We start from the raw sequence: 46,146 nt of genomic DNA on the forward strand, positions 1-46,146 counted from the left end.
TTTGGAATGCAGTGACTAAGAGCGATAACGTCAGAAGAACTCCATTGAACTGATTGCATCTGAGGAATTTGCTGGTCGCGCTGCCCTTGAAGCTCAAAGGGGCGGTGCTGACGAACAAGTATGCGGAAAGGCGGTGGCTCTGCATGAGTCACTTCAACCGGAATTTCGCATCTACGCCAACGCGGTGGTTGAAAACGCACAGGCGTTGTGCCGACGACTCACACAAGGTGGGCTATCCATTGTTCCAGGGTGGCACCGACTCCCATCTTGGTGTGGTCGATCTACGTCCACGGGGGCTGACAGGAGCGGTCGTAGAACATATCTCGGGGCAGGTTGGCATCAGTGTGAATAGGAACGCCGTCCCCTTGACGAGGAAAAGCCGTTATGACCTGCCCCCGGCAAACAGGGCCAGTCGGAACCTAGTAAAGTTCGTTTTCGGAGAAGACGAACATGAAGAAGCGCTTTACTGAAGAGCAAATCATCGGCTTTCTGAAGGAAGCCGAGGCCGGCATGCCGGTCAAGGAGCTGTGCAGAAAGCACGGGTTCAGTGATGCTTCGTTCTACACCTAGCGTGCAAAGTTCGGCGGCATGGAGGTATCGGAAGCCCGTCGACTCAAGGACCTGGAGCGCGAGAACGCGCGGCTCAAGAAGCTGCTGGCTGAAGCGATGCTCGACATGGAAGCCCTCAAGGTGGTCGTGAAGGGAAAGCCCTGAGCCCACAAGCCAAACGCGAAGCAGTGGTGGCGATTCGGGAGAAGGTCAATATCTCCGAGCGCCGCGCCTGCCGGCTTGTCGGGCTTTCTCGCAGCGTGCTGCATTACGACGCAAAGCCAGATGCCGAGAATGAAGCGTTGACGGCGCGCTTGGTCGAATTGGCCCATGAACGCCGTCGGTTCGGCTACCGCCGACTGCATGCGCTGGTGGCGCGCGAAGGCATTCACGCGAACCATAAGCGGGTGCATCACCTCTATCGTGAGGCGGGACTGGCGGTGCGACGCCGCCGTCGGCGCCATGGGGTGATGATTGAACGTGAGCAGCTGAATTTGCCGAACGCGCCGAACGAGGTCTGGTCAATCGATTTCGTGATGGATGCGCTTTCCAATGGCCGCCGCTTGAAGTGTTTGACCGTCGTCGACGATTTCACGAAAGAGGCTGTCGACATCGTCGTCGACCATGGTATCTCAGGTTTGTATGTCGCTCGGGCATTGGACCGTGCAGATCGCTTCCGTGGCTATCCCAAGGCGGTACGAACAGACCAGGGCCCCGAATTTACGAGCCGCGCGCTTGATCAGTGGGCGTATGCGAACGGCGTCACTCTGAAGTTGATTCAGGCGGGCAAGCCAACGCAGAATGCGTACATCGAATCGTTCAACGGCAAGTTCCGCGACGAATGCCTTAACGAGCACTGGTTCACGACGCTCGCGCACGCTCGGGCTGTCATCGCGGCATGGCGTCAGGACTACAACGAGCAAAGGCCGCACAGTGCGCTGAACTACCTTGCGCCGTCAGAGTTTGCGGCGAAACATCGCGCAACCGCGGATGCTCCTGCCGCTTTCCAGGAGTTGGTTTAAAGGGACTTTGCTAGAAGCCCGTTGGCCCTATTGAAGGGGGCAGGTCAGTTAATCACCTCTGGTATTCGCGCTGCTTGGTAGTGTTCGTAGCGGCGCCGTCAGCGCGCGCATGGAGGCTTCGATCCGCGAAGGCGTGGCCGAATTGACGAAGCGCTTCCCACTTCCATATTGACCACATGATGGTGTTGGGGGACGAACAGTTTCAGATTCGACAGGTTGGCTACTTCTTCCGAAGCGCGTTGGACAGGCGCAGGATGGCGGTCTCTATCTCGTAGGCTGTCAATGATGCATAGCCTAATAACCAACCTTGCTGTTTCTCGTTCCCGGCATACAGTCGACTGAGCCCCGGCAATAGCACTCCGGCGGTGGCGGCCCGGCGGATGGTCTCCTGTTCCGACCATTCCGGTGCCAATAGGCAAGGTATCTGCAGTCCACCTTCCGGCCGCAACGCTGTGACGATACCGTTCAAGTGTTTGGCGATGGCGTCAAGAATGACCTCTCTCCGTCCGGCATAAAGCTTACGCATGGCGCGCACGTGGGAATTGTAATGACCATCTTCCATGAACCGCGCCAGGGTCAATTGAAGAATCTGAGGCGTGTGCCCATCCATGATGCTTCTGGCGGAGGCGAAGGCGCTAACCAATTCTTCCGGCAAAGCCATATATCCCATCCTAAGTCCTGGATAGAGCGTCTTGCTGAAAGTACCGATATAGAGCGTCCGGCAGTACTTATCCAAGCCTTGGACACATGCGGTTGGCAAACCGTCGTAGTGAAATTCGCTGTCGTAGTCGTCCTCGATGATCCATCCTCCGTTTTCCGCGGCCCAAAGTGTCAAGTCAATCCTGCGCTCCAGCGATAAGGTGGCGCCAGTCGGGTATTGATGTGACGGCGTCACGTAGACACAGTTGGCACCACTGCGATCCGCCCGCAACAGATCCGTCCGAAGACCATGCGAATCAACATCAATGGGGACTATTTTGGTTTCGGCTGATTCGAATGCTTTTTTGGCACCAAAGTATCCCGGATTTTCCAGCAGGATCGGCTTGCCAGCGTCCACCAGCAATTGCGCACAGAGAAACAAGGCCTGCCGTGTACTGCTCAACACCAGGATCTGTTCGGGAGATACCTTTGCGCCACGCTCAAGATTCAAGTAGGTTGCGATTGCCTTGCGTAGTGGCTCGGCACCTTGCGGGTCGCCGTGCAGTAATACATGGGAGCGATAGTCCTTCAGTGTTTGTCGTTGCAGGCGTCCCCAGGCATCGATTGGGAAACTGCGAGTCTCCGGCAATCCCGTGGCGAATGCCTTGATGGTCTGCTGGTCGGTGACGGCACCAATCTCGAAAATAATTCGTCCACGCCGGCTCAGGCCGGAGCCTGTCTCCTTGGCGCCGCGCATGTGATCCTGAGTCCTCATGCGCCTACGTGCCGCGCCTCGCAATTCCATACCTATGCTTTCGGACACGTAGCTTCCTGAGCCTTCCCGACGAACGATGAAACCATCGCGGTGCAACTGCACATAGGCGCTTTCAACTGTGTCTCGGGCAACACCTAGCGAACTGGCCAGCGTCCGGGTTGCCGGTAGTTTTACACCTGGATCGAGCGCGCCATCCAGGATTAGCGCGCGCAGCGCACGCTGAATTCGCTGATGCAGGTCCAGAAGCTGGAAGTCGACATCGTTCATCCGTATTTTCAGCGTTTCAAGTTCAAACGTCCTTGTCATGTTATCTGCCCGTGGTCTGGAGTTTTTATGAAGACAGTACCCGCCTGACTCTCCGCAGGATCAAGCAAGGGTATGACCAGATCCGGCGGGCGCTCTCCAGCGCTCGTGATATCCCATAAAGTGGTCTGGTCAATTTTGTGAAAGTGTACTTATAAATCAGTCCATTGCCACGTTATAAAGATGGCTTCCACTTCGGGCCTAGCAGCCCACTTCTCATGCGAGTCCAGTACAGCCATGGCGTCTTCATGTCCTCGATCATCCGTCCGTTTGAGCGATCTCATCCATCCTGTAGTGGCCGGCCTGATCTCGGTCATCGTCAACTACGGAGGCACCTTCATCCTGGTGTTCCAGGCCGCCAAGGTGGCAGGTTTCAGCCCGGCGTTGACGGCCTCGTGGGTTTGGTCGATTTCGATCGGTGTGGGGGTGACGGGGCTGATCTTGAGCTGGATTACCCGCGAGCCGATCATCACAGCCTGGTCCACGCCAGCGGCCGCGTTTCTCGTCACGGCATTGGCGGCGACACCCTACGCCGAGGCGGTGGGGGCCTACCTTATCTCCGCCGTCGCCTTCGTCGCACTCGGACTTTCGGGTTACTTCGAGAAGGTCATTCGGCTGATCCCACCGGGTGTGGCCGCCGGACTTCTGGCGGGCATCCTGTTGCAGTTCGGTATTGGCGCTTTCGGTGGCATGAGTATTGACCCGCTGCTGGCAGGCCTGCTGATTGTCACCTATGTGGTGCTCAAGCGTTTCACCGCACGCTATGCCGTGGTGGGTATTTTGGTGCTGGGGCTGGCCTTCTTGCTGATGCAGGACCGCGTCGATTTGTCCGGACTGGAATTGAAGCTTGCGGCGCCCGTTTTCACCATGCCGGCATTCTCGATTAATGCCTTGCTCAGCGTCGCACTGCCGCTGTTCCTGATCACGCTGACCGGTCAATACATGCCGGGCATGCTGGTGCTGCGCAATGACGGCTTCAAGACCAGTGCCAATCCTATCGTAGCCGTTACCGGGCTAGGTTCCCTGTTGATGGCACCGTTTGGTTCGCATGCCTTCAACATCGCCGCGATCACAGCGGCGATCTGTACCGGCCGCGAAGCGCACGAAGATCCCTCCAAACGCTGGATCGCCGGCATCGCCGCGGGCGTGTTCTACATTCTTGTCGGAGTGTTCGGGGTGACGCTGGCTGCCGTTTTCATGGCGTTCCCTCCCGCCTTCATCACCACACTGGCGGGCTTGGCACTGCTGGGCACTATTGGCGGCAGTCTCGCCAGTGCCATGGCCGATGCGAAAGCGCGTGAAGCATCGTTGATCACCTTCTTGGCCGCTGCAGCCAACATTAACTTGCTCGGCGTTGGAGGGGCCTTCTGGGGCCTGTTGATCGGTCTTGTGGCGTATGCAGCGCTCAATGGCCGATTGCCGCAACGGGCACGGGTGTCGCAGCCGAGCATTGCTCCTTCTTCACCCCAGCCTGCGGTCAGAAAGGGAGTGACGGACTGATGCGAATGCCATCTGAAATGCAGACACACCACGATCAGCACGGGCGTAATCCGCAGGCCGTTACAGTCGATGATATCCGACGCAACCTGGCCTCCGTGCAGGCACGTATCGACGCCGCCTGTCGTCGCGTCGGACGCGATTCCGCTGCCGTGCGCCTTCTGCCGGTCAGCAAGACCGTTGAGGAGGCGCGCGTTCGCCTGGCGTATGCGGTCGGCTGCCGGCTGCTCGGTGAAAACAAGGTGCAGGAGGCGCACCGCAAGTGGGAGACCATGCAGGGTTTGCCTGATCTCGGCTGGTCGGTCATCGGCCATTTGCAGACCAATAAGGCAAAGCTGGTGGCGCGCTTTGCATCCGAATTCCAGGCGCTGGACAGTCTGCGCGTGGCCGAAGCGCTGGAGCGCCGCCTGCAGGCCGAGGGCCGCTCGCTGGACGTGTTTGTACAGGTCAATACCTCAGGCGAGGCCAGCAAGTACGGCTTGGCGCCCGAAGACGTGCCGGCTTTTCTCCAGGCACTGTCAGTATTTCCGGCGCTGCACGTGCGCGGGCTGATGACGCTGGCGCTGTTTTCGAGCGATGCCGAGCGGGTACGCCAGTGCTTTGTACTGCTGCGCACATTGCGTGATCGACTGCGTCAGAGCGTGCCCGCCGGTATCGGCCTGGACGAGTTGTCCATGGGTATGTCCGGCGACTTCGAGATCGCCATCGAAGAAGGTGCCACCGTGGTACGTGTCGGGCAGGCCATCTTCGGTGCCCGTGCCTTGCCGAACAGCTATTACTGGCCGGTGGAAGCGCCAAGGAAGCAGCCATGACTGAGCCGGGGGCCAGACGCCGCCTGGCGGCCGCTGCGAGGCGAGGTGGTATCGGTGCAATCGCAGGTGGTCTATGGCAGCGACAGGAATGCGCCCGAGCAGAATCAAACCCTCAGACCTGAACACTCTAAACCATAGAACGAATTCCATGTACGACACCTCATTGACCCTCGCCGACTTTGACGCCGAGTTGGCTAAGGCCTTTCAAAGCGAAGAGCGCCGCCAGGAAGATCACATTGAACTGATCGCCTCCGAGAACTACGCCAGCCCGCTGGTGATGGCGGTTCAGAACTCGGTGTTCGTTCACCAACAAGTACGCTGAAGGCTATCCAGGCAAGCGCTATTACAGCGGCTGTAAGAACGTGGACGTTGCCGAGCGTCTGGCTATCGAGCGGGTCAAGACACTGTTCGACTGCGACTATGCCAACGTCCAGCCCCATGCCGGTGCCCAAGCGAATGCAGCGGTGTTCCTAGCGCTTATCAATCCCGGCGATACCGTGATGGGTATGAATCTGGCCCAGGGTGGTCACCTGACTCACGGTAATCCATCCAACTTCTCTGGTCGCCACTACCGGATTATTCCCTACGGGCTTGACCCCGAGACTGGGCTGATAGACTACGACGAGATGGAGCGTATCGCGCAGGAAACTCGGCCCAGAATGCTCATCGGTGGCTTTTCGGCCTATTCTCGTCATAAAGACTGGGCACGCATGCGTACCATTGCCGACAAAGTAGGCGCCATCTTCTGGGTGGACATGGCACACGTGGCCGGCTTGGTGGCGGCAGGCGAATACCCGAACCCGCTGCCTCATGCCCATGTGGTGACCAGCACTACTCACAAGACCCTGCGTGGTCCGCGCGGCGGCATCATCCTGTCCAAGGGGCAAAACAGCGATTTCTATAGAAAGCTCGATTCCGCCGTATTCCCCGGCATCCAGGGCGGGCCGCTGATGCACGTGATTGCTGCCAAGGCGGTGGCCTTCAAAGAAGCATCGCAGCCCGAGTTCAAGACCTACCAGAAGCAGGTCGTAGCCAATGCCCGCGCTATGGCAGGCGTGCTCCAGCAACGTGGCTACAAGATCGTGTCCGGCGGTACCGACAACCACCTGATGCTGATCGATCTATCCAGCAAGCCCTACACCGGCAAGGACGCGGACGCGACTCTAAGCGATGCCTACATCACTACGAACAAGAACTCTGTACCCAACGATCCGCGCTCACCCTTCGTTACTTCGGGGCTGCGTATCGGTACGCCGGCCGTGACCACGCGTGGCTTTGGTGTGGCTGAATGCGAGGAACTGGCCGGTTGGCTGTGCGATGTGCTGGATGCACTGGAGGCTGGCGGCATCGAGCAGATATTAAATCGCGTGCGCGAACAGGTGGTGACCCTATGCCGCCGCCATCCCGTCTATCGATAATTGGTAATCGGGAAATGGAATCATGGCTCCTGCGTTGCTTTCTGGCCGTGTCGGAAGAGCGCCACTTCACCCACGCTGTTGAACAGCTGTACATCGAGCAGTTGCTGTTTTCGCGCGTCATCAAAGAACGGGAAGAAGAGGGGCCGACGAGGGCGGCTGTGCATCGGCGAGCGCACGCATGGTTCGCGCAGCGCTGCAGAACAGGAGGGGTAAGCATCGAGCGGACGCGCGAATTGCATGTGCTCGCTTGATTTCCACGGAGCGCAGCGCCATATTGACCTCGCACACCTCTTCAACAACGCACCAATAGGTTTTCGATGCGCATCATTCTTGCCCTGCTGCTGCCGTGGTTCCAGTTTTTCACGATCGGTCGCCCGATCGCCGGCGTGATCTGCCTGATCCTGCAGCTCACGATCATCGGCTGGCTGCCGGCCGCGATCTGGTCGGTGTATGCGCTGAGCCAGTACAAGACCGATCGCAAGATCGAAGCGGCGCTGCGCGAGCGGCGGTAAGTCGTCGTTGCGATTCCGGGCGTTTCTCCCCGCCAGGTGCAACGCCAAGGATTCCTGTTTCGGTAGATATCTACATAATTTGCCCGCAGCCGTGTGCACAATTTGTATAGATTTCTGCTGAGATGGTCGTGTTCCGCGGACGGGAGGCGACACAATGGACAAACGCTATAACGCAATGTCGCTTCCCGAACAGCTTGCGCTGCGGCGGCAAGAGATCGAGGACGTTCTCGCGCATCCCGAGTGGTCGCTGCGCGAATCGGTGCGTCATCTGAAGCAGACGATGCGGCTGGCGAGCGCCGAGATGGCGAAGCTCGCCGGCGTGTCGACGAAGACGATTCAGGATATCGAGCAGGGCCGCAGCGATGGAACGGTGCAGACGATGAACCGCATATTCGGCATGCTGGGATTGAAGCTCGGCGTCGTGCGGCGGGCAGCGCAATAACGCACGCGGAGGGGAGGGGGCGGCCGCGCAGCGCGTATCCATCGGGCGATCGATGCGCGCTGCGCCCGGCCGGCGCCCGGGCTTTACTTCACCGCAAACAGCGTCAGGTTCATGAAGATCTTGAACGCATAGCCGAGCGTGACGGCGCCGACCACGCCGCCCGCCCACAGCACGACGAACCACATCCAGCCGCGCATCCGCGGCCGGGGCGCCACGGGCGGGCGATCGGCGGAATCAGTGGTGGTAGTAATGCTGGTCTTCATGGCGCACCTTGCCTCGGAATACCCAGTAACCCATCGTCGTGTAGGCGATGATGATCGGGAGGATAACCGCTGCGCCGACCAGCGTGAAGGTCTGGCTGGAACGCGGCGCGGCCGCTTCCCAGATCGTCATCGTCTGCGGAATCGCATACGGGAACAGCGTGACGAGCAGGCCGACGTAGCCGAGCAGCACGAGCGCCAGCGCGAGCACGAACGGCGTCATGTCGTGCCGGTCGCGCACCGCGCGCCGCATCCACACCGCGCACCCGGTGACCAGGAACGGCACCGGCAGCAGGCGCCAGAACAGCCCCGAATCGAACCAGCGCTGCGCGATGGCCGGATCCTGAAGCGGCGTCCACAGGCTGACAACCGCGATGAAGCCGAGCAGCACGACGGTCAGCGGCCACACGACGCGATGCAGCCGGCGCTGCAGGTCGCCTTCGGTTTTCGCGACGAGCCAGCAGCAGCCGAGCAGCGCATAGGTCACGATCAGGCCGAGGCCCGTCAGCAGGCTGAACGGCGTGAGCCAGTCGAACGCGTCGCCCGCGAACACGCCGTCCTTCACGGTGATGCCCTGCAGGAACGCGCCGAGCGCGATCCCCTGGAACAACGTCGCGCCGGCCGAGCCGCCGATGAACGCGAGATCCCACAGGTGCTTCGTGCGTCGCGCCTTCGCGCGGATCTCGAACGACACGCCGCGGAAGATCAGGCAGACCAGCATGAAGATCAGCGGCAGGTACAGCGCCGACAGCACGGTCGAATAGACGATCGGGAACACCGCGAACAGCCCGGCGCCGCCGAGCACGAGCCACGTCTCGTTGCCGTCCCACACGGGCGCGACCGTGTTCATCATCAGGTCGCGTTCCTTCTCGTCCGGGAAGAACGGGAAGACGATGCCGATGCCGAGGTCGAAGCCGTCGAGCACGACGTACATGAAGAGCCCCAATGCGATGATCGCGGCCCAGATTACGGTGACGTCCATAGGTTTTCTCGTTTGCGGATGGGGTGGGCTCAGACGGTCTCGATCAGCTCGTCGACGGCCGACATCGGGCGGCGCGCGGTGTGATCGGGACGCGTGTCGGGCATGTCGTGTTTCGGGTCGTGCTTCGCGTCGGGCAGCGCGGGGCCGGCCTTCATCAGCTTCAGCATGTAGTACACGCCGGTGCCGAACACGAGGAAGTACACGATCACGAAGGTCATCATCGACAGGCTGACCTGCTGCACCGACAGCGGCGACACGGCCTGCGCGGTGCGCATCACGCCATACACGACCCACGGCTGGCGGCCCGCTTCGGTCGTCACCCAGCCCGCGAGCAGCGACACGAAGCCGGTCGGGCCCATCGCGAGCGCGAAGCGCTGGAACCACTTCGATTCATACAGGCGGCCGCGGCGGCGCAGCAGCCACGCGAGCGCGGCGAGGCCGATCATCGCGAAGCCGAGGCCGACCATGATCCGGAAGCTCCAGAACACGACGGTCGAGTTCGGGCGGTCCTCTGGCGGGAATTCCTTCAGCCCGCGAATCTCGCCGTCCCAGCTGTGCGTGAGGATCAGGCTGCCGAGGTGCGGCACCTTCACCGCGTAGCGGGTCGTTTCGGCCTTCATGTCCGGAATGCCGAACAGGTTGAGCGGCGTGCCGCCCTTCTCGGTTTCCCACAGCCCTTCGATCGCGGCGATCTTCGCGGGCTGGTGCTTCAGCGTGTTGATGCCGTGCTGGTCGCCGATCACGGCCTGCAGCGGCGCGAGCACCAGCAGCAGCCACAGCGCCATCGAGAACATCTTCTTCACGCCCTTGTCGCGGCGGCCCTTCAGCAGGTGCCATGCGCCCGTCGCGGCCACGACCAGCGCGGCGACGATGAACGCGGCGATCGCCATGTGGAACAGGCGGTACGGGAACGACGGGTTGAAGATGATCGCGAACCAGTCGGTCGGCACGACGCGGCCGTCGACGATCTCGAAGCCCTGCGGCGTCTGCATCCAGCTGTTCGACGCGAGGATCCAGAACGTCGAGATCAGCGTGCCGATCGCGACCATCAGCGTTGCGCCGAAGTGCGCGCGCGGGCTCACGCGGTTCCAGCCGAACAGCATGATGCCGAGGAAGCCGGCTTCGAGGAAGAACGCGGTCATCACCTCGTACATCAGCAGCGGGCCGGTGACCGAGCCGGCGAAGCTCGAGAAGCCCGACCAGTTGGTGCCGAACTGATAGCTCATCACCACGCCGGAGACGACGCCCATCCCGAACGCGACCGCGAAGATCTTCGACCAGAACAGGCAGAGGGACTTGTAGTACGGCTTGCCGGTCTTGAGCCAGCGATATTCGAGCACCGCGATGAAGCTGGCGAGGCCGATGCTCAGCGCCGGAAAGACGATGTGAAAGGAGACGGTGAACGCGAATTGCAGGCGGGCCAGATCGAGGGCCGAAAGTGCGGTGTCCATACCAGATGACCGAAGCTGACGATACCCGCCGGCGGGTGCCGGCGGACCCCGGCCGACAGGCGGCGGGGTTGGCTGGAGTATGTGCCGCGATGTTGCACCGCGAAATGCGCCAACTCGTCGCAGATGTCCAGCCCGCCGCGCGCGATTCCGGGATAAATCGTTGATTCGTATCAAGAAGGCCGTTCGTGGCGCGTGCGACCGTGGCGTGGCGGTCTGACGCACGTGCGTCAATATGGCGCGTCGCGTCATCGGAACGGTTCGATGCGCACGCCAGTACCGCGCGGAACCCCCGGCGCGCCGCCGTGCGTGGCCGATCCGTTTCGACGCGTTAGCCCGTCATGCGGGCGACCGCGCGGGTGGGGCGTGGCAGGTGGGGGTGGCAGCTCGGCCGTCGGCACCGCCCTTGGTGCTGCGGCCGGCGCCGCGTTCAACGGCAGCACGGGCGCGCCGCGCATCGCACGCGCCGGTGGCGCCGGTGCGTGCGCGATCGACACTCGACCGTCGGCACGCGCTGCGTGAATTGCGTACACTCTGAGTCTCGTTTCGGCAGGGCCGGGCGCATCGGTTCCGGTCCGCGTTCACTCAGGGCACGAAGATGATCGATTTACGCAGCGATACCGTGACACGTCCGAGCCAGGCGATGCTGGCCGCAATGACTGCCGCCGAAGTCGGCGACGACGTATGGGGCGACGACCCGACCGTGCTGCGCCTGCAGGCGGTTTCGGCCGAGCGGGCCGGCAAGGAAGCCGGCCTGTTCTTCCCGAGCGGCACGCAGAGCAACCTCGCCGCGCTGATGTCGCATTGCGAGCGCGGCGACGAATACATCGTCGGCCAGCTCGCGCACACCTACAAGTACGAAGGCGGCGGTGCGGCCGTGCTCGGCAGCATCCAGCCGCAGCCGATCGAGAACGCGCCGGACGGCACGCTGCCGCTCGCGAAGGTCGCCGCGGCGATCAAGCCGATCGACAATCACTTTGCCCGCACGCGCCTGTTCGCGCTCGAGAACACGATCGGCGGCCAGGTCTTGCCGGAAGCTTATGTGCAGGAAGCCGTCGCGTTCGCGCGCAGCCGCGGGCTGTCCACGCACCTCGACGGCGCGCGCGTATGCAACGCGGCCGTCGCGTCGGGCCGCCCGATCGCGGAGCTGTGCGCGCCGTTCGATACCGTATCGATCTGCTTCTCGAAAGGGCTCGGCGCACCGGTCGGCTCGGTGCTGGTCGGCAGCCGCGCGCTGATCGAGCGCGCGCAGCGCTGGCGCAAGGTGCTCGGCGGCGGGATGCGGCAGTCGGGCATTCTCGCGGCGGCGTGCCTGTATGCGCTCGACCATAACGTCGAGCGGCTCGCGGACGATCATGCGAACGCCGCACATCTCGCGGCAGGCCTCGCACGCATCGAAGCCGTGAAGGTGATGTCGCACGCGACGAACATGGTGTTCGCGCAATTCCCCGAAGCCGATTGCGCGCCGCTCGAGGCGTGGCTCAAGGAGCGCGGGATTCTCACGCAGATGCTGTACGCGTCGCGCTTCGTTACCCACTGTGATGTGTCGCGCGCGGACATCGATACGTTCGTCGGCGCGGTCGGCGCGTATTTCGCGCAGCGGCGCGCGTAACGGTCGAGGGCCACGAGCCGGGCCCGTCACCGGCTCATGTCATTTCGGCAGCGGCGCGAGCAACCGGCGCGCCGCTTCGACCACCCGCGCGGACAGCGACGCCATCGTCGGCGACTGCACGGTCCACGCATGCCAGTACAGCGTGACGTCGGTCGGATGCGCTGGCGCGAGATCGACGAGCTCCTGCGCGTCGAGCGGCGCGGTGCCGATCAGCGGCTCCGGCACCATCGCGTAGCCGAGCCCGTGCCGCACCGCCGCGAAGTGCGAATGGGTGCCCGGCACGTAATGGGACGGGTATGCACCTTCGGGCAACCCGAACTTCTCCTTCAGGAACGACGACTGCAGCGTGTCGCGCCGCGAATACGCGACGATGGGCGCGTTGCGCGCACTCGTGCGGTTCAGCCCGCGCGGAAACCAGCGTGCCGCGAACGCGGCGGCCGCGAGCAGCCGGTAGCGCATCGTGCCGAGCGGCGTCGCGATGCAGCCGCGCATCGGCTTCGGCTCGGTCGTCACGCAGCCGACGGCCATCCCGCTTTCGAGCAGCGCGAACGTGTGGTCCTGATCCTCGACGATCAGCTCGAACAGGATCCGCTCGCCCGCGAGCACGGAGGTCAGCGCGGGCAGGAACCACGTGCCGAGGCTGTCGGAATTCAGCGCGATCGTCACGGAGATCGGCGATTCGCGCTCGGTCGCGAGCGTGCTTTGCAGGTCGGCCTGCAGCAGCGCGACGCGGCGCAGGTGCTGCAGCACGCGCTGCCCGGCCACCGTCGGGCGGCACGGCCGCGTGCGCAGCACGAGCGGCGTGCCGAGGCTCGCCTCCAGCGCGCGGACCCGTTGCGTGACGGCGGATGCGGTCACGTGCAGGCGCACGGCCGCCTGCTCGAAGCTGCCCGTGTCGGCGACGGCCAGCAGCGCGGCGGCCTGCTTCGGATCGATCGTCAGCGACATGTCGACGGAATTCCTGTGAACGGGGACGAGAACAGGCCGTAGTGTAAGGCAGTGCGCGCCGCCGTCCGGGCGCGGCGAATCGTCCTGCCGCGCGCCATTCGTCATCGGAATCGGTTGCCGCGTATGGGACGCCGGCGGCGCGTGCATTTTGATCTACGCTATATGGATGTGCGAAACGCGGCAGGTGCGATGCCGGTTGCCCGGCGTCGATGTCATCATGCCGACGCCGGTGCCGGACGACGATGCGCAGCAGACGCAGCCGTAAACTTCCGGATCATGCGCTGCGACAGGCATACGGACGGGGCGGCACTCGCATCCACTGGCCCGCGCGTCGACGACGCACGGCACGTGGGCCGCACAACACCAACCTGAACAGGCGACGGAGCGACTTCGCGATGATCTTCCGGCAACTTTTCGACCCGCAATCGTCGACATACACGTATCTGCTCGCCGACAGCGCGTCGCGCGAAGCGCTGCTGATCGACCCCGTATTCGAGCAGGTGCGCCGCGACGCGGCGCTGCTCGACGAGCTCGGGTTGCGGCTCGTCGCGACTGTCGACACGCACGTGCATGCCGATCACGTGACGGGCGCGTGGCTGCTGAAGCAGCGCACGGGCAGCGCGATCGCGATCTCGGCCGCAAGCGGCGCGCAGGGCGCCGACCGTTACCTGAACGACGGCGACCGCTGCGCATTCGGCGCGCGCTACCTGACCGTGCGCGCGACGCCCGGCCACACGAACGGCTGCATCAGCCTCGTGCTCGACGACGAATCGATGGCGTTCACCGGCGATTGCCTGCTGATCCGCGGCACGGGCCGCACCGATTTCCAGCAGGGCGACCCGCGCGCGCTGTATCGCGCGGTGCACGGCCGGCTCTTCACGCTGCCGGCCGCGTGCCTGCTGTATCCGGCGCATGACTATCGCGGGCTCACGGTGACGAGCGTCGGCGAGGAGCGGCGCTTCAATCCGCGCCTCGGCGGCGATCTCAGCGAAGACGATTTCGCCGGCTACATGCGCAACCTCGGGCTCGCGCACCCACGCCAGATCGACGTCGCGGTGCCAGCGAACCTGCGGTGCGGCGTCGCCGCGAACGCGCCCGATGCGCAGGCGTCGCCCGACTGGGCGCCGCTCGTCTATACGTTCGCCGGCTTCTGGGAAATCGATCCGCAATGGCTCGAGGATCATCTGCCGGCGGTGCAGGTCGTCGACGTGCGCGAACCGGACGAATTCACGGGCCCGCTCGGCCACCTGCCCGGCGCGATGCCGATTCCGCTCGGCGAGCTGGCCGCGCGCACCGGCGAGATCGCGCGCGACCGGCCGGTCGTGACCGTGTGCCGGGCCGGCGGGCGATCCGCGCAGGCGAACGTGATCCTGTTGAAGGCCGGTTTCGACGCGGTCGCGAATCTAGGCGGCGGGATGCTGCGCTGGCGCGCCGAAGGGCGCGTCGTGATGGACGGCCGGTCGTAGCGCGCCGAGGCCGCGCAAAAAAATTCCGGACCGACGTCGAAACGGCCGGTCGCCGTTCGTCGTCAAGGTATCCGAGATCATGTGGCGCCGCATGACGCGGCGCCGAAACCCCGAGAGACCGCACGATGATGCCGACACTTTACGCCCATCCGTTTTCGTCCTACTGCCAGAAGGTGCTGACCGCGCTGTACGAGAACGGCACGCCGTTCGAGTATCGCGTGCTCGCGCACGACGATCCGAAGCCGATGCAGGAGCTGACCGCGCTGTGGCCGCTGAAGCGTTTTCCGGTGCTGGTCGATGCGGGCCGCACCGTGGTCGAGGCGTCGATCGTCATCGAGTATCTCGGCCTGAACCATCCGGGCCCGGTGCGCCTGCTGCCCGACGATCCGCACGCGGCGCTCGAGGTGCGGATGATGGATCGCTTCTTCGACAACTACGTATCGACGCCGCAGCAGAAGGTCGTGCACGACGCGCTGCGGCCGGAGGCCGAGCGCGATGCTCGCGGTGTCGCCGATGCGCGTGCGATGCTCGAAACGTCGTATGCGTGGCTGGACCAGAAGATGGCCGATCGCGAATGGGCGGCGGGCGAGCGCTTCAGCCTCGCCGATTGCGGCGCGGCACCGTTCCTGTTCTACGCGGACTGGACGCACCGGATCGATCCGTCGTTCGCGAACGTGATCGCGTATCGGAAGCGTCTGCTTGCGCGGCCGTCGTTCGCGCGAGCGGTCGACGAGGCGCGGCCGTTTCGTCCGTTCTTTCCGCTCGGCGCGCCCGATCGAGATTGATTGGCGCGGCCGTCGCGCGGCGCGCCGCCGCCGCGCACGGCCGGCAGCGCGTACCGGGGCGACGGAAGGAAAACAGAGGCAGCATCGCGGCGCCTGCCCGTCACATCGTGTGCGTGGCCGACTGCGCGAGCGTCAGCAGTTCGTCGAACTGCGTGATCAACTCGAAGCACAGCAGGAACGCGAGCGTATAGGCCGGCGCGGGAAAGCGCCGGATCATCTCCAGCACCTGGGGCGCGAAGCGCGACCGGATCGCATCGCGCGTCAGCAGCCACGCGATCGCGATGCCGATCGCGGCGCCCGCGATCAGGTCGGTCGGGTAGTGAAAGCCGAGATATGCGCGCGGCAGGCAGATGAACACGACGGAATACAGCAGCGCGAACACGCCGACGCGGCGCGCGATGATGAAGATGCCGGTCGCGATCGCCATCCACAGCATCGCGTGATCGCTCGGAAACGAACTCCACGCCTGCAGCGTTGCCGCGCGCAGTCCGGCCGACGGAAAGTGCAGGTGCAGGTCGGGGTTGTAGATCGGCCGCACGCGGAACGGCAGCACCTGCGCAAGCAGCCGGCCGAACGCGAGCGCGATGAGCCCGCTCGCGACCGTTGCGATAACCAGCTCGCGTTGCCGCTCGCGGTTCGGGCCAGGCTGGAACCACAGCCAGCACAGCACGGGAATCAGTACGAAGCCCTTGAACGTGTACAGGCCTGCGATCACGCGGATCACGTGATTCATCAGCGGGCCGAACGTCATGTGGGTGAGGAAGATCTGGATCGCGGTGTCGAAATTGTTCATGTTCTGTGCCCCCGGGCGGACGCGCAGCACGAGGCGCGCGGCCGGCAGGATCTGGAAGCGCGCTCGTACCGGAGCGCAACGGGGGGCAAGTATGTCACCCGTTATTTCGAAGAAAATGCAAAAAAATACCGGGAATCCCCTGATAAAACGGGGCTGCGCGGAGGGGCCGGATGGCGGAGTGCCGAGCGGCGGGGCACGGTCGAATCGTCCGATGTTTGCGCGTCGATGTGCGCGATCGCCGGAAAAATAATTGGTTGAACTGGACAATCCCGCAGGCTGGTGCGGACCTTGCGCCGGATGAACGAATGCGGGTTACGCCCGGTGCGAATCTGTCAGGCCACGCAGCGCGATGCATGCGCCGGTCGAAAATAAAAGAAAAGGCGGGCAAGCCCTGTGGGCCTGCCCGCCTCGGCTGCGCGACGTCGAATTTCAGTTGCGCCAGACCCGCACGGCGAGCGCGGCCAGCGACGTCGCGACGGCCAGCGCGGTCACCGCATTCCAGCCCAGTTGCGCGAGCAACGAACTGCCGATCGCGGCACCGGCCGCCATCCCGATGAACATGCCGACGAACAGCACCGCGTTGAGGCGGCTGCGCGACGCGGGATCGATCCGATAGACGATTGCCTGGTGCGCAATCAGCGTTGCCTGCACGCCGAGATCGAAACCGATCGTCGCGACCGCGAGCAGCACGAGCTGCGCATGCGGCGACATCAGCGGCGCGGCGGCCATCGACGCGAACGACAGCGTCGCGATGCCGATACCGATGCGCGTGACGCGCTCGGGGCCGTGATGGTCGGCCAGACGGCCGGCGATGGGCGCAGCCAGCGCACCGGCGGCACCCGCGAGGCCGAACGCGCCCGCGGCCGCGCTGCCGAGGTGGAACGGCGCGCCGTGCAGCATCACCGCGAGCGTCGACCAGAACGCGCTGAACCCGACGGACAGCAGCCCCTGCGCGAGCGCGGCGCGGCGCAGTGCCGGATGATCGCGCCACAACGCGCCGAGCGAGCCGATCAGCGCGCGATACGGCAGGCGCGTGGTCGGTTCGAAGCGCGGCAGCCCGCGCGCGGCCACGATGCCGATCGCGGCGACGCTGGCGGCGGCGAGCGCGAACATCGCGCGCCAGCCGGCCGTCTCGGCGACGAAGCCGGCCACGACGCGCGACAGCAGGATGCCGAGCAGCAGCCCCGTCATCACCGTGCCGACGATGCGGCCGCGATGCGTGTCATGGGCGAGCGTCGCGGCGGCCGGCACGACGTCCTGCGCCATCGTCGCGGCGAGGCCGATCGCGAAGCTCGCCGCGAGCAGCAGCCCGAGCGACGGCGCGACAGCGGCGAGCAGCAGTGCGGCGACCAGCGCGGCGGCCTTGGTCACGATCACGCGGCGCCGGTCGAAGCGGTCGCCGAGCGGCGCGAGCAGCAGGATGCCGAGCGCATAGCCGAGCTGCGTGAGCGTCGGCACGAAGCCGATCGCGCGCGCCGACGCGCCGAGATCGGCCCCGAGTGCGCCGAGCATCGGCTGCGCGTAGTAGAGCGGTGCGACACCGAGGCCGGCAGCCGCCGCGAGCAGCAGCACGAGCCGGCGATCGGGCATCGAATGGGCGGCCGGGTGGGCCGCGGTGTGCGCCACACGGGGCGCGGCGTCGAGACGGGTCGGAGTGGACATGGCGTGCATCCTGGGTTGGATAACGGGATGGACGCGAGTGTGGCGGCGCGCGGCCGGCGACGGTAGTGCCGCCTCGTGCAGATTTGTTATACGCTCCACGAATGAACGAAAAATCTTCCGCTTCTCCCGCTACTGGCGGCTCTCCGCGCATTCAGACGGTGCCGGTGGACGGTGCCGGTTATCGTTTCGAGCTGATGGAAACCTTCGTGCGCATAGTCGAGGCCGGCAGCCTGTCGGCCGCTGCCGCGCAACTGCATACGACGCAGCCGACGATCAGCCGGCGGCTGCAGGCGCTCGAACGCTCGCTCGGCATGCGGCTGCTGCAACGGACGACGCACACGATGCGGCTGACCGTCGACGGCGAGCGCTGTTTCAAGCGCGCGAAGGAGCTGCTGGCAAACTGGGCGGCGTTCGAGGCCGATCTGCGCGGCGCGCAGGAGGAGCCGGACGGGCTGCTGCGGGTCGCGGTGCCGCACGCGTTCGGGCAGGAGCGTTTCATCGGGCCGCTCGCGCAGTTCCTGCACGACTATCCGCGCGTGTCGGTCGAGTGGCTGCTGCAGGACGAGGTGCGGGATTTCGTCGGCAGCGGCATCGATTGCGCGATCCTGGTCGGCGAGCCGACCGATCCGTCCGTGGTCGCGATTCGGCTGACGAAGGTGCCGCGTTTCGTGGTTGCCGCGCCGTCGGTACTGAACGGCGCCGACCTGCCGGCCGACCCCGACGCGCTGGCCGCGTTGCCGTGGCTCGCATTGCGCACGTATTACCGCACCGAGCTGACGCTGACGCATGCCGTCACCGGCGACACGCGGCGCATCTCGATCCGACCGCGCATCACGACCGCGAACCTGTACGCGCTGCGCAGCGCGGCACTGCTGGGCGTCGGCGCGTGTGTCGGTTCGACATGGATGCTGGCCGACCACCTCGCGCGCGGCGAGCTCGTGCACCTTGCACCCGAGTGGCAGGCCGCGCCGCTGCCCGTCTACCTGGTCTATCCGCATGCGCAGTTCTACCCGTCGCGGCTCGTGCGGTTCGTCGCGATGATGCGCGAGGCCGTGCCGGGGCTCGTCGAAGGGCGCGACGCATGACGCGCTCGGCGCGCCCGGCGTGTATCACGCGCCGTAGCAACGCAAGCGCGCGAGATCGACGACGGTGATCCCGCCGTATTCGAGCCGCACGAGCCCTTCCTTCTGCAGCGTCTTCAGTGACTGGTTCGCGACCTGTCGCGTGATGCCGGACAGCAGGCCGAGCTCTTCCTGCGTGATATCGAGGTGATCGCCGCCGCCCGGATACAGCACCGGATTGAACAGCGACGCGAGGCAGCGAGCGAGCCGCGGCGTCGCATCGAGCAGCCGGTCGTATTCGAGCAGCGCCATGAAATGCGACAGCCGTTCGTTGAGCTGACGGACCAGGAAGCGGTTGAACGCGACGCTGTGCTCGACGAGCCACATGAAGGTCGGCCGTTCCATGAAGGCCATGCGCGTGTCGCGCAGCGCGACGCTGTCGTAGCGGCGAGGCTCGTTCTTCAGCACGGTGCCCTCGCCGAACCAGCCGCCGGCCGGCACGCCGGTGAACGTGACGCTGCGCCCTTCCGGCGACACCGTGCCGATCTTGATCAGGCCGGTCACGACGCCGGTCCAGCTTTCGAGCACGGTGTTTTTCGGGCAGATGCACGCGCCGCGCGCGAACGTCTTCTCGACGATGCCCGCGCAGGCGCGCTCCGCCTCGTCGTCGGGCAGCTCGATCGACCACGCGGCGATATGCGCGAGCCGCGCGCGGCCGACGCCGGGGCGCGCGGTGCCGGGGACGGACGGCTCAGTCACGCCGGATGCCTTCGGGCAGTGCGCTGATGCGGCGTACTTCGGGCGAATCGAGCCACGCGCGCGACGCGACGCAATCGACGAACATCGCGGTCGCGTCCTCGCCCCAGAAAAGGTTGCCGTCGAGTCCGAACGTCGGCACGCCGAACACGCCGCGCGCAATCGCGTCGTCGGTATACGCGCGCAGTGCGTCCTTCACTTCCTGCGCATCGACGGCGGTCACGCCTTCGGGGAAGCCGACGGCGTCGCACAGCGCGGCGAAGCCCTCCGGCGACGCGACGTCATGCCCGTCGCGCCAGATATGGCGGAAGATGCGCCGGATCGCATCGAGCGAGCCGCCCATCGCGATTGCGAGCCGCAGCGGCTTGATCGGATTGAACGGATGCGCGGGCGGCATCCGGTATGCGATGCCGAGCTGCCCGGCGCGGTAATGCGCGTAGCGATAGATGAACCCGCGCTTGGCGGCGATCTCGGTGGGGCCCTTTTGCCCGCAGTGCTTCAGCAACGCGCCGAGCACGATGGGGCGCGGCTCGACGCTCAGCGTCCGCGGCAGCCGGTCGAACTGCTCGAGCTGCAGATACGCGAATGGCGAACCGAAATCGAAATACCAGGTGGCGGTTTGCTTGGGGCTCATCGCGCGAGTCCTTCCGGGGTGGCCGGCGCGGCCTGCGCGTGCCAAGTCGGCGCCAGCGTGAACGGCGCGCCGGCCATGGCGCGGATTTCATCCAGTGTGGCATGCGACAGGATTTCGCGCAGCACCAGGCCGTCGTCCGTCACGTCGAACACAGCATGTTCGGTGACGATCACCTTCACGCAGCCGCTGCCGGTGAGCGGCAGCGTGCAGCGCGGCAGGATCTTCGGGCGGCCGTGCTTGTCGGTGTGCTGGAGCGCGGCGATTACCTTGCGCGTGCCGTGGCACAGGTCCATCGCGCCGCCGATCCCGGGCCACCATTTGCCGTCGCGCCGGCACGCCCAGTTCGCGAGGTTGCCCTGCGCGTCGACCTGCAGCGCGCCGAGGATCGTGACGTCGATGTAGCCGTTGCGCATCGCGCCGAGCGACGTCGCGAGATCCATCAGCGCCGCGCCGGGCGGCAACGTGATCGGTTCGCAGCCGGCGTTGGTGACGTCGCTGTCGAGTGCGTCGAGCGACGGCCGGCCGCCGAAGCCGAACGCGCCGTTCTCGGTATGGAAGATCACGCCGGCGTCGGCGTCGAGATAGTTCGCGGTCAGCGTGGGGATGCCGAGCCCCAGGTTGACGACTTCGCCCGCGCGCAATTCCTGCGCGCAGCGGGCGGCGATGCGTTGTTTCGGATGCGTGGGCAGCGCGGGGGCGGGCATGGCGGTCTCCTTCAAGGCGTGTGCGAGGGCGCGTCGATCAGGCGTGCGCTGCGTCGTCGGCGGTCGGCAGCCGGCCGAGCTTCGTCCATTGCCGGCGGTACAGCGCGTGCTGTTCGTCGAGCGTCAGCCCGTGCACGACCGCATCGACGAACACGCCGGGACAACCGACCCGCTCGGGCGGAATCGCGCCGACCTCGACGATCTCGTTGACTTCGACGATCGTATAGCGGCCCGCCATCGCGATGTCGCGCTGGTTCTGCAGCGACGTGCCGCGAAACTCGACGTTGCCGAACGTGTCGGCGCGCCAGCCCTTGATGATCGACACGTCCGCGGTGAGCGGCGGCTCGACGAAGCACGTGCGGCCGTCGATCTCGATCTTCCGCTTGGGCGCATCGAGGGCGGGGAACATGCCCGGCTGGTCGAGGATGCCGACGCCGACCGGCACGAGCACGCCGCCCAGGCCCATCGCGCCGGCGCGCACCTTCTCGGCCCAGGTGCCCATCGGGAAGAACTCCGTCACGCGCACCGCGTCGGTCAGGTACGCGTGCGTCGACTCGTCGGTCGTGCCGACGTGCGTGCCGATGAATTCGGCGAGCTGGCCGGACGCGAACAGCCGCGCCTTGAGGAAGCCGCCGCGCAGGCCGGGCGTGTTGGCGATCAGCGTCAATCCGTTCACGTCGCGACGCAGCAATGCTTCGATGCAGACGGCGGCTTCGCCTGCGCCGACGAATTCGCCGAGCATCAGGCGGCTGCCGGAGTGCACGTGCGACAGCGCGTCGTCGACCGGTATCACCTTGTTCGCGTAGCGCATCGGCGTCTCCTCCCGGGTTGTGATGCCGCGAGTGTAGGCGGAGCGGTGGGCGGAAGTTGTCTTGTGGATGACAATTGCGGCGGCGGATCGGCCGGCGCGCGGCGGAATCGGGCGGACGTCGCGAAGCGCATCCGGCCCACGGTTCGCAGGCTCAGCCGCGCCGAATCCCTTCGGGCAGCGCGCTGATGCGGCGCACCTCGGGCGAGTCGAGCCATGCGCGGGACGTCGCGCAGTCGGCGAACATGTCGGTCGCATCCTCGCCCCAGAACAGGTCGCCGTCGAGTTCGAAGGTCGGCACGCCGAATACGCCGTGCGCGATCGCGCGGTCCGTGTTCGCGCGCAGCGCGTCCTTCACCGGCTGCGCGTCGACGGCCGTTACGCCGTCCGGAAAGCCGACGGCTTCGCACAGCGCGGCGAAGCCTTCCGGTGTCGACACGTCATGGCCGTCGCGCCAGATATGCCGGAAGATCCGCTGGATCGCATCGAGCGAACAGCCCATCGCGATCGCGAGGCGCAGCGGCTTGATCGGGTTGAACGGATGTGCCGGCGGCATCCGGAACGGGATACCGAGCTTGTCCGCGCGGTATTGCGCGTGGCGATAGGTGAACAGGCGCTTCGCGGCGATTTCAGCGGGCGCTTTCTGGCCCCAGTGCGCGAGCAGTGCGCCGAGCACGATCGGGCAGGGCTCGAACGCGACAGCCGGCGGCAAGCGGTCGAATTGCTCCTGCTGCAGGTAGGCGAACGGCGAAACGAAATCGAAATACCAGGTGGCGGTGTGCGCGGCGGTCATGGCGAATGTCTCCTCGTGCGGGGCCGATCGACGGTCGGGTCGTCGCGTGCCGGCCAGGCGGCGCGCGATGTGGGGTGCAGCGAGTGTCGCACGCGGTGGCGTTTTGCGCTGTTGCGCGGCGGACGAGCGATTGCGGCGAACGAGATTCGCCGCATCCGGGCGGGAGCGGCCGCGCGTCGCCGGCTACGGTTGCGCGCTGTCGCCCGGCGTCGGCACTGACGCCGACGCGAGCCGCGCGAGGCTGTCGCGCACGGCGGCCGCGTCGTAGCGTGCGCCCGCGCCGCCGAGTGCGACGGTCGCCTTCTGCGCGAGCGGCAGCAGCATCGCGAGCGCCGCCGCCATCGCGGGCGTGGCGGCGAGCCGCGATTTCGGGCCCGACACCGTCAGCGCGCCGACGCATGCGCCGGCAGCATCGAACACGGGCGCGGACGCCGACGCCGTCTCGGGGTCGCGCTCGCCGTACGACGCGGCCCACAGTTGTTCGCGCACGTCGTTCCAGCGTGCGTCCTGCGTGTCGGTGAACGCCAGCAGCACCTTCCCGGACGCGCCCTGGCCAACCGGAAACTCCTCGCCGACGCGAATCGACACGCGCACCGCGCGTGCGGGCTCGACGCGGTAGAGCACCGAGCGCATGTCGCCCTGGCGCACGTAGAACGACGCCGTTTCCCCGAGTTCGCGGCTCAGCGTCTCGAGCAGCGGCTCGACCACCGGGCCGACCCGGAACGAGCGCTGGTACAGCGCGGCGAGCCGCAGCGGCTCGTGCCCGACCGCGTACTGGCCGTCGTCGAGCTTGCGCATGAAGCCGCCATGTTCGAGCGCGGCGAGCAGACGCAGGATCGTGCTCTTGTACAGCCCGGTGCGGCGCGACAGTTCGGCGAGCGACAGCCGGTCGTCGGTCGGTCCGAATGCACGGAGGATCGCGAACGCGCGGTCGAGCACGGCGACGCCGCTGGAGGCTTCCTCGGCCGACGAATCGGTCCCGTCGCCGGCCTGATCTGCTTGAGTCGTAGGCACTGCCTGCTTCCTTCGAATGATGGTCGGTCGACTATATCGTTCTGTCTGGCAGAACGCAAGTTCCAGAAAATCGCAATTTCACGGGTATACCCCGCTTACAGCTCATTCGGCACACGCCTAAAGTTCTGTCAAACAGAACGATGTTCTTTTAGATAGAACGATGAGGTATCGAATGAGCGTTTCCGAATATCCGAAGGTGCTGGTCAGCGAGGTCGGGCCGCGCGATGGCCTGCAGAGCATCAGGACCGTGATGCCGACGGCCGGCAAGCTGCGCTGGATCACCGCGCTGGCCGCGGCTGGCCTGCGCGAGATCGAGGTGGGGTCGTTCGTGCCGGCCACGCTGTTGCCGCAGATGGCCGATGTGCGCGAAGTCGTCGCGCACGCGCTGGCGATTCCCGGGCTGCATGTCGCCGCACTTGCGCCGAACCTGCGCGGCGCCGAACACGCATTCGACGCGGGCGTGCACAAGCTGACGCTGCCGGTATCGGTGACGGAAGCGCATTCGCTGGCGAACATCCGCAAGACGCCCGCGCAGATGATCGACGAGGTGCGCGCGATCGTCGCGCTGCGCGATGCGCGGTTTCCGTCGGTGCAGATCGAGGCGGGCGTGTCGGTCGCGTTCGGCTGCACGATCGCGGGCGCCGTCAGCGACGACGAGACGATCGCGATGGCCGTCGAGATGGCCGAATGCGGCGTCGACGAAATCGGGCTGTCCGATACGAGCGGTTATGCGAACCCGGCGCAGGTGCGCCGGCTGTTCGCGCGCCTGCGCCGCGAAGTCGGCGACAAGGCCGGCGGCGCGCATTTCCACAACACGCGCGGGCAGGGGCTCGCGAACGTCGTCGCGGCGCTCGACGCGGGCGTGACGACGATCGACGCGAGCCAGGGCGGCCTCGGCGGCTGTCCGTATGCGCCGGGCGCGACCGGCAACATCGTCACCGAGGATCTCGTGTTCCTGCTCGAATCGATGGGAGTCGACACGGGCGTCGACGTCGACGCGCTGCTCGTCGCGCGCGGGATCCTGCACGACGCGCTGCCGTCCGAGGCGCTGTACGGCCACGTGCCGGACGCCGGGTTGCCGAAGGGCTTCCGCTACGCGGACGGCCGCTCTCCGGCAGCGGCTCAACCGGAAGGATGCCTGACGGGAGTCGCGCAATGAGCGGCCGGCTACCTGCTGCGGCACTGCCGTACGAAGGCGTGCGCGTGATCGAGATGACGCACATGGTGATGGGGCCGACCTGCGGCATGCTGCTCGCGGATCTCGGCGCGGAAGTCATCAAGATCGAACCGATCGCGGGCGACGGCACGCGTGCGCTGCGCGGCTCCGGCGCGGGCTTCTTCGGGATGTTCAACCGCAACAAGAAGAGCCTCGCGGTCGACGTGAAGGATCCGCGCGGGCTGGAAATCGTGCTGCGGCTCGTCGGAACGGCGGACGTCTTCAGCGAGAACTTCAAGAGCGGCACGATGGACCGGCTCGGCCTCGGTTATCCCGCGCTGTACTCGCTGAATCCGCGCATCGTTTACGTGTCGCACAAGGGCTTCCTGCCGGGGCCGTACGAGCATCGCACCGCGCTCGACGAAGTCGTGCAGATGATGGGCGGCCTGGCCTACATGACGGGCCCCGAGGGCCGGCCGCTGCGCGCGGGCGCGAGCGTAAACGACATCATGGGCGGGATGTTCGGCGCGATCGGCGCGATGGCCGCGCTCGCGCAGCGCGAGCGCACCGGCCGCGGCCAGCAGGTGCAGAGCGCGCTGTTCGAGAACAACGTGTTCCTCGTCGCGCAGCACATGATGCAGTTCGCGGTGACGGGGCAGGCCGCGTCGCCGATGCCGAGCCGGATCTCCGCGTGGGCCGTCTACGACGTGTTCTCCGTGAAGGACGGCGAGCAGATCTTTCTCGCGGTCGTGTCGGATACGCAGTGGGCGTTGTTCTGCGATGCGTTCGGCTTTGCGGCGCTGAAGGACGATCCGCGCCTCGCGACCAACAACCTGCGCGTGCAGGCGCGCGAGTGGCTGCTGCCCGAGTTGCGCTCGCGGCTCGCGCCGCATTCGGCCGCGGAGATCGGCGCGATCTTCGAATCGATCGGCCTGCCGTACGCGCCGATCACGAAGCCGCAGGACCTGTTCGACGATCCGCATCTGCTGGCGACCGGCGGCCTCGAAGCGGTGACGCTGCCGGCCGACGCGAGCTGCGCAGGCCGGCCGGTCGACACACGCACCGCACTGCTGCCGCTGACGCTCGCGGGCGAGCGGCTGCGGCTGCGCTCGGCGCCACCCGCGCTCGGTCAGGACACGCACGCGTTGCTCGGCGAGCTCGGTTATGCGCCGGACGACGCGCGTGCGCTGATCGAAGCGGGCGTCGTCGCGGGGCAGTACGGCGCGGACGATGCAGCACAGGGCGACGGGCCGGGCGGCGCGCCTTCGCCGAACGAAGTGGCGAGCGCATAGCGCGGCCGCGATCCATCGAACGAACAAAAGCATCCCGGCCGCGCAACGCGCGGGCGCGGATCGCCGCATCCACGGAGACAACCATGACATCCGCTTCCCCGGCGCTGGCCGCCGATCGCGAGACCGACACGTCGGTCGAGCAACGGGCCGTGCGCAAGGCCGCATGGCGCTTCATTCCGCTGCTCGCGCTCGCATATTTCTTCAACTACCTCGACCGCACGAGCGTCGGGTTCGCGGCGCTCACGATGAACCGCGATCTCGGGCTGACCGCGACGCAGTTCGGCTGGGGCGCGGGGATCATGTTCGCGGGCTACTGCGCGTTCGAGGTGCCGAGCAATCTCGCGCTGTACCGTTTCGGCGCGCGCCGCTGGCTCGCCCGCATCATGATCACGTGGGGGTTGATGGCGGCCGCGACCGCGCTCGCGACCGGGCCGACGAGCTTCTACGCGATCCGGCTGCTGCTGGGCATCGGCGAGGCCGGATTCTTTCCGGGCGTGATCTTCTTCCTCGCCGTGTGGTTTCCGGCGAGCTACCGCACGCGCGTGCTCGCGTGGTTCACCGTGTCGACGCCGCTGTCGTCGCTGATCGGCGGCCCGCTGTCGACGTGGCTGCTGCAGCTCGACGGCGCGCTCGGGCTCGCGGGCTGGAAGTGGATGTTCATCGTCGAAGGGCTGCCCGCGTGCGTGCTCGGCTTTTTCGTGCTGAAGCTGCTGTCCGATTCGCCGGCGGATGCCGCGTGGCTGACGGCCGACGAGCGCGCGGCGCTGCAGCGCGCGTTCGAGCGCGAAGGCGCGGCCGCCGGCCGCAAGAAGCGCTTCGGCGTCGCGCTGCGCGACGTGCGCGTGTACGTGCTCGCGCTGATCTCGTTCGGCTTCACGATGGGTTCGTACGGGATCGGCATCTGGCTGCCGCAGATGCTGAAGGCGCACGGCATGTCGACGATGCAGACGGGCTGGTTGTCCGCGGTGCCGTACTTCTTCGCGACGGTCGCGCTGCTGTGGTGGGCGAAGCGTGTGGACCGTCGCGGCGGCCCCGTCGCGAACCTCGCGATCGGGCTGTTCATCGGCGCGGTGGCGCTCGGCGTGTCGACGCATTTCCTGACGCTCGGCCCCGCGCTCGTCGGCATCACGCTCGCGCTGATCGGCACGATTGCCGGCCGCACGATCTTCTACACGCTGCCTTCGCGCTTCCTGTCCGGCCAGGCCGCGGCCGGCGGGCTGGCGCTGATCAACTCGATCGGCGCGCTCGGCGGTTTCGCGGGCCCTTATCTCGTCGGCTACCTGAAGGACAGCTTCGGCACCTTCACGGCCGGCATGCTCGGCCTCGCGATCGTGCTGGCGATCACGACGCTGCTCACGCTGTCGCTGTATGCGTTCGACCGGAGCGAATGACATGGACACGACGATTTCGATCAAGCGGCGCCGGCTGCTCGGCGCGGCTGCCGCGTCGCTCGCGGTGCCCGCGTTCGCCGATACGCCCGCACCGGCCCAAGATGGAGCTTCCCGCATGACGACGCAAGGCAACTATCTCGCCGTCCGCCCCGACTGGCTCGCGTCGGCGCTCGAACCCGCGCTCGAGCCCGACCTGCCGATCGTCGACGCGCATCATCATTTCTATGAACGGCCGGGCTGGATCTACATGCTCGACGACTATCTGCAGGACGCTCGCTCGGGCCACAACATCCAGGCGTCCGTCTACATGCAGGCGCAGACGCGCTATCGCGATTCCGGCCCCTCCGAACTGAAGCCGGCCGGCGAGACGGCCTATGTCGCCGGCGTGACCGAGCCGCTGCAACACGGCCGTCCGGCCGTCGCGAAAGGCATCGTCGGACACGCGGACCTGCGGCTCGGCGAACGCGTGCGCGACGTGCTAGAGGCGCATCTCGAAGCGGGGCGCGGGCGGTTTCGAGGGGTTCGGCACCTGACCACGTGGGATGCCGATCCGACGCTCGCCAATCCGCTGTCGGCGGTGCCGCGCGGGCTGCTGCTCGATTCCGCGTACCGGGCCGGCGTCGCGCAGCTCGCTCCGCTCGGGCTGTCGTATGACGCGTGGCTGTTCTTTCCGCAACTGCCCGAGCTGTTCGAGCTCGCGAAGGCGAACCCCGATACGCGGATCGTCGTCAATCATTGCGGCGGCGTCGTGCGGATCGCGAGCTATGCGGACAAGCGGCCGGAGGTGTTCGAGCGCTGGTCGGCGTCGATGCGCACGCTCGCGCAACTGCCGAACGTGTATGTAAAGGTCGGCGGGCTCGGGATGCGCATCAACGGTTTCGATTTCGAGAAGGGCGCGCGGCCGCCGTCTTCCGCGCAGCTCGCCGACGCGTGGAAGCCGTGGATGCTGACCTGTATCGAAGCATTCGGCGCCGAGCGCTGCATGTTCGAGAGCAATTTCCCGGTCGACAAGGGCTCGTATTCGTACGTGAACGGCTGGAACGCGTTCAAGCGGCTGACCGCGCATGCGAGCCCGGACGAGCGCGACGCGCTGTTCCGCGGCACGGTTACGCGCGCTTACCGGCTCGGCTGACGGCGCGTCACGGCAGGCCCGCGCGCGCTCACCCTGTCTCGACCAGCGCCGCGAGCTTCGCCAGCGCCATGCGCCAGCCGGTCTCGTTGTCGGCGGCCGGCACGCCGGGCGGTATTCCGTCTTGCACGGCGTCCACGCGCGTGCCGCCCGCTTCGTCGGACAGCGTGATCGTGATCGTCATGGCGCCGCGCAGCATCGGATCGTCGGTTTCGAACACGTCGATCTCGACGACCTGCTGGTCCGGCACGAGCGTGACGAAGCGGCCGTGGTAGGTGTCGGTGCGCGCGGTGGTCTTGCCGGTGTCGGCCGACGGCGCGTCGTAGCTCAGCGACACGCGTAGCGCGCCGCCTTCGCGCGCGTCGTACGCATGCACGCGGCACGTCATGCCGTCGGGCACCTTCCATTGCTCGACCGCGTGCGGATCGAGCAGTGCGCGGTAGACGCGCCCACGCGGTGCGTTCAGGTGCCGGCTGACCCGGGTCGAATGCGTGTGCATATGCAACATGACGCCTCCCGCGGAGCGCGCGCGACGGTGCACGCCGGATGCCGGCGTGTCGTCACGCTTCCTTCAGGAATCGTAGGCGCGGGCGGGGCGGCTTGCAATAAACGCGCACCCGCCCGCGTTCAGCCGTTCAGCCGTTCAGCGCAGCGTGGCCGCGAATGCGTCGAGCTGCGTGATGCAGGTGTTCCAGCCCTCGAAGAAGCCGAGCGCTTCGTGGCGCTCGCGCGTCGCGGCATCGGGGTGCATCACGCGTGCCTCGTAGCGGCTGCCCGCATCGTCGTCGGCCATCGTAATGATCGCCGTGAAGCCCAGCCACGGCACTTGCGGCCGCCAGCCGCCGGTAAGCATCGACGTGAACGCGATGCGCGCTTCTGGCACGATTTCGAGGAAGCAGCCGGGGTTGTCGCTCGTGCCGCCATCGGGGCCGCGCATGAACGTGTGGAAGGCGCCGCCCGGCCGCAGGTCGAACGCGCGCACCTCGGTGGTCCACGGCTTCGGGCACCACCATTGCCTGAGCAGTTCGGGATCGGTCCACGCACGCCACAGCGCGCGGCGCGGGGCGCGCAGCGTGCGCGTGATGACGAGGTCGTTGGCTTCAGCGGGTTCGATGTGGCTTGCTGACATCTTGCTCCTCCTGGTGACGGCGTTCGACGAATTCGACGAGACGATCGGATCGCGCTTCCCACAGCGCGCGTTGCGCGGCGAGCCATGCCTCGGCCTCGGTCAGCCGGCTGCCGACCAGCGCGCAGGTGCGCGAGCGGCCGGTTTTCCTGGTCTCGACGAGGCCGCTGCGCTCGAGCACGGCGACGTGCTTCATAAACGACGGCAGCGCCATGTCGAACGGCGCGGCCAGCGCGGAGACGGTCCGCTCGCCCTGGCCGAGCGCGCTGACGATCGCGCAGCGCGTCGGGTCGGCGAGGGCGTGGAACACGTCGCTGATGCCGGATTGAAAGTTAGCCATGCGGCTAAGTATAGGCGATGCAGCGAAAATTTTCGTCGCGTAGGATGATGGGGCGGTAACACGCGCCAACCTGCACCGCGTTGCCGGACGCCTGCCGCCGTTGCGCAAGCGTCGACGACCGGCTGGCGCTCTTTCCAATCCGGGCGCATGACGAACGAACGCGTGCGGCCCGGCTGACTACCGGAGATGCATGACCGAACCTGTTACCGTCCGCCGCGTCGGCGCGCGCGACGCGAGGGCCTGCGTCGACGCGCTGGCCGACGTGCTGATCGATTGCGTCGAGGGCGGCGCGTCCGTCAGCTTCATGTTGCCGATCGAGCGGCCGACCGCCGTCGCGTTCTGGACGCGCGTGGCCGACGGCGTGGAGAACGGTGAGCGGATCCTGCTCGTCGCCGAAAACTCGGCCGGCCGGATCGTCGGCACCGTGCAGGTCGTGACCGCGCAGCCCGAGAACCAGCCGCATCGCGCGGATATCGCGAAGATGCTCGTGTCGCGGCACGCGCGCCGGCAGGGCGTCGCCGCGCGGCTGATGGCGGCGGCCGACGCGGCCGCGCGCGACGCCGGCAAGACCGTGCTCGTGCTCGACACCGTGACGGGCGGCGACGCCGAGCGGCTGTACGAGCGGGCCGGCTGGCAGCGCGTCGGCGTCGTGCCGAACTACGCGTTGATGCCTGACCGCGCGTTTTGCGCGACGACGTTCTTCCACAAGCAGCTCGCGTAGCGGCACGCATTAGCGCCGCTCATCGGCATCCGCCATGCCTCGCTGAGAGCTGAGAGCTGAGAGCTGAGAGTCGAGAGCCGGGCGGCGCCTGAAGCCGGTCAGCAAGAAAAGCAGGGCCGGCAACCGTGCCGGTCCGATATATTCACGCAGGTAGAACGCCAACAAAACGCTACGGACCCGCCGCCTCGATGAAACGCTCCCATGTCGCTCTCGCCCTCGCGGGCCTGCTCGTCGCACTGCCGATTGCCGCGTACGCGCTCGTCAAGCCGCTGCGCATCGTCGCGCCCGCGCTGATCCCCGGCGTGTCCTGCCCGAGCGCCGACATCTGCACGGACGATGCCGCGAAGCTCGGCGACGCGCAGCAGCTCTATCGCGACGGCTATGCGCGCGCGGCGGCGGCCGTCGGCGCGTTCCGCGCCGCGCCGCGCGTCGTGTTCTGTTCGACGCGCGCGTGCGCCGACGCATTCGGCCTCGGCCAGCGCGCGGCGCTGACGCTCGGCGATTTCGGCGTGGCCGTGGCGCCGCGCGGCTGGCAGACCTACTTTCTCGCGCACGAGCTGATCCATCACCGCCAGGCCGAAGTGCTCGGCAACCTTGCCGTCGCGACCAAACCGCGCTGGCTGATCGAAGGGATGGCGTATTCGCTCAGCGACGATCCGCGCCATCCGCTGACGGAGCCGTTCGAATCGTGGCGCACGCGTTTCGATGCGTGGCATGCGGCGCTGGGCGGGCAGCCGCTGTGGGATGCCGCGCGGGCGGTCGAATAGCGCGGGAAGCGCTGCGCGCTTCGTTACGCCGGCGCAACCGGACCGTCGCATCCGTCGATGAGCGTATCGCGTCCGGCCTCGAGGATCTCGTCGGCCAGCGCGGGATCGGTGCCGGCAATCGCACGCGACAGCACGAGCGCCCCGACCATCTGGCTGAATACCGCGAGCGCGTCGCGACGCGTCTGCGCCAGCGTCGCGCCTTCGGTCGCCACCATCCGTTCCAGCCGGTCGAGATACGCTGTCAGGCCGTGCGCGTAGCACGCGCGCGCCGCGTCGGTCAGTCGCGGCGCGTCGCCCGCGAAGCCGGACAGCGGACACCCGGCCTCGACATTGTCGCGATGCGCCGCCGACAGATACAACGCCACCTGCGCGGCGAGACTGCCGGCGTTCGGCGAATCCGCGCGGTCCTGCATCGCCTTTTCCATCACCTCGGCGACCAGCGCATCCTTCGACTTGAAGTGGTTGTAGAAGCCGCCCTGCGTGAAGCCGGCTTCCTTCATCAACTCCGTTAACCCCACGGCGTCGACGCCGCGTACGCGGAACAGCCGCTCGGCGGCCGCGACGATCGCGCTCCGGTTCTCGGCAGCCTGCTGTCTTGACACGCCCATCGATCCCTCCCTGATTCTGCTGATCGCGTCGATTGAAAATCACAATGGCGATCACAATTGACATGCCCGGGCCGCGCGAACACAATGCACCGCAAAGACAATGGTGATCGACATTGATATCGAGTGTAGCCGACTTGGCGGGCGGTGCGAAGCCACGGCTGGAACACGGATGGCAGTCGGTCGAGGTCTTTGGCGCCGCAGGGTGACGGGCAGCGGACGGCTCACCGTCTGCCCCCGGCGGCGCAGCGATTCGGTACGCAATGGCAGCCTCGTTTTCCACCGGATCTCACGCGCGACGAGCCGGCGCGCATGCGATTCATCATGCGAAAGGAACGATCATGAAGATCGAAGGTGCAGTCGTTTTCGTGACGGGTGCAAACCGCGGGCTCGGGCTCGAGTTTGCGAAGCAGGCGCTCGCGAGAGGCGCGCGGAAGGTCTATGCGGCCGCGCGCGATCCGGCCAGCGTGACGCTGCCGGGCGTCGTGCCAGTGAAGCTCGACGTGACCGATCCGGCGGCCGTCGCCGCGGCGGCCGACGCGGCGCGCGACGTCACGCTGCTGATCAACAACGCAGGCATCGCGCGGCTCGGCAGCCTGACGGACGACGGCGCGCCCGACGCACTGCGCGATCACTTCGAAACCAACGTGTTCGGGATGCTGGCGATGTCGCGGGCGTTTGCGGGCATCCTCGCCGGCCATGGCGGCGGCGCGATCCTGAACATCCTGTCGGTCGCGAGCTGGGTGAACCGGCCGATCCTGTCGGGATACGGCGTGTCGAAATCGGCTGCGTGGGCGCTGACCAACGGGCTGCGCCATTCGCTGCGCGAGCAGCGCACGCAGGTCGTCGGGCTGCATGCCGGTTTCATCGATACCGACCTGACACGCGACCTCGACGTGCCGAAGGCCACGCCGGACGACGTCGTGCGCCAGGCCTACGACGCGATCGAAGCGGGTGCGGAGGAAGTGTCGACCGACGAGTTCACGCGGCAGGTGAAAGCCACGCTGTCGTCGGGCGTCTATCTGGAAGAACCGGCGCCGCGTTGACGCCGCCGGGAAGCTCGGCCCGCCGCCCGCGCGGTGCGCGCGGCGGGCCGTGCCGTCAGGCCGTGGTGTCGATGATGCCCGGGATCTTCACGTCCGGGTTCACGTCCGCGTCGTAGTCGACGCCCGCGATCTCGAAGCCGAACAGACGCAGGAAGTCGGTCTTGTAGCCGGCGAAGTCGGTCAGCTCGTACAGGTTCTCGTTCGTCACCTTGTCCCACTGCGCGACGACCTTCGCTTGCACCTGCGGATCGAGCTCCTTGTAATCCGCGCGCAGGCGGCCTTCTTCGTCGACGTGCGGCGTCGCGCCGTACAGGCTGTCCTTGAGGAGCCCGTACACCTGCTCGATGCAGCCTTCGTGCGTGCCGGTTTCCTTCATCACCTTGAACAGCAGCGACAGGTACAGCGGCATCATCGGAATCGCCGAGCTGGCCTGCGTGACGACGGCCTTCAGCACCGACACGCGTGCGTCGCCGCCGTGCGCGGCCAGCTTGTCGCGGATCGACAGCACCTTCTTGTCGAGATCCTTCTTCGCTTCGCCGATCGAGCCGTTCCAGTAGATGTCGTGCGTGATCTGCTCGCCGAGATACGTGAAGGCAGTCGTCTTCGCGCCGTCGGCCAGCACGCCGGCTTCATCCAGCGCGTCGATCCACATCTGCCAGTCCTCGCCGCCCATCACGGCGACGGTGCCGTCGATCTCTTCCTGCGTCGCCGGTTCGAGCGCGACTTCGCGGATCACTTCCTTGTCGGTGTCGAGGCCGCGGAACGTGACCGCCTTGCCGATCGGCTTGAGCGTCGAGCTGATCGTTTCGCCCGTCTTCGGGTGCGTGCGGCGCGGCGCCGCGAGGCTGTAGACGACGAGATCGACCTTGCCGAGATCCTGCTTGATGGTGTCGATCGTGACCTGCTTGACCTTGTCGGAGAATGCGTCGCCGTTGATGCTGCGCGCATAGAGCCCCTTTTCGGCGGCGAATTTCTCGAACGCGGCGCTGTTGTACCAGCCGGCCGTGCCGGGCTTCGATTCGCTGCCGGCGCGCTCGAAGAACACGCCGAGCGTGTCCGCGCCCGAGCCGAATGCGGCCGAGATCCGGGCGGCGAGGCCGTAACCGGTCGACGCGCCGATCACGAGCACCTTTTTCGGGCCATTGGCGATCGGGCCGTGCGAAGTCACGTAGTCGATCTGTTCCTTGACGTTGGCTTCGCAGCCGACAGGATGAGTCGTCACGCAGATGAAGCCACGCACGCGCGGTTTGATGATCATGGAAACCCTCTAGTCAGAAAGGCAGAAACGGCCTGAAATCGGAAAAATCCCGCGCATTGTAAAGGAAGCGGCCGATCGCGGGCGGGCGCGGCCGGAAGGTGCCGAATCGTCAGGTTATTTCTCTCTTGACAGAAATAACTGAAATGAATAAATTTCCCGACATGGAACTCACACCGATTGCCGAACGATTCATTCTCCACTGGGGCGAAATGGGCTCGCGGTGGGGCGTCAACCGAACCGTCTCGCAGATCCACGCGCTGCTCTACCTGGCCGGCCGGCCGGTCGCGGCCGACGAGATCGCCGAGACGCTCAACGTCGCGCGCTCCAACGTCAGCACGAGCCTGAAGGAGCTGCAGGCGTGGCGGCTCGCGAAGGTCGTGCATGTGCTGGGTGATCGCCGCGACCATTTCGAGACGTCGACCGACATCTGGGAACTGTTCAAGCTGATCGTCGAAGGGCGGCGGCAGCGCGAGATCGAGCCGACCCTCACGGTGTTGCGCGATTGCCTGACGAGCCCGGAGATCGCCAACGAGAGCCGCGAGACCGAACAGCGCATCCGCGACACGCTGCAGTTCGTCGAGACGCTCACGACCTGGTCGGACGAGATGCTGCGGCTCAAGCCCGATACGCTGATGAAGGCGCTCGGCATCGGCGCGAAGATCAGCCAGACGGTCAGGCGCAAGTCGTCGAAGTAAGCGGTAACGGAAGTGCGGGCACGAAGCCCGCTTTTTTCGGGATTGATATTTCTGTTTGTACAGAAATAACTGTAAATAGAGGATGAAAATGAACGCAGTCTTGCCGTCGACCGGCCAGAGCGGCCGCACCGGGGAACGCAGCATGACCGTCCTCGTCTGCGGCGCGAACGGCTTCATCGGGCGGGCACTGTGCGCGCAGCTCGAAGCCGGCGGCCATCGTGTGCTGCGCGGCGTGCGCGATGCGGCCGGCTCGCGCGACGTCGCGATCGACTTCGCGAAGGACGTCGAACCGGAAGCGTGGCTCGCGCGGCTGGAGGGCGTCGACGTGGTGATCAATGCGGTCGGCATCCTCGCCGATCGACGCGGCGCGACGCTCGACGCCGTGCATCGCGCCGCGCCGTGCGCGCTCTTTACAGCGTGCTGCCGCGCGCGAGTGCGGCGCGTGATCCAGATCTCGGCGCTCGGCGTCGAGCGCGGCGATACGCGGTACTTCGCGAGCAAGCACGCAGCCGACCGCTTCCTGCAGACATTGCCGATCGACTTCCGGATCGTGCGTCCCGCGCTCGTCTACGGCGCGGCCGGCACGTCGGCGCGGTTTTTCCGGATGCTTGCGAGCCTGCCCGTGCATGCACTGCCGGCGGGCGGCCATCAACGGCTGCGTCCCGTGCATGTCGACGATCTCGCCGAACTCGTCGCGCGGCTGGTCGCGCAGCCGTTCGATTCGCCGACGGCCGGCAGCGCGATGATCGACGTGGTCGGCAACGACGAGGTCGAATACCGCGAGATGCTGGCCCGCTACCGCGCCGCGCTGGGGTTTCCGCCGGCCGCCGGCGTGACGCTGCCGGGTCCGCTGGTCGGCGCGGCAGCCGCGCTGCTCGGCATGCTGCCGGGCGCGATGTTGACGCGCGACACGTGGACGATGCTGCGCGGCGGAAACACCGGCGATCCGGCGGCCGCCACGGCCGTGCTCGGCCGGCCGCCGCGCGGCATCGGCGGTTTCATCGGCGCGGATGCGGCCGCGCTGCGTCGCGACGCGCTCGCGATGTGGCGGCGCCCGTTGCTGCTGGGTGCACTCGCGATCGTGTGGATCTGGACGGCCATCGCAAGCGCGTTCATTCATCCGCTGCGCGCGAGCCTCGCATTGCTCGCGCATGCGCACCTGACGGGGCTGCCCGCGCTGGTCGCGCTCTATGCGGCAAGCGCGCTGGATTTAGCATTCGGCATCGCGACCGTCGCCGCGCCGTCGCGCCGCCTGTGGGTCGCGCAAGCCGCGCTGATCGTCGCGTATTCGGCGGTCATCGCGGTCACGATGCCGGGCCTGCTGGCCGAACCGTTCGGCCCCGTGCTCAAGAACGTGCCGATTCTCGCGATCCTGTTGATCCTGTTTTCAGAAGAAGAACACGCATGAATACCTATCTCGTCGTCAAGGCGCTGCATATCCTGTCCTCGGTGCTGCTGGTCGGCACGGGGTTCGGCACCGCGTTCTACCTGTTCTTCGCGAACCGCACGCGGTCGGTGCCCGCGATCGCGGCCGTGTCGCGGCTCGTGGTGCGCGCGGACTGGTGGTTCACGACACCGGCCGTGATCTTCCAGCCGGCGTCCGGGTTGTGGCTCGCGCATACGGCCGGCTGGCCGTGGCATACGCCGTGGCTCGTCGCGTCGATCGTGCTGTACGCGATCGCGGGCGCGTGCTGGCTGCCGGTCGTGTGGCTGCAGGTCGAGCTCGCCGCGATGGCGAAGCTCGCTCACGTGAACGGCGACGCCGCATTGCCGGAGCGCTACTGGCGTTATGCGAAGCGTTGGGAGCTGCTCGGCTATCCGGCGTTCTTCGCGATGTTGTCCGTCTACTTCCTGATGGTGATCAAGCCGGTGTAGGGCCGTCGCCGCAGCGCGGAGCGGCGGTATGGCGCACCTGAAAGCAGTCAATCGATCGATTCATGATGCTTGCGATAACAAGAAGGAGTGCAAATCATGGACTCAAATGAACTGGTGCTGTACTTCGACGGACGGTGTCCGTTATGCGTCGCGGAAATTCGGCGTCTCGCGGCCTGGAATACTCGACACCGGCTGGCGTTCGTCGATATCGCCGAGCCGGGTTTCGATCCGGCGTCGCTGGGCGTCGACCTGCCCGCGCTGAATCGCGAGCTGCATGCGCGCTTGCCCGACGGACGCATGCTGACCGGCGTGGACAGCATCCTGGCCGCCTATACGCTGGTCGGGCGCCGCTGGCTCGTCTGGCCGCTTGGCGTGCCGGCCATGCGCGACGCGCTCGCGCCGCTGTATCGCCGCATCGCACGCAACCGGCACGCCGTTTCCAGTTGGCTCGGCTATCACGCCGAAGCGCACTGCGAAGGGCCGGCGTGCCGCATCGGCAAGGCCGCTGAAAACACGGCGGCAGATCGCCCTGCGCGCGACAACATGCGCCGCATCGTCGTGCGCTGGATGTATGCCGCAGCGATCGTCCACCTGCTCGTCGGTGTGGCTGTTCCGTGGCTCGCCGGCGCACCGTTCGTCGATGCGTATCACCGCGGCATCGAGCTGCATTTCTGGGCCGGTGCGGCACCGGAACCGGCGCGTGCCCAGCAGATATGGTGGATGTCGCTGATCGGCGCGACGGTGCAGTGCGCATCGGTCTGGATGCTCGCGCTCATCCACCTCGGCAACCGGTTGCGCAGGCGGGAAACGTGGGGATGGCTGCTGGCCGGCCTGTTGGTCTGGGCGCCGCAGGACATGCTGTTTTCATTGCAGGCCCGTGTATGGGGCCACGTGGCGATCGACGCGGCCGCACTCGTCGCGATGGTTCCGCCGCTTGTCTGGATGTTGAGGAGAGATACCGCATGAACACCTTGCCTGCCTACGACTGGGCGCTCAACCTGCTGATCGTGCAGGGCGCGATGGGCGCATTCGATACGCTTTATCACCACGAACTCACGCAGGACCTGCCGCACAGCCCGCGCGCGCGGCTCGAGCTGGCGATTCATGCGGTGCGTTCCGTGCTCTACGGCCTCGTGTTCGTATCGATCGCGAACGTCGCGTTTCACGGCGCCTGGGTCGCGGCGATCGCGGCGGCGGTGCTCGTCGAAGTGGTGCTGACGTTGTGGGATTTCGTGGTCGAGGACCAAAGCCGCAAGCTGCCGGCGACCGAGCGCGTGCTGCACACGCTGCTGGCCGTCAACGGCGGCGCGCTGTTCGGGATGCTCGCGATGCAACTGGCTGCCTGGGCGCACGAACCGACCGCGCTGCACGCGATCGATCTCGGCTGGCGCGGCTGGCTGCTCAGCCTGTTCGCCGTCGGCGTGACGGTATCGGGTATCCGCGACGGGATTGCCGCCTGCCGGATCGCGCGACACGCTCCGGTCGCCAATCCGTTCGCGGGACAGCCGCCGGGCAACGTGCTCGTCACCGGCGGGACCGGCTTTATCGGCGCAACCCTCGTGAACCAACTGCTCGATGCGGGGCACACGGTCACGTTGCTGGCGCGTGATCCGCTGCGCGCGGCCTACCAGTTCCAGGGCCGCGTGCGCAGCGTGACGTCCGTCGAACAGTTGCAGCCGCACGAGCGTTTCGATACGGTCGTCAATCTCGCGGGGGCGCCGGTGTTGGGCGCACGCTGGAGCAAGCGTCGGCAGGCGCTGCTGCTCGCCAGCCGTGTCGGCGTCACGCAGTCGCTGATGCGCTGGGTCGAGACCGCCGAGGTCAAGCCGCGCGCATGGATCCAGGCATCCGCGATCGGCTATTACGGCGTACGGCCGGCCGACGAGCGGCTCGACGAGCACAGCAGCGCCGGCACCGGCTTCATGTCCCAGCTGTGCCGGCAGTGGGAGTTGTCCGCGCAGCCGCTCGAGCGCCATGGGGTGCGCGCGGTGGTGCTGCGGCTGGGCGTCGTGTTCGGCCCCGGCGGCGCGTTGCGCCCGATGCTGCTGCCGCATTACTTCGGGATGGGCGGACGCTTCGGTGATGGCGCGCAGGTCATGAGCTGGATTCACCGGGACGACGTGCTGCGGATCATCGCGCGCGCGATGTCGAACGCGGGCATGCACGGCGTCTACAACGCGGTGGCGCCCGGGGCATTGACCCAGCGCGAGTTCGTGCAGGTCGTGACGAAGGTGCTGCGCCGCCCCGCATGGCTGCACGTGCCGGCCGCGCCGCTGCGCTGCGCGATGGGCGAGATGGCGGAGCTGCTGCTGGACGGGCAGCGGGTGATGCCGGCCCGGCTGCATCAGGACGGATTCATGTTCACGTTCCCGACGGCGGAGCATGCGCTGCGCGACCTGACGAACCGGCCGCACGCCGATTTTTCGGGCCCGGCCTGCCGTTTCCCGCGCCGTCGTGTATAAATTCGGCGTGAACGTGTTCGGGACGTGTCGTGCGTCCCGAACGCTCCGCATCCGACCTCACAAGGAGACTGCATGCTGCACATCCTCGGCAAGATCCCGTCCATCAACGTCCGCAAGGTGCTGTGGCTTTGCACCGAGCTGAACCTGCCGTTCGAACAGGAAGACTGGGGCGCGGGTTTCCGCACGACCAACGATCCGGCCTACCTCGCGCTGAATCCGAACGCGCTCGTGCCCGTCATCAAGGACGACGATTTCGTGCTCTGGGAATCGAACGCGATCATCCGCTACCTCGCGAACCGCTATGGCGGCGATGCGCTTTATCCGGCCGAGCCGCGGGCGCGCGCGCGGGTCGATCAATGGATCGACTGGCAGGGTGCGGACCTGAACCGCTCGTGGGTCGGCGCGTTCCTCGGCCTCGTGCGGAAGTCGCCCGATCATCAGGATCCGGACGCCATCGCGCAGTCGATCGCGGGCTGGACGAAACACATGCGCGTGCTGAACGCGCAGCTCGAATCGACCGGTGCGTTCGTGGCCGGCGGCACCTTCACGCTCGCGGACATTCCGATCGGCCTGTCGGTGAACCGCTGGTTCGGCACGCCGTTCGAGCATCCGGATTTCCCGGCGGTGTCGCGCTATATCGAGCGTCTCGCGACGCGCGAAGGCTTCAAGACCTACGCCGGCAGCGCGAATCCGTGACGCATCGCGGGTAGCGCGCGACGCGGCGGCGTTGCAATCGCCGCCGCGTCGTCGCCGGCATGCACGGGCCCCGGGCCCGCCGGCCTGTCGTCACGCGCCGGGTGCCGGCACCGCGTCGAGCACGCGCGCGAGAAACGCCTCGTGGTTCCACGCGGATTCCGGCCGCGACAGCCCGAGCCGCACGACCACCAGCTGACGGCTCGGCACCACGCTGACGAACTGGCCTTCATGGCCGACCGCATGAAACGCGTCGGCCGGCATCGCACTCGCATGCGGATCGCGATCGTTGAACGGCTCCGGCACCTTGACCCACAGATGCGCGCCGAACTCCTGGCGCGACGACTGCGGCGTCGCGCGCGTCAGGTAGCGCACCCAGCCTTCCGGCAGCAGCCGCTGCCCGTTCCACTCGCCGTCCTGCAGCAGAAGCTGCCCGAAGCGCGCCCAGTCGCGCGCGCTCGCATACATGTACGACGAGCTGCCGAGCGTGCCGGACGCATCGGGCTCGAACACCGCGCTGCGCATCCCGAGCGGCGCGAACAGCGCGCGGCGCGGAAACGCGAGGTAGTCATCGTCGCTGCCGCCCATCGCTTCGCGCATCACGCGCGCGACGATCGCGCTCGTGCCGCTCGAGTAGTACCACTGCTTGCCGGGTGTCGAGGCGAGCGGTTTCGCCGACGCGAACTGCGCGGTATCGGGCTGCGTGAACAGCATCACGGCGACATCGGACAGCGGGTCGTCGTAGTCCTCGTTGAATTGCAGGCCGCTCGTCATCCGCAGCAACTCGTCGAGCGTGATGGCCGCGCGCGGGTCGCCGCTGCCGCGCCATTCGGGCAGCAGCGCCGACGCATCGGGCGACAGCTTGTGCTGTGCGACGAGCGTGCCGACCAGCGCGGCCGTCACGGTCTTCGTCATCGACCAGCCGGGCAGCGGCGTGTCGGCCGTGAAGCCGGGCGCATAGCGTTCGGCGATTACCTGGCCGCGCCACATCACGACGACCGCGCGTGTGCGCCGCGGTTTTGCCGGATCGGGCTCGTCGAATGCGCGGTCGAGCGCGGTCTGCAGCCTGTGCGTATCGATGCCGGCGGGTGGCGCGACGGGTGCCGGCTGCGCGGGCGGCGGATCGGGGAGGGCAGGCAATGTGGCAGGCAACGCGCCGGGCGACGGCCCGAGCGCGAGCGTGCAGCCGAGTCCGGGCCGGAAGTCGGCTTCGCGCTCGGCGAAACCGGCGAAGGTTGCCGCCGCGCGACGATGGTCGGGATCGAGCGACGGGCGCACCAGTTTCAGCAGCGGATGCACGCCGGCCATGATGTCGATGTCGATCACGGACGCGGCCGGGCGGCCCGACACGAACACGCCGGAACACAGCGCCTTCGCCGCATAGCCGGTGGCGATCGGCGCGAGCCGCGACAGCATGTATCCCGCATAGCCGAGTGCGGCCAGCAGCACGAGGGCGGCGCCCCGTCGGATCAATGGCTTGATGGGTGTCGTCATGCGCGGGCGTCCTCGGTTGTCTGCGGGCGGGCGATGAACCGGCAGTGTCGCAGGTTCGGGCAAGCGGTGGCAATCGCGGGTGCTGGCGACGCCGGGTGGCGTCGGTCGGGCGGAGGTTGCCCGGCGTGTGTGAATCGTATGTGTCGATCGCGCATGTGGACGGGCCGCATGCGGCCCGTCCACGTGGTGCGTCATTGCGAGTTGTCATTGTCCGAACGCAGTGTCCAGACCGTCGCGGTATTCGTGTTGTCGTCGACGGCCGCGAATTGCAGCTGGCCTTTGCTGCCGTGCCCGAACGCAAGGCCGAATGCCGAGCCCGGCGCGGTATCGACCTGCATCTGCGCGACGAAGCGCCCGTCCACCGTGAATTCGACGATCTCGCTCGGTTGCAGCGGATCGGGGTTGACCGCGTCGCCGTTCGCGGTCACGAGATGGCCGTTCGGCGCGAGCGCCAGCGCGAGCGGGCCGTGCAGGTGCTTTGCGTCGAAGTAGATCATCCGTCCGACGCCACCGTTGCGGTTCGTCGACGCGGCGTTCTGGATCGCGAACACCGCGTTGTCGCCGGTGGACGCGACATACAGGACGTCGATGTTCGGGTCGTACGCGAGGCCGGTCGGGCCGACGACGAGCGCGTTGGGATCGGTCCGGTTCACGTAGCCCGACGCGATGATGCGCGAGCCCGGCAGCATCGTGACGCCGTCGTTGCCGATCGCCAGTTCGATCCGTGCGACCGTGCCGTTCAGTACGTTCGACACGAACGCGGTCACGCGCTGGCCGCGATCGATCACGGTCATGTCCCACGGCCCGTCGAGCAGCGTGGCGCTGACCAGTTGCGTGACGAGATTGCCCGCCGGATTGATGACGAGCAGCGAGCCCGGCGCGACGACGGTCTTGCCGTCCGGCGTCGGCAGGTTGCCGACCAGCACGAAGCCGCTGCGCAGCACCGTGAGCGCGGTCGTCAGGCCCAGATTGCTACCCTGGAAGAACGTTGCCGGCGTATTGCCTGGCGACAGCTTCACGATCGTCGTACCGGTGCCTTGCAGGTTCGACGCCGCGTTGAAGTTCGACACGACGACGTCACCTGGTTTCAACGGGCTCCAGGTCGGCACGCCGCGCGGCACGAACGCGATGCCGTACGGATTGAGATCGCCGTTGGCGGGCACGGTCGATGCGGTGACCGACGAAACCGGCAGGATGATGTCGCTGCCGCCGGCCCACGCGAACGTCGACGACAAGGCGGCCAGCCCGGCTGCGCACGCCGCACGGCGTAACGTGCGCGCGATCACGTGCGACGCGCGCGCGAACGCCTGCGGGTGCGCGGCGAAGAAGGGCGGGGCGGGGGAACGACAGGTGGGGAGAGGGTCCATGGCATGACTCCGGTTGATGAACGCGAGCAGTCATCCCGGCTGCCGGCCAGCGCAGCCGACGGGTGTCCGGCACGGGTTCGCGATCTTGCCGCGCGAACCCGCGCTCGAAATAAACGGATGGTGACGGCTGCTTATTCCATCCGGTTAGGCATGTTGCATGCGCCGGCATCGATTGTTCGCTGCAGTGGCGACACGACCTGACAAGTTGAAATATCGAGCGCCGAAGGCCGATAATCGTCCGGCATCGAATGCTCACCCAGTCCAACCGTAATCGGAAAACGCCATGTCCTATGACAACAACAACCCGTTCGCCAGAATCCTGCGCGGCGAACTGCCGTGCGTGAAGGTCGCGGAAGACGACGCGACTCTCGCGATCATGGATCTGATGCCGCAGGCCGACGGTCACGTGCTCGTGATCCCGAAGGAGCCGGCCGCGCAGATCTTCGAGCTGTCCGGCGATGCGGCCGCGGCCGGCATCCGGATGACGCAGCGCGTCGCGGCGGCGGTGCGCGCGGCGCTCGAGCCGGACGGCGTGTTCATCGGCCAGTTCAACGGCGCGGCGGCGGGCCAGACGGTCCCGCACGTGCACTTCCACGTGATCCCGCGCTGGGAGGGCGCCGAGCTGCGGATGCATTCGCGCGACATCGCCGACGCGGCAACGCTCGAATCGATCGCGCAGCGCATTCGCGCGCGTTTCGTATAACGAATCGACGGCAGGCGGCGCGGCGCGGCGGCTGAGACCGGCCGGCCGCCCCACCGCCATCGCCTGTTTCGGCGGTCACGCGAAGTAACACGTGTAACCGCCGGCGAAACTCGGCTCGGCAATCCCGGCGCTAGACTCCGCGCATTACTTCATCGAGCGACAGGAAGAGCGGATCGCCTCTTCGTGCCGGCCGCCGCCCCGCGCGGCGGCGTGGTCTTCGCAAGGTGTCATTCGTCTTTCGCGCCGGGAATCGAGCCATGTCCAGACTTCTCATCACGCTTGCCCTGATCGGCGGCCTGTCCGGCTGCTACGTCGCGCCGCCGTACGGTTACGCGCCCGCGCCTGCCTACTACGGCTACGCGCCGGCGTATTACGCGCCGCCCGTCAGCGTCGGGATCGGCGGCAACTTCCGCATCCGCTGACCGCGCACCCGGCGCGGGCCTTGCCCGCACCGGTTCGCTGCCTTCACCGGACGATTCGCGCGGATTCGCGCGCCGCATGACGACGGCGCGCTGCGCATCGTGCGTGCGGTTCCTATACTTCACAGGAAAGCGCATCTCCAGTGAGGCAGCCATGCCCGTCACACGCAAGGTCGCTGTCCTGTCGGGCGTATCCACGCTCGTCTATCTCGGGCTCGCCGTGCTCGGTTTCGGCGGGCTCGCTGCCTTTTTCTCGCATCCGCCGCTGATCGCCGTCGTCGTCGCGACGCTCGCGATGGCCGTCGTCGCGATGTTCACCGAAGGCAACCTGAGCGCCGGCGAGCGCGAGAGCCGCGACAACCGCTGGGTGCTCGCGGCATTCGCGGTGAGCGGCTTGCTGCTCGCGTATCTGCCCGCGCTGACCGACCGGCTCGATGTCTGGACCTTCGGCGGCGATACGGTGCGATGGTTCGGCGTCGCGCTGTACATCGCGGGCGGGGCGCTGCGCATCTGGCCCGTGTTCGTGCTCGGCAAGCGCTTCAGCGGGCTCGTCGCGATCCAGCCGGGCCATACGCTCGTGACCGACGGCATCTACCGCCGCATTCGCAACCCGAGCTATCTCGGCCTGCTCGTCAATTCGGTAGGTTGGGCGCTCGCGTTCCGCTCGGGCGTCGGCGTGCTGCTGGTCGCGCTGATGACGGTGCCGCTCGTCGCGCGCATCCGCTCCGAGGAAGCGCTGCTGCGTTCGCAATTCGGCGCCGAATACGATGCGTATTGCGCGCGGACCTGGCGGCTGCTGCCCCGCGTGTACTGACCCCTCATCCCATCCCAGACCGTCGTTTCGGCGCGCGCTCACGACACGTGCCCGATGTGTTGCCACGTGTGTCTCGAACGTGCGACGGCGCACGTGGCCCGCCTGCCATTCCGCATGGCTCGATCCTCGCCGAAGCCAATGCCGGAAAGGGTTTCGGGCGATTTCGAGGGGCGCGTTCGAGGGCCGTTATTCGCAAACAACTTGTTACCAGAATGTCCACGGCAAGGGTGTGGGACCGGTGCTATTCTTCGCCGCAAGCTCGTTGAAATGAATTGGTCCGGGGTTCGGCACAATGCCTGAACCGACGTCGATCGATTCAGATCGTCGTACCGAGCGGACCTTCGATAACCAGATTGCGAACAAGGAAGAATACGGGAATGTGGAAGAAAATCGCCCCCGCTCTCGTCGTCGCCGCGCTGACCGGCACGACTGCACTGCCGGCATTGGCCGGTGACTTGAACAACGCGCTTGGCGGCGCGCTCGGCGGGGTTGCCGGCGCAGCGGTCGGCGGCGCGGTCGGCGGCAGCACCGGCTCGGTAATCGGCGGCGCCATCGGCGGCGGCGCGGGTGGTGCGGTGACGTCGAACCGTCGCGAGCGCACCGGCGCGATCATCGGCGGCGCACTCGGCGGCGGCGCAGGTACCGCGGCAGGCAACGCGATGGGCGGCCGCACGGGCGGCCTGCTGGGCGCGGCGGTCGGCGGCGGCGCGGGCGCGGCGCTCGGCGGCAACATGTCGCGCAGCTCGTACGAGCGCGATTACGGCGATCGCGGTTATCGCGGCGATCGCGGCTATCGTCGCCACAAGCATCATCACCACCGCGACTGGGACTGATCGCCGCTGGCGCGGCACGGTGCGCGACCTGCGCACCGTCGCGCCGACGGCGTCGGCACCCGACGCGAGCATCGGCCCGGCGGCCTGCCGGGCCGCCCCATCGCCGGCCAGACCGGCGCCCCTTTCCGGCTTCATCAGCCGCTGCCATACGCCCGATCGACGGGCCGGCCATTTCCCTCCTCGCCGTATTTCCCCGCTTCCCGACCCTGCCGTCTGCCGCGTTTGAATGCGTTTGCGCAGAATCGGCGAACGCCATCCACCATCC

47 protein-coding genes and 2 pseudogenes are annotated in these 46,146 nt (G+C 66.8%); 29 read left to right on the plus strand and 20 right to left on the minus strand.

Features of this window, described 5'->3' with window-relative positions:
- Nucleotides 1-143: 143 nt before the first annotated feature.
- Both GD429_RS42040 and GD429_RS15190 read left to right on the plus strand, forming a co-directional pair.
- Nucleotides 144-470: a hypothetical protein gene (locus tag GD429_RS42040; RefSeq protein ID WP_415748936.1), complete on the plus strand. Its 327-nt coding sequence runs from the start codon at nt 144-146 to the stop codon at nt 468-470.
- A pseudogene (locus GD429_RS15190) lies at nt 451-1,571 on the plus strand (IS3 family transposase). Before GD429_RS42040 ends, GD429_RS15190 begins: the two are co-directional and overlap by 20 nt.
- A 220-nt stretch (nt 1,572-1,791) precedes the next feature.
- Here GD429_RS15190 and GD429_RS15195 read toward each other — a convergent pair.
- On the minus strand, nt 1,792-3,291 hold the full coding sequence (locus GD429_RS15195) for a PLP-dependent aminotransferase family protein (protein WP_152857633.1): 1,500 nt from the start codon (nt 3,289-3,291) through the stop codon (nt 1,792-1,794).
- Between the two features lie 234 nt (nt 3,292-3,525).
- Between GD429_RS15195 and GD429_RS15200 the strand changes: the two genes are divergently transcribed.
- The 6 genes and pseudogenes from GD429_RS15200 to GD429_RS15225 all read left to right on the plus strand — a co-directional run bounded on the left by GD429_RS15200 (nt 3,526) and on the right by GD429_RS15225 (nt 7,969).
- A complete protein-coding gene (locus GD429_RS15200) occupies nt 3,526-4,788 on the plus strand; it encodes a benzoate/H(+) symporter BenE family transporter (protein WP_152857634.1) in 1,263 nt (420 codons plus the stop codon).
- A 5-nt stretch (nt 4,789-4,793) separates the two neighbouring features.
- Complete coding sequence (locus GD429_RS15205; protein WP_227791653.1) at nt 4,794-5,597, plus strand: YggS family pyridoxal phosphate-dependent enzyme; 804 nt, start codon at nt 4,794-4,796, stop codon at nt 5,595-5,597.
- Nucleotides 5,598-5,745: 148 nt separating this feature from the next.
- Nucleotides 5,746-7,015: pseudogene (glyA, locus tag GD429_RS15210) on the plus strand (serine hydroxymethyltransferase).
- A 14-nt stretch (nt 7,016-7,029) separates the two neighbouring features.
- A complete protein-coding gene (locus tag GD429_RS42045; RefSeq protein WP_152857636.1) occupies nt 7,030-7,266 on the plus strand; it encodes a LysR family transcriptional regulator in 237 nt (78 codons plus the stop codon).
- A 66-nt stretch (nt 7,267-7,332) separates the two neighbouring features.
- A complete protein-coding gene (locus GD429_RS15220; RefSeq protein ID WP_152857637.1) occupies nt 7,333-7,527 on the plus strand; it encodes a YqaE/Pmp3 family membrane protein in 195 nt (64 codons plus the stop codon).
- A 154-nt stretch (nt 7,528-7,681) separates the two neighbouring features.
- Nucleotides 7,682-7,969, plus strand: coding sequence for a helix-turn-helix domain-containing protein (locus GD429_RS15225; RefSeq protein ID WP_152857638.1), 288 nt, complete (start codon nt 7,682-7,684; stop codon nt 7,967-7,969).
- 83 nt (nt 7,970-8,052) lie between these two features.
- Here GD429_RS15225 and GD429_RS15230 read toward each other — a convergent pair whose 3' ends face one another.
- From GD429_RS15230 to GD429_RS15240, 3 genes are read right to left on the minus strand one after another with little or no spacing between them, the layout of a single operon-like run.
- On the minus strand, nt 8,053-8,232 hold the full coding sequence (locus GD429_RS15230; protein WP_152857639.1) for a hypothetical protein: 180 nt from the start codon (nt 8,230-8,232) through the stop codon (nt 8,053-8,055).
- On the minus strand, nt 8,204-9,211 hold the full coding sequence (gene cydB, locus GD429_RS15235) for a cytochrome d ubiquinol oxidase subunit II (protein ID WP_152857640.1): 1,008 nt from the start codon (nt 9,209-9,211) through the stop codon (nt 8,204-8,206). The genes GD429_RS15230 and cydB overlap by 29 nt, the downstream gene beginning before the upstream one ends.
- 29 nt (nt 9,212-9,240) lie before the next feature.
- Nucleotides 9,241-10,662 (minus strand): cytochrome ubiquinol oxidase subunit I, encoded by a 1,422-nt coding sequence (locus GD429_RS15240; RefSeq protein WP_152857641.1) that lies wholly within the window; start codon nt 10,660-10,662, stop codon nt 9,241-9,243.
- Between the two features lie 595 nt (nt 10,663-11,257).
- On the opposite strand from GD429_RS15240, the gene ltaE reads away from it, so the two are divergent.
- Nucleotides 11,258-12,271 (plus strand): low-specificity L-threonine aldolase, encoded by a 1,014-nt coding sequence (ltaE, locus tag GD429_RS15245; protein ID WP_152857642.1) that lies wholly within the window; start codon nt 11,258-11,260, stop codon nt 12,269-12,271.
- Nucleotides 12,272-12,310: 39 nt separating this feature from the next.
- On the opposite strand, the gene GD429_RS15250 is transcribed toward ltaE, so the two are convergent.
- Nucleotides 12,311-13,219 carry an HTH-type transcriptional regulator ArgP gene (locus GD429_RS15250; RefSeq protein WP_152857643.1) on the minus strand — a complete coding sequence of 303 codons (909 nt, stop codon included), beginning with the start codon at nt 13,217-13,219 and terminating at the stop codon, nt 12,311-12,313.
- A 395-nt stretch (nt 13,220-13,614) separates the two neighbouring features.
- Here GD429_RS15250 and GD429_RS15255 point away from each other — a divergent pair, with 395 nt between their 5' ends.
- The gene (locus tag GD429_RS15255; protein ID WP_152857644.1) at nt 13,615-14,685 is read left to right on the plus strand and encodes a rhodanese-like domain-containing protein; all 1,071 of its coding nucleotides are present in this window, start codon (nt 13,615-13,617) and stop codon (nt 14,683-14,685) included.
- 125 nt (nt 14,686-14,810) lie between these two features.
- On the plus strand, nt 14,811-15,470 hold the full coding sequence (locus GD429_RS15260; protein ID WP_152857645.1) for a glutathione S-transferase family protein: 660 nt from the start codon (nt 14,811-14,813) through the stop codon (nt 15,468-15,470).
- A 100-nt stretch (nt 15,471-15,570) separates the two neighbouring features.
- Here GD429_RS15260 and GD429_RS15265 read toward each other — a convergent pair whose 3' ends face one another.
- Together GD429_RS15265 and GD429_RS15275 are read right to left on the minus strand one after the other, a co-directional pair.
- Nucleotides 15,571-16,263 carry a phosphatase PAP2 family protein gene (locus GD429_RS15265; protein WP_152857646.1) on the minus strand — a complete coding sequence of 231 codons (693 nt, stop codon included), beginning with the start codon at nt 16,261-16,263 and terminating at the stop codon, nt 15,571-15,573.
- A 429-nt stretch (nt 16,264-16,692) separates the two neighbouring features.
- Entirely contained in the window at nt 16,693-17,925 is a 1,233-nt protein-coding gene (locus tag GD429_RS15275; RefSeq protein WP_152857648.1) for an MFS transporter, read from the minus strand.
- A 101-nt stretch (nt 17,926-18,026) separates the two neighbouring features.
- Between GD429_RS15275 and GD429_RS15280 the strand changes: the two genes are divergently transcribed.
- A complete protein-coding gene (locus GD429_RS15280; protein ID WP_152857649.1) occupies nt 18,027-19,010 on the plus strand; it encodes a LysR family transcriptional regulator in 984 nt (327 codons plus the stop codon).
- 24 nt (nt 19,011-19,034) lie between these two features.
- On the opposite strand, the gene GD429_RS15285 is transcribed toward GD429_RS15280, so the two are convergent.
- From GD429_RS15285 to GD429_RS15310, 6 genes are all read right to left on the minus strand, one after another.
- Complete coding sequence (locus tag GD429_RS15285; protein ID WP_321574623.1) at nt 19,035-19,745, minus strand: Crp/Fnr family transcriptional regulator; 711 nt, start codon at nt 19,743-19,745, stop codon at nt 19,035-19,037.
- The gene (locus tag GD429_RS15290) at nt 19,738-20,376 is read right to left on the minus strand and encodes a 2-hydroxychromene-2-carboxylate isomerase (protein ID WP_152857650.1); all 639 of its coding nucleotides are present in this window, start codon (nt 20,374-20,376) and stop codon (nt 19,738-19,740) included. The genes GD429_RS15285 and GD429_RS15290 overlap by 8 nt, the downstream gene beginning before the upstream one ends.
- A complete protein-coding gene (locus GD429_RS15295; RefSeq protein WP_152857651.1) occupies nt 20,373-21,080 on the minus strand; it encodes a 3-oxoacid CoA-transferase subunit B in 708 nt (235 codons plus the stop codon). The genes GD429_RS15290 and GD429_RS15295 overlap by 4 nt, the downstream gene beginning before the upstream one ends.
- A gap of 37 nt (nt 21,081-21,117) precedes the next feature.
- Nucleotides 21,118-21,891 (minus strand): CoA transferase subunit A, encoded by a 774-nt coding sequence (locus tag GD429_RS15300; RefSeq protein ID WP_152857652.1) that lies wholly within the window; start codon nt 21,889-21,891, stop codon nt 21,118-21,120.
- Between the two features lie 151 nt (nt 21,892-22,042).
- Entirely contained in the window at nt 22,043-22,681 is a 639-nt protein-coding gene (locus tag GD429_RS15305) for a 2-hydroxychromene-2-carboxylate isomerase (protein WP_152857653.1), read from the minus strand.
- A 183-nt stretch (nt 22,682-22,864) separates the two neighbouring features.
- The gene (locus GD429_RS15310) at nt 22,865-23,695 is read right to left on the minus strand and encodes an IclR family transcriptional regulator (protein ID WP_321574624.1); all 831 of its coding nucleotides are present in this window, start codon (nt 23,693-23,695) and stop codon (nt 22,865-22,867) included.
- 172 nt (nt 23,696-23,867) lie between these two features.
- On the opposite strand from GD429_RS15310, the gene GD429_RS15315 reads away from it, so the two are divergent.
- The 4 genes from GD429_RS15315 (at nt 23,868) to GD429_RS15330 (ending at nt 28,666) form a co-directional block, all read left to right on the plus strand.
- Nucleotides 23,868-24,854 (plus strand): hydroxymethylglutaryl-CoA lyase, encoded by a 987-nt coding sequence (locus GD429_RS15315; protein WP_152857654.1) that lies wholly within the window; start codon nt 23,868-23,870, stop codon nt 24,852-24,854.
- Nucleotides 24,851-26,143, plus strand: a complete 1,293-nt coding sequence (locus GD429_RS15320) for a CaiB/BaiF CoA transferase family protein (RefSeq protein WP_152857655.1) — start codon at nt 24,851-24,853, stop codon at nt 26,141-26,143. Before GD429_RS15315 ends, GD429_RS15320 begins: the two co-directional genes overlap by 4 nt.
- Nucleotides 26,144-26,226: 83 nt before the next feature.
- Nucleotides 26,227-27,534, plus strand: coding sequence for an MFS transporter (locus GD429_RS15325; protein ID WP_152857656.1), 1,308 nt, complete (start codon nt 26,227-26,229; stop codon nt 27,532-27,534).
- 1 nt (nt 27,535) lies between these two features.
- Nucleotides 27,536-28,666 (plus strand): amidohydrolase family protein, encoded by a 1,131-nt coding sequence (locus GD429_RS15330; protein WP_152857657.1) that lies wholly within the window; start codon nt 27,536-27,538, stop codon nt 28,664-28,666.
- 28 nt (nt 28,667-28,694) lie between these two features.
- Here the strand turns inward: GD429_RS15330 and GD429_RS15335 are convergent, their stop codons facing one another.
- From GD429_RS15335 to GD429_RS15345, 3 genes are all read right to left on the minus strand, one after another.
- Nucleotides 28,695-29,171, minus strand: coding sequence for an SRPBCC family protein (locus GD429_RS15335; RefSeq protein ID WP_152857658.1), 477 nt, complete (start codon nt 29,169-29,171; stop codon nt 28,695-28,697).
- Nucleotides 29,172-29,306: 135 nt separating this feature from the next.
- Nucleotides 29,307-29,792, minus strand: a complete 486-nt coding sequence (locus tag GD429_RS15340; RefSeq protein ID WP_152857659.1) for an SRPBCC family protein — start codon at nt 29,790-29,792, stop codon at nt 29,307-29,309.
- Nucleotides 29,764-30,129 (minus strand): ArsR/SmtB family transcription factor, encoded by a 366-nt coding sequence (locus GD429_RS15345; protein ID WP_152857660.1) that lies wholly within the window; start codon nt 30,127-30,129, stop codon nt 29,764-29,766. The genes GD429_RS15340 and GD429_RS15345 overlap by 29 nt, the downstream gene beginning before the upstream one ends.
- Nucleotides 30,130-30,319: 190 nt before the next feature.
- Here GD429_RS15345 and GD429_RS15350 point away from each other — a divergent pair, with 190 nt between their 5' ends.
- The gene (locus GD429_RS15350; protein ID WP_152857661.1) at nt 30,320-30,850 is read left to right on the plus strand and encodes a GNAT family N-acetyltransferase; all 531 of its coding nucleotides are present in this window, start codon (nt 30,320-30,322) and stop codon (nt 30,848-30,850) included.
- Nucleotides 30,851-31,038: 188 nt separating this feature from the next.
- Nucleotides 31,039-31,617 carry a hypothetical protein gene (locus GD429_RS15355; protein WP_152857662.1) on the plus strand — a complete coding sequence of 193 codons (579 nt, stop codon included), beginning with the start codon at nt 31,039-31,041 and terminating at the stop codon, nt 31,615-31,617.
- Between the two features lie 23 nt (nt 31,618-31,640).
- Here GD429_RS15355 and GD429_RS15360 read toward each other — a convergent pair whose 3' ends face one another.
- On the minus strand, nt 31,641-32,225 hold the full coding sequence (locus GD429_RS15360) for a TetR/AcrR family transcriptional regulator (RefSeq protein ID WP_152857663.1): 585 nt from the start codon (nt 32,223-32,225) through the stop codon (nt 31,641-31,643).
- A 338-nt stretch (nt 32,226-32,563) separates the two neighbouring features.
- Between GD429_RS15360 and GD429_RS15365 the strand changes: the two genes are divergently transcribed.
- Entirely contained in the window at nt 32,564-33,268 is a 705-nt protein-coding gene (locus tag GD429_RS15365; protein ID WP_152857664.1) for an SDR family oxidoreductase, read from the plus strand.
- Between the two features lie 55 nt (nt 33,269-33,323).
- Here GD429_RS15365 and fabV read toward each other — a convergent pair whose 3' ends face one another.
- Nucleotides 33,324-34,526: an enoyl-ACP reductase FabV gene (gene fabV, locus GD429_RS15370; RefSeq protein WP_152857665.1), complete on the minus strand. Its 1,203-nt coding sequence runs from the start codon at nt 34,524-34,526 to the stop codon at nt 33,324-33,326.
- 161 nt (nt 34,527-34,687) lie between these two features.
- On the opposite strand from fabV, the gene GD429_RS15375 reads away from it, so the two are divergent.
- From GD429_RS15375 to GD429_RS15400, 6 genes are all read left to right on the plus strand, one after another.
- Nucleotides 34,688-35,221: a GbsR/MarR family transcriptional regulator gene (locus tag GD429_RS15375; protein ID WP_047902276.1), complete on the plus strand. Its 534-nt coding sequence runs from the start codon at nt 34,688-34,690 to the stop codon at nt 35,219-35,221.
- 88 nt (nt 35,222-35,309) lie between these two features.
- The gene (locus tag GD429_RS15380) at nt 35,310-36,629 is read left to right on the plus strand and encodes an SDR family oxidoreductase (RefSeq protein WP_152857666.1); all 1,320 of its coding nucleotides are present in this window, start codon (nt 35,310-35,312) and stop codon (nt 36,627-36,629) included.
- Complete coding sequence (locus tag GD429_RS15385; protein ID WP_152857667.1) at nt 36,626-37,096, plus strand: DUF2269 family protein; 471 nt, start codon at nt 36,626-36,628, stop codon at nt 37,094-37,096. Before GD429_RS15380 ends, GD429_RS15385 begins: the two co-directional genes overlap by 4 nt.
- Nucleotides 37,097-37,192: 96 nt before the next feature.
- Nucleotides 37,193-38,062, plus strand: coding sequence for a thiol-disulfide oxidoreductase DCC family protein (locus GD429_RS15390; protein ID WP_152857668.1), 870 nt, complete (start codon nt 37,193-37,195; stop codon nt 38,060-38,062).
- On the plus strand, nt 38,059-39,558 hold the full coding sequence (locus GD429_RS15395) for a TIGR01777 family oxidoreductase (RefSeq protein ID WP_152857669.1): 1,500 nt from the start codon (nt 38,059-38,061) through the stop codon (nt 39,556-39,558). The genes GD429_RS15390 and GD429_RS15395 overlap by 4 nt, the downstream gene beginning before the upstream one ends.
- Before the next feature lie 72 nt (nt 39,559-39,630).
- Entirely contained in the window at nt 39,631-40,254 is a 624-nt protein-coding gene (locus GD429_RS15400) for a glutathione S-transferase family protein (protein WP_152857670.1), read from the plus strand.
- 90 nt (nt 40,255-40,344) lie between these two features.
- Here GD429_RS15400 and GD429_RS15405 read toward each other — a convergent pair whose 3' ends face one another.
- Nucleotides 40,345-41,745, minus strand: coding sequence for a serine hydrolase domain-containing protein (locus GD429_RS15405; protein ID WP_152857671.1), 1,401 nt, complete (start codon nt 41,743-41,745; stop codon nt 40,345-40,347).
- A gap of 191 nt (nt 41,746-41,936) precedes the next feature.
- Entirely contained in the window at nt 41,937-43,112 is a 1,176-nt protein-coding gene (locus GD429_RS15410) for a hypothetical protein (RefSeq protein WP_193727112.1), read from the minus strand.
- 283 nt (nt 43,113-43,395) lie between these two features.
- Between GD429_RS15410 and GD429_RS15415 the strand changes: the two genes are divergently transcribed.
- From GD429_RS15415 to GD429_RS15425, 4 genes are all read left to right on the plus strand, one after another.
- Nucleotides 43,396-43,815, plus strand: a complete 420-nt coding sequence (locus GD429_RS15415) for an HIT family protein (RefSeq protein ID WP_152857672.1) — start codon at nt 43,396-43,398, stop codon at nt 43,813-43,815.
- A 257-nt stretch (nt 43,816-44,072) separates the two neighbouring features.
- The gene (locus tag GD429_RS40460; protein WP_162836114.1) at nt 44,073-44,237 is read left to right on the plus strand and encodes a hypothetical protein; all 165 of its coding nucleotides are present in this window, start codon (nt 44,073-44,075) and stop codon (nt 44,235-44,237) included.
- Nucleotides 44,238-44,388: 151 nt separating this feature from the next.
- Nucleotides 44,389-45,048, plus strand: a complete 660-nt coding sequence (locus tag GD429_RS15420; RefSeq protein WP_152857673.1) for a methyltransferase family protein — start codon at nt 44,389-44,391, stop codon at nt 45,046-45,048.
- A 377-nt stretch (nt 45,049-45,425) separates the two neighbouring features.
- Nucleotides 45,426-45,881, plus strand: coding sequence for a hypothetical protein (locus GD429_RS15425; RefSeq protein ID WP_034181694.1), 456 nt, complete (start codon nt 45,426-45,428; stop codon nt 45,879-45,881).
- Nucleotides 45,882-46,146 lie beyond the last annotated feature (265 nt).

Origin of the sequence: Burkholderia sp. BE17, assembly GCF_009362305.1 — a bacterium.
In the GTDB taxonomy this organism is placed as follows: Bacteria; Pseudomonadota; Gammaproteobacteria; order Burkholderiales; family Burkholderiaceae; genus Burkholderia; species Burkholderia pyrrocinia_C.

Coding starts and splice junctions, on each gene's coding strand:
- GD429_RS42040 (WP_415748936.1), top strand. CDS start 144: ATGAGTCACTTCAACCGGAATTTCGCATCTACGCCAACGCGGTGGTTG.
- GD429_RS15195 (WP_152857633.1), bottom strand. CDS start 3,291: ATGACAAGGACGTTTGAACTTGAAACGCTGAAAATACGGATGAACGAT.
- GD429_RS15200 (WP_152857634.1), top strand. CDS start 3,526: ATGGCGTCTTCATGTCCTCGATCATCCGTCCGTTTGAGCGATCTCATC.
- GD429_RS15205 (WP_227791653.1), top strand. CDS start 4,794: ATGCCATCTGAAATGCAGACACACCACGATCAGCACGGGCGTAATCCG.
- GD429_RS42045 (WP_152857636.1), top strand. CDS start 7,030: ATGGAATCATGGCTCCTGCGTTGCTTTCTGGCCGTGTCGGAAGAGCGC.
- GD429_RS15220 (WP_152857637.1), top strand. CDS start 7,333: ATGCGCATCATTCTTGCCCTGCTGCTGCCGTGGTTCCAGTTTTTCACG.
- GD429_RS15225 (WP_152857638.1), top strand. CDS start 7,682: ATGGACAAACGCTATAACGCAATGTCGCTTCCCGAACAGCTTGCGCTG.
- GD429_RS15230 (WP_152857639.1), bottom strand. CDS start 8,232: ATGAAGACCAGCATTACTACCACCACTGATTCCGCCGATCGCCCGCCC.
- cydB (WP_152857640.1), bottom strand. CDS start 9,211: ATGGACGTCACCGTAATCTGGGCCGCGATCATCGCATTGGGGCTCTTC.
- GD429_RS15240 (WP_152857641.1), bottom strand. CDS start 10,662: ATGGACACCGCACTTTCGGCCCTCGATCTGGCCCGCCTGCAATTCGCG.
- ltaE (WP_152857642.1), top strand. CDS start 11,258: ATGATCGATTTACGCAGCGATACCGTGACACGTCCGAGCCAGGCGATG.
- GD429_RS15250 (WP_152857643.1), bottom strand. CDS start 13,219: ATGTCGCTGACGATCGATCCGAAGCAGGCCGCCGCGCTGCTGGCCGTC.
- GD429_RS15255 (WP_152857644.1), top strand. CDS start 13,615: ATGATCTTCCGGCAACTTTTCGACCCGCAATCGTCGACATACACGTAT.
- GD429_RS15260 (WP_152857645.1), top strand. CDS start 14,811: ATGATGCCGACACTTTACGCCCATCCGTTTTCGTCCTACTGCCAGAAG.
- GD429_RS15265 (WP_152857646.1), bottom strand. CDS start 16,263: ATGAACAATTTCGACACCGCGATCCAGATCTTCCTCACCCACATGACG.
- GD429_RS15275 (WP_152857648.1), bottom strand. CDS start 17,925: ATGTCCACTCCGACCCGTCTCGACGCCGCGCCCCGTGTGGCGCACACC.
- GD429_RS15280 (WP_152857649.1), top strand. CDS start 18,027: ATGAACGAAAAATCTTCCGCTTCTCCCGCTACTGGCGGCTCTCCGCGC.
- GD429_RS15290 (WP_152857650.1), bottom strand. CDS start 20,376: ATGAGCCCCAAGCAAACCGCCACCTGGTATTTCGATTTCGGTTCGCCA.
- GD429_RS15295 (WP_152857651.1), bottom strand. CDS start 21,080: ATGCCCGCCCCCGCGCTGCCCACGCATCCGAAACAACGCATCGCCGCC.
- GD429_RS15300 (WP_152857652.1), bottom strand. CDS start 21,891: ATGCGCTACGCGAACAAGGTGATACCGGTCGACGACGCGCTGTCGCAC.
- GD429_RS15305 (WP_152857653.1), bottom strand. CDS start 22,681: ATGACCGCCGCGCACACCGCCACCTGGTATTTCGATTTCGTTTCGCCG.
- GD429_RS15315 (WP_152857654.1), top strand. CDS start 23,868: ATGAGCGTTTCCGAATATCCGAAGGTGCTGGTCAGCGAGGTCGGGCCG.
- GD429_RS15320 (WP_152857655.1), top strand. CDS start 24,851: ATGAGCGGCCGGCTACCTGCTGCGGCACTGCCGTACGAAGGCGTGCGC.
- GD429_RS15325 (WP_152857656.1), top strand. CDS start 26,227: ATGACATCCGCTTCCCCGGCGCTGGCCGCCGATCGCGAGACCGACACG.
- GD429_RS15330 (WP_152857657.1), top strand. CDS start 27,536: ATGGACACGACGATTTCGATCAAGCGGCGCCGGCTGCTCGGCGCGGCT.
- GD429_RS15335 (WP_152857658.1), bottom strand. CDS start 29,171: ATGTTGCATATGCACACGCATTCGACCCGGGTCAGCCGGCACCTGAAC.
- GD429_RS15340 (WP_152857659.1), bottom strand. CDS start 29,792: ATGTCAGCAAGCCACATCGAACCCGCTGAAGCCAACGACCTCGTCATC.
- GD429_RS15345 (WP_152857660.1), bottom strand. CDS start 30,129: ATGGCTAACTTTCAATCCGGCATCAGCGACGTGTTCCACGCCCTCGCC.
- GD429_RS15350 (WP_152857661.1), top strand. CDS start 30,320: ATGACCGAACCTGTTACCGTCCGCCGCGTCGGCGCGCGCGACGCGAGG.
- GD429_RS15355 (WP_152857662.1), top strand. CDS start 31,039: ATGAAACGCTCCCATGTCGCTCTCGCCCTCGCGGGCCTGCTCGTCGCA.
- GD429_RS15360 (WP_152857663.1), bottom strand. CDS start 32,225: ATGGGCGTGTCAAGACAGCAGGCTGCCGAGAACCGGAGCGCGATCGTC.
- GD429_RS15365 (WP_152857664.1), top strand. CDS start 32,564: ATGAAGATCGAAGGTGCAGTCGTTTTCGTGACGGGTGCAAACCGCGGG.
- fabV (WP_152857665.1), bottom strand. CDS start 34,526: ATGATCATCAAACCGCGCGTGCGTGGCTTCATCTGCGTGACGACTCAT.
- GD429_RS15375 (WP_047902276.1), top strand. CDS start 34,688: ATGGAACTCACACCGATTGCCGAACGATTCATTCTCCACTGGGGCGAA.
- GD429_RS15380 (WP_152857666.1), top strand. CDS start 35,310: ATGAACGCAGTCTTGCCGTCGACCGGCCAGAGCGGCCGCACCGGGGAA.
- GD429_RS15385 (WP_152857667.1), top strand. CDS start 36,626: ATGAATACCTATCTCGTCGTCAAGGCGCTGCATATCCTGTCCTCGGTG.
- GD429_RS15390 (WP_152857668.1), top strand. CDS start 37,193: ATGGACTCAAATGAACTGGTGCTGTACTTCGACGGACGGTGTCCGTTA.
- GD429_RS15395 (WP_152857669.1), top strand. CDS start 38,059: ATGAACACCTTGCCTGCCTACGACTGGGCGCTCAACCTGCTGATCGTG.
- GD429_RS15400 (WP_152857670.1), top strand. CDS start 39,631: ATGCTGCACATCCTCGGCAAGATCCCGTCCATCAACGTCCGCAAGGTG.
- GD429_RS15405 (WP_152857671.1), bottom strand. CDS start 41,745: ATGACGACACCCATCAAGCCATTGATCCGACGGGGCGCCGCCCTCGTG.
- GD429_RS15410 (WP_193727112.1), bottom strand. CDS start 43,112: ATGGACCCTCTCCCCACCTGTCGTTCCCCCGCCCCGCCCTTCTTCGCC.
- GD429_RS15415 (WP_152857672.1), top strand. CDS start 43,396: ATGTCCTATGACAACAACAACCCGTTCGCCAGAATCCTGCGCGGCGAA.
- GD429_RS40460 (WP_162836114.1), top strand. CDS start 44,073: ATGTCCAGACTTCTCATCACGCTTGCCCTGATCGGCGGCCTGTCCGGC.
- GD429_RS15420 (WP_152857673.1), top strand. CDS start 44,389: ATGCCCGTCACACGCAAGGTCGCTGTCCTGTCGGGCGTATCCACGCTC.
- GD429_RS15425 (WP_034181694.1), top strand. CDS start 45,426: ATGTGGAAGAAAATCGCCCCCGCTCTCGTCGTCGCCGCGCTGACCGGC.